Here is a 57,671-nt window from a genome sequence, read left to right as displayed (position 1 = left end):
ATGAAGTCTATCACTGGGAACGCCATCCGTTTGAACTGGTGGATCGGGAGAAACAAGAGTTGTATATGGGCAATTTCAAAAAATTGCTTACAGGTGAACTGGATCAGAAACTGTTCGAACTGAAATTCCAGGAAGAAGCAGAAGAGCCAGCACAGGTTATGCTTCACCAAGCACTGGTTACGGGTGACCCCGATGAATGGCAGGATCTCATGCTCACACTCGTGGAGCGTATGATGGCCGATGCCAAGTATGAGCGGGACATGGTGGTTACGTTTATCAAAGGGCAGTATTATCTGCCAACCCAAGCGAGAAATGAAGCAACGGAGGAAAGCGAGAAAAATGAGGTGTTTGCTCATCCCTTCATCCTGTGCAGCATGAATTCCACGGAGAAACAGCGGAAGACGATGCTGTTTGATTATGTGGAAAGGGAATTCAAATACAACATTATCGTGGATCCGATCATCAAATTGAGCACGCCTGAGCAGGGCTTCCTGTATCCAAGCGTGACGGACAACTATTCGGATGTAAACCGTGTGCTGTACTGCACCGGGAAATCCAATTTCCCTGATCCTCATTTTGTAGAAAATGTGCTCAATGGTGAGCGCTCCGTAACGGCACTGGAGGAGCGGGCGATATTCGAAGATATCGTCAAAGAGATAACGGGTGAGCAGATGGATGCCACCACGCTGGCCCATGTGTATGAAGAGATTAACCGGGTCATTGAAGTGAACGAGGAATCACATGAGGAAGAGCCGCCTAAACTGGATTACAAAGATGTAGAACGTCTGCTTACGGCGAGCGGCGTGGAAGAACTGACCACCGAGAAGGTGGAGCGTGCTTTTGAGACGATCGTAGACAATAAAAACTATGAGCTTAAGGCAAACAGTGTGATGCCGAAGTACACTTCCAAATCCATCAAAATTGATACCAAGGTGGCGACCATCTCCATCAGTCCGCAGGATCTCAAATATGTGAGACAAGTCAACTATCAGGGAAGACGTTGTATCATGATTGAAGTGGATGAGGATGCGGTGATTGAGGGATTCACGCTTGCAACGGAGAATCTGTAAAGATCATTTAAATTCTACCGAGCAGAGGAATACATGAAACAAAAATAAACGTTCAAAAATCCCGGAAGTCATTAATGACTTTCGGGATTTTTTATGCACATTAGACCCAGCCTGTAAATGCCAGAATGGATGCTTTGGCAGATTGGGCTTCCATATGAGCCCCTGTTCGCCATGCCTTCGGTGACTCGCCTATTAATCTGGCGAAACAGCGGTTGAAGCTGGAGATGGATCTGAAACCGACCTGCTCGGAGATCGAGAGCACGGAGGCATCGGTACTTTTTAATCGTTTGCAGGCCTCTTCTACACGTGTGCTGTTCAGGAAATCAAGCGGTGTCGTGCCCATAATCTCTTGAAATTTACGGCGAAAATGGGTGGTGCTCAGATGACATAACTCTGCAAGCTCGTCAATCGTCACCGGCATCATATAACTTCTCGTGATAAACTCCAGAGCCGGAGATATAACGAGATCATGCTGACGGCTCTGAATCTCCGTTTCTTGTGGCTGTTCCAGCTCCTGATTTAGATTTCGGCTGTGGCTGTTCTCATCACTCGATTGAATACGCAGCAACTCAATATACAGCGACATTAACAACCCGTATGCGCTTTCCCGGTAGAAAGGGGACTGCCGCTGGATTTCTTCCACAATCGATGTTGCCAGCGTATATACCTTTGGATATTGATCTTTATGTAACACACAACGGCTTGCTTGAATTGCACGCAGATTAGGTTCCAAGGTGCTCTGCGGTATTTTTAATGAATGTTGGAACAGTTCTTCCGGTGAAAAAAAGAGATAAGCCCACCTGCTTGCCGTATTAGGTGAACTGTAGGTGGTATGGGGTAGATATCGAGGGAGAAATGTGACGTCTCCAGCTCGGAATGGAACACTTTCTCCCTTAATCTCCATCATCCCACCATCCGAATAACAGATGCCGATCTCCATATGGTTATGGAAATGCAGATGCTTACTCTTGATAGCCGAGATTTTCCAGCGCTCCCCGCTGAGCAACAGAACCGGAAAATCGATGGGCAAGCTATAGTGGCGGTATTCAATGATAGGTTTCTTCGGTTTGGGCATGTTCAGCTGCTCCCATTCGTCGGATTATAAATGATCGAAATTGCGCAGTTTTGTTGCGAATATGCTTAGATGCTGACTATTTTACTGCGTACAATGAAATAAGTAAAGCGTTTACATCACAGGACGGTCACTTCTTGTACTCAAATTATGAGAAGTGTGCGCATGAGAGGGGAATATCAATGCTGCAAGTGAAATACGACCGTGAACAAATTTTAAACGTGATTCAGAACGTAACGAGCAAAACACTGGATATGGATCTGACTTGGGATTGGCCGTGCGGCGTAGCCTATTACGGGGTATCGAGAGCCTATCAAACGACAGGGGATCAGCAGATTCTGGACAGACTGGTCAAGTGGGCGGATGAATATATAGAGCTGGGTTTGCCTAGCTGGACGGTGAATACATGTGCGATGGGGCATGTGCTGGTCACGTTATATGAAGAGACCGGGGATCAGAAGTATTGGGATATCGTCATGAGCAAAGTGGATTATTTGCAAAATCATGCACTCCGCTTTGGCGACCGCGTGCTGCAGCACACGGTGTCAACATCGAATGATTTTCCCGAACAGGCCTGGGCGGACACGCTATTTATGGCGGCTTTTTTCCTGCTACGAGTGGGCAGTAAGCTGAAAGATGAAGCGATGATTCAGGATGCCCTGAATCAGTATTACTGGCATATCAAATACCTGCAAGATCCTGGCACAGGCTTGTGGTACCACGGTTATGACAACGTAAACAAGGATCACATGTCCGGATTTTACTGGGGACGGGCGAATGCGTGGGGAGCTTACACGATGTCCCAAGTGAAACCACAGCTTAAAGAGTGGTACTTGTACCCACAATGTATGGACGTAGAGTGTTCATTGCGTGATCAACTTGCGGCCCTCAAGTTGCTACAGACGGAAAACGGTTTGTGGCGTACCGTGCTGGATGATCCGGAATCGTATGAGGAAGTTTCTGCATCGTGTGGCATTGCCGCAGCTATGATCAATAACGACAACCCGCTGCATACGAAATATGTGCAAAAGGCTCTGCAAGGCGTTTTGAGCAATATCAGTGAAGACGGGCGTGTGTTAGGAGTATCCGGTGGGACGGCTGTGATGAAGGATCGCGATGGGTACCGCAACATTCCGAAGGATTGGAGCCAAGGTTGGGGACAAGGATTGGCACTCGCTTTTCTTTCAGACATGTTGAGATAAGGGGGGGACTGAATTGCCGAAAACAATCAAAGGCTCGTTTACTTTACCGGGAGAATCGGGTTACGAGGCGCTTACGCTGGAACTGGCTGAACGGTGGGGAGCGGATGTCATCCGTGACAGTGACGGGACAAAGTTGTCGGATGAGATCATTCAAGCGGGTTATGGCATTTATTCGACCATCTGCATCATCCGGGATCATAATGAGTGGGCATCGAGGAATTCTGATAAGCTGCAGCAATGTTTTCTGGTTACCCAGCCCAAGGTGGTGGTACAGGATTATATCTCCATCTATCTGATGGAGGACTTTTTTGCCGAACAGTTCAGGGTGAACGATTCGAAGGAAGCATTGAAATACTGGCAGGTATATGACCGGACGACGGGGCAGGAGGTGCCTAGAAGCCAGTGGAACTATGAAAGGGAATCTGGAAACGTGGTCATTACCGGCATTACGTCTTGGCATAAATACACGGTAAGTTTCATGGTTTATCGTATTTGGGAAGAGATCTCCATGTATAACCATACAACCAACCACTGGGATAAGGAGCACCTGATGCAGATCGATCCCATCTATGAGGACACGCAGACTTATCTGCTGGATTGGATGAAAAAGTGGTGCGTTGCCCACCCGGAAACAACGGTTGTGCGATTTACGTCGCTTTTCTATAATTTTGCCTGGATCTGGGGCAGTGATGAACGGAACCGCCATCTGTTCTCGGACTGGGGCTCATATGATTTCACGGTGAGTTCAAGAGCGCTCGATTTATTTGCTGAAAAATATGGCTATACACTCACAGCAGAGGATTTTGTGAATGGCGGGAAATACCAGGTCAGCCATATGCCTGCGGGGCAGCGTAAGCTGGATTGGATGGCGTTTATCAATGATTTTGTCATTGATTTTGGACAAAAACTGATTAATATCGTGCATCAGCATGGCAAGCTGGCCTATGTATTTTACGATGATAGTTGGGTGGGCATGGAGCCGTATAATGATCGCTTTGAAGAGTTTGACTTCGATGGCATGATCAAATGTGTCTTCTCCGGGTATGAGGCAAGAATGTGCTCAGGCATCAAAGTGGATACACATGAGATTCGTCTTCACCCGTATCTGTTTCCTGTTGGTCTCGGCGGATTGCCAACGTTTAAGGAAGGCGGAAATCCAACACTGGATGCCAAAAACTACTGGATTAACATCCGGCGCGCGTTGCTGCGTGAGAAAATCGACCGGATTGGCCTGGGTGGATACCTGCATTTGGTGGAGCCTTATCCTGATTTTGTGGAATATATCGAGAAGGTCGCGGATGAGTTCAGGGAGGTCAAGGAGCTGCATCAGGCGGGTCAGCCAGTTCAGCTTCAGACACGGGTAGCGGTGCTCCATAGCTGGGGCCGGTTGAGATCATGGACGTTGTCGGGACATTTCCATGAGACGTATATGCATGATCTGATCCATATTAACGAGGCGCTATCCGGACTGCCAGTAGACGTACGGTTCATCGATTTTGAAGATATTCGCCAGGGTGTGCTGAACGAGGTAGATGTGGTTATTAATGCGGGGAGAGCAGGTTCTGCATGGAGCGGTGGCCAGCATTGGCATGACACGGCATGTGTAGATCGGCTTACTCGTTGGGTACACGAAGGTGGCACATTCATCGGCGTCAACCAGCCGTCGGCGGTAGAAGGTTATGATACTTTTTTTCGGATGGCTCATGTGCTTGGGGTTGATGAGGATACAGGTTCGCGTGTAGTGCATGGAAAATGGGCTTATGACGTGCAGGATCGGCATGATCTTATGCCGGAAGGTGCGATATTGGCAGGCAAGCCGCAACTCTATCTGACGGATGGAACGGCTGAGGTGGTGCAGGAAACGGAAGGCAACATTGCGTTGTCTGTACATGCTTTTGGTAAAGGAAAGGGAATCTATCTGTCTTCGTTCGAATTCAACTGGGTGAATGCAAGGCTATTGCTGAATCTGATCCGCTTTGCAGGTAATGAGCAGCACAATACCAAGTATATTACGGATAATTTGTATACGGAGTGTGCGTATTATCCCGAGAGTGCCAAGCTGGTTGTGATCAATAATAGTGATCAAGCACAGACGACAACGATTGACACCGAACATGGGATGCAGAAGGTGCATATCGCTCCATTTGATACGAAAATCGCCGAGATTGGGACGCAGGCATCGGTATAACATCAGCTACTCTCCATGTTGTTATGTTATCGAAGTGTCCGTGAAAATGATTAGTTTAACACAAGAAAGCTCAAAGCACACAGCACATACGCTGCAAAGCTTTGAGCTTTTTGTTGCGCCAACACATTTTATAATGAATGCCATACGTTACATGTATGGGCATACGCCCTGATGTGCTAGACTAATGAAAAGTTATGTCAAAACTTGAAGCTATGTATAGCGCAAGTTGATTTTAATTACTATGAGACTAAACGGATTCAGTTTACACTTTAACGGAGAGGACAGAAAAAAACTGAAAAAGCGAAGCGATCGCCTAAAAGCTTTCTGAAAGAAAGCTGCATCGAAAGCACACGCTTATCACCGGATTTTCCCCTTGAAAGAGGAATCGAAAAAAATCTGGGGATAACAGCGATTAGAAGGATTTTCTGTCATCGTAGTGTCCGTGTAAACTTAATCCTTACAAAAGGAGTTGCTCACATGAATGTAAACGAGGTTATGCAAGAACTTGAGGCTTTGGGCAAGGAACGCACGAAAAAGATCTATTTGTCCAATGGTGCGCATGAACCCTTGTTTGGTGTTGCTACAGGAGCCATGAAGCCAATGGCGAAGCTTATTAAGAAAAATCAGCCGCTTGCTGAGCAGTTATACGCAACAGGCAACTATGATGCGATGTATTTTGCAGGCGTTATCGCTGAACCGAAAGTGATGACCCATGCCGATTTTGATCGCTGGATGGATGCTGCGTATTTCTACATGGTGTCTGATTATGTGGTTGCTGTAACGTTGGCGGAGACAGATATTGCTCAGAATGTTGCGGACACCTGGATTGCCAGTGGGGAAGAGCTGAGAATGTCCGGCGGATGGAGCTGTTACTGCTGGCTCTTAGGCAGTCGCAAGGATACCGAGTTTGAAGAAGAAAAATTTAGACAAATGCTTGAGCAGGTAGAACAAACGATTCACACCGCTCCTGAACGGGCCAAAATAGCTATGAATCTTTTCATCTACACAGTCGCCATGTCTTATGTTCCGCTGCATGAGCTGGCAGTGGAAACGGCAAAAAGGGTTGGTCCACTTGAAGTGGGTCTGGACAAGCCGAAAAGCAAGCAGATCAGTGCTTCCGACAATATTCAAAAGGCACTGGACCGCAATCAGCTAGGTTTCAAACGCAAATATGTAAGATGTTAGTCCGAAACGTGTATTCCATTATCACCATGGCTCGTTATAATGGTGTTAATGGATGACACGGGTGGGGGAGACAACAACGGACATGAAACGCAAATTGAACTGTAAGCGTATTCAGTTACTGGATGATTGGAGTCTTAGAACGAAGTTATACATATTGTTTGTTTTTTGTGTACTGGTTCCCGTACTGGCAACGAATGCGGTATTTTATCAAAGCATCAAGGGACAGATTGAAGCCAAAGAACAAAGTCGAATCAACGAAATGCAGCAGCGGATTCGCTTTAATCTTCGGAACAGCTTGGACAACAGCTTGTACGTATCCAATTTTTTGTACACGGATGCCACGCTGAATCGGTTTATGGAATCCAAATACAACAATCAGGAAGATTATTATTTTGCATATTATGATATGCTGAGCGGCAACAATCTGGTTCGTTATTATTACAGTTACCAGCAAGTGAATCAGGTGACGTTTTATGTGGACAACGATACGTTCGTGAATGGTGGCAACTTCATCAAGTTGAACGATGATATCCGCAAGAGTGAGTGGTATCAAGCACTGATGAATACGGAAGATCAGATGATGATCTATTCCTATTTTGACAAGCAGCAGGCAGAGATGTCGCAGAATCAAGGCGGTCGTAAGGTTAGCATTATTCGCAAGCTTAATTATTTCGGGAAACAGCAAGTAGAGAAAGTGTTGAAGGTAGATCTCGACTACGCCTTTATTAACAAGTCATTCAAAAATGAGGGGGCTGGCGGGAAAATATATATCGTTTCGAATGACCGGATTATTTTCTCCAATGATGCACAGATGAACCAGCCACGGAAGCCGTTTCACCTGATGTCGAGTATGGTGAAGGATGCTGGGCAGTCTGCAGAATTGATCCCGGTTGTATCGGAAAACTGGAAAATTATCGTGCGTGGAGAGAAACTGGATTTTCTGACGGAGATCGTGGATTCCAGATTTAATCTGATGCTGCTGATCATTCTTAATCTGCTGGTGCCGACACTGCTCATCTGGCTGATCTCCAGATCCCTCGTTCACAGAGTAGGCCGGATTGCCAAACATCTGGATCAGGTAAAACAGGAGCAATTCGAGGTCATTGCAGAACCCGCTGGTAAGGATGAGATCGGTAGTCTGACTCATAGCTACAACATGATGGTCATTAAGATCAAAAACCTGATCGAGATTGTCTTTAAAGGGCAGGTGGAACGGCAGGCGTTAGAGCTTTCGAAGAAACAAGCTGAATTAAAGGCGCTCCAGAGCCAGGTTAATCCACATTTTATGTTTAACACCCTTGAAACGATCCGCATGCGCAGTCTAATCAAGGATGAACATGAAACCTCTGACATTATTCAGAAGCTGGCGCTGCTGTTACGGCAAACGATTAATTGGGGCAACGATCTTGTTACCATTCAGGATGAAATTCGTTTTGTTGAGAGTTATCTGGTGATTCAGCAATACCGCTTTGGAGAGAAGCTTCAATTCGTTATTAACGTTGAGGATGCAGATATTTGGGAGATCAAGATTCCGAAGCTGACCGTACTAACATTTGTAGAGAATGCTTGTATTCATGGTATTGAGGGCAGTTTGAATGATGGTGTGGTGGAAGTGGAGTTCCAGAAGAAGAATGACCAATTGCACATCCTCATCCACGATACCGGGGTCGGTATGGAGGGTGAAAAGCTGGATATGCTTCGGAGTATGCTGCTTGATCCAAGTCTGGAGCGGCTTAGTGAGCTGAGCAGTATTGGGGTGATGAATGCTTATATCCGGCTTCGGATGTATTTTGATGAAACTGTGCAGGTGGATATTGTCAGTGAAAAGTACAAGGGGACTACGATTCGAATACAGATTCCGCTTGTACAAGCATCTCAGGGATAAGGAGCGAGGATATGATCAACGTGCTGATTGTGGACGATGAGCCATTTATTCGCCAAGGACTTCTGTTGTTGATCGATTGGAGAGCGCTGGGATTTCAAGTTTGCGGACAGGCTTCGAACGGGCTGCAGGCGCTCGATTGCATCCGTACAATGAAGCCTGATCTCGTCATATCCGACATTAAAATGCCGGAAATGGATGGTATGCAGCTGGCCAAGACTGTATACGAAGAGTACGGTGACGAGATGAAAATGGTACTGCTCAGCGGGTACTATGAGTTTGAATACGCCAAACAGGCGATCAAGTATCAGGTGAACGATTATATACTTAAACCTATTGTCAAAGACGAGTTGTTGCAAGTACTGGAGGCATTCAGAGACTCCTTTTTGGAGAGAACGGAAGAGAAACGGCATCAGGAAAAACAGGAACAGATCGTACTCACTCAGCATGTGCAATCCATTTTGCTTGGAACGGCGGATCAAGAGACCCTTGACCATGTGCGAGTCCATTATGGGAATGCAACGAAATTACGATGTTTGATGATTGAAACGGAGTCGGAGCGTGAACAGCAGCAAGCCGATTGGTGTCAGCAGGTGGAAGTTAGCATAAATCGGAATCACGCAGGACATGTACTGAAATCCTTCACAGGGGAGAAAAACAGGGTGCTGCATATTGTAACCGACCTGTTGCTGAAGCGTGAAGCGTTATCCCTCGAACAATATGTCACGCGGCTTTATAACGAGTTAGGCCGAATACAGAGTGCAGCGATTGCGATCTATGCGGGGAAAGAAGTTAGCAGATTGGACGAACTCCATGAGTCCTACTACTCCTGCGGAAAGATCAAAAGTTTGCGTTTCTTTAGCGCATACGGGCCAATCTACTATTTTGAGCATATGGACACAAGTGTGTTTATCAACCAGCCCGCCGGGCGGGAAAAACAGCTTTTCGACGGACTGATTCAAGCCATAGAGGAGCAACGAATTGAGGATGTGCACGGTCATGCGCAGGCCATCTTTCAATTTTTTCTGGAGCAGCGCATCGAGCCGGGCATCGTAGGTATTCATCTTCATTATTTGGCTTACACGTTGCTTGGGCTGGTGAACAGGGACAATTCGGATCTGAATTCAGATGAGCAATGGATGCAGTCGACGTTTCTTCAGGAGAACTATGCCATGCTGTCTATGGAGGAGAATATTGAGAATCTGTGCGAGTTTTCATATACATGTGCGGAGAAGTTGAAGGAGCGGCAGAAGTGGAACGCGATGGGGGTCTTGGCCCGAGTCGAGGCGTATATTCATGAGCACTATATGGAAAATATCAGCCTGAAGCTGCTCGGAGAGCATTTTTTCATGAACAGTGCGTATCTGGGTCAGATATTCAAAAAGCATTACGGCGTGAGTTTCAGTGATTACCTGAATCAGATCCGGATCGAAGAGGCCACCCGTCTGCTACGCAGAACGGATTACAGAGTGTATGAGATTGCAGCGATGGTGGGATATCGGGATTCGGATTATTTTATTAACCGGTTCGAGAAAATCAAGGGTGAGACACCGGCCCAATATCGAAAAAGGGCCCAAGCGATGCATACTTCGGATTCTTCATCCTGCACTCCTTGAGGGGGAAGCAGGATTTTTTGCTTATCTGGAATTATTGGGATGGGGCCTATAGTTTGTCCCGTTGAGGAGAGCAGGCAACAATGATAATTTTAAATCAACCTTTAGAAAGCGCTTTCTAAAGAGTGTCTCTCAACATACTTCGCTGGAGGGGTCATGATGAAAAAGGATGTCAGAAAAAGATTAAGGCAGCTCGTTTTACTGACGTTGATGTTTACGGTTGTACTCGCTGGATGTACGCCGGGATCATCCAAAACGGAAGAGAAGACGGCAGACGGCAAGGAACTAAAGCAGTTTTCCGCATTTTTTGCTGTACCTGGCAAGCTTGCGCCTGATGATAACCGTGTGATGAAGGCCATTGAGGAAAAAACGGGAGTTCGGGTCACGATGGACTGGCTTACTGGCCAGACTGCCAAAGAACGGATCGGTGTCATGATTGCAGGTGGGGAATATCCAGACTTCATTGATGGCAGTGATGGTACACAGCAGTTAGTATCTGCCGGTGCGCTTGTGCCACTTGAAGACTATATCGACAAATATCCGAATATCAAAAATTATCTCGGTGACAATTGGAAGAAAATGAAGAATTCAACGGATGGTCATATCTACTTCATTCCGCAATTCGGAAATTTACAGGGCGAATCCATGAAAGTATCCCATGATGGGGAAGCATTCTGGATTCAAAAAGCAGTGCTGGAATGGGCGAACTACCCAACGATCAAAACGCTGGATCAGTATTTCGACTTGATCGAAAAGTACAAAGCAGCGAATCCAACGATTAACGGTCAGCCGACGATCGGATTCGAGATCATTTCTTACGACTGGCGTTACTTCGCACTGGAGAACCCGCCGCTATTCCTGGCAGGTTACCCGAACGAAGGTGCCGCTATTATCGACAAGGCTACATTAACAGCGAAAAACTACAATACGATTCCAGAAGCCAAGGCTTATTTTAAAAAGATCAATGAGGTTTACAACAAAGGGCTTGTCGACAACGAGACGTTCACAGCGAATTACGATCAGTACATTTCCAAAATTTCAACGGGACGCGTACTGGGCATGGTCGATCAGGGATGGCAGTTCCTTGACGCAGAGGCTTCTCTTGTTAAACAAAAGCTGTATGAAAGAACGTATGTACCACTGTCCATTACGTTGTCTGAAGATGTAAAAGGACGTTATCAGCATAAGCCGATCCTGAACGTCAACGGCGGACTTGCGATTACGAAGAGCTGTAAAGATGTTGAAGGAGCGCTTCAATACATCAACGATCTGCTTGATCCCGAGACGGAAGTACTGAGAACGTGGGGACAAAAAGATGTGGATTATCAGGTGGATGACAAAGGTGTATTCTCTCGTAACGAGGAGCAACGCGCCAATTCGAAAGATCCGGACTGGGTACTCGCAAACACAGGAAGCCCGCTGGTATATTTCCCTCACCATGAAGGCATGACAGCAGACGGTAAAAATGCGATGGACCCGAAAGAACAGCCTGAAGAGTACCTTGCTACACTGAATGACATTGATAAAAAAGTGCTCAAGGCTTACGGATATACCAAATTCACGGATTTCCTGGAGCCAGCGGAAGAGAACGAACCATGGTTCCCGATCTATACGTTCAATTTTGAACCGAATAAGCCAGAAACGATTGCCAGACAGAAGATGGATGATGTGAAACGCAAATGGTTGCCTAAAGTGATCATGACCTCACCAGCTGAGTTCGAACAGGCATGGGAGGAGTATCAATCAACACTCAAAGAAAGTGCAGATATCAAAGCGTATGAGGATGCACTTACGGAAGAGGTACGCAGACGTGTAGATCTGTGGGGCTAAATATGTGGAACAGATGCAATTAGTAAGACAGGCAATACGATAAGAAGCAAGATAAGCAATACAATAAGAAGCAAGATAAGCAATACAATAAGCGGTGCGAAAATAACTACGGTAAGAGAAATATGACAAGTGGCACGATAAGTATGAAGTGTAATACGAGTAGTAAGAAAAGCAATATCAGCAATCAATAGCTAGGGTCAAGGCAGAGAGGCTATGGGACATCCTGTAGCCTTTCTTAATCCACACATAAACGTGTACCCATTGGACAGGAATGGATTCGAATTCATCCGCTTCGGATGATATAGATAAAACTCGTAATCAAGGAGAGAGAAAAACATGGCTAAAAAGGAGTTGCAGCCTTCGGTAAATACCAGTCATATCCCTTCGGGGAAAAGCTGGCTCGGGTATAACTTGTCCAGAATGAAAAGTCAGCGCCAATTGATGTGGATGTCATTCCCCTTCATTGCGTTTATTGCTATTTTTGCATATGGGCCTCTATGGGGCTGGCTCATGGCTTTTCAGAACTACAGACCGGGCATAGGTTTTATGGAGCAGGATTGGGCAGGACTGGATCATTTTCGAACGTTATTTACGGACCCGACCTTCTTACGTGTCATTCGCAATACGCTGGCGATGAGTCTGATCAGTCTATTTCTGGGATTTGTCGGTTCGATTGGTCTGGCACTCTTGCTCAACGAACTGCGGCTGGTTTTGTTTAAACGTGTCGTGCAGACCGTTTCTTATCTACCACACTTTCTGTCGTGGATCATCGTGACAGGTATCGTCGCGAATGTATTGTCGACGGAGAACGGGATTGTGAATGTGCTGATGACCAAGCTGGGACTGATCGATGCACCGATCAATTTTTTTGCCGAACCCAAGTACTTCTGGGGGATTGTGGGTCTGTCCAGCATGTGGAAGGAGATCGGGTGGGGCACGATTATATATCTGGCCTCCATGGCTTCGATTAATCCGAGCTTGTACGAAGCAGCGTCCATCGATGGAGCGGGTCGTTTTCGCAAAATGTGGAACGTCACACTGCCGAGCATCAAACCAACCATCATTATTCTGCTGATTATCAACGTGGGTAACGTCCTGAATGCAGGCTTTGAGATTCAATATTTGCTGGGGAACGGACTGGTGCAGGATGTATCCGAGACGATTGATATTTTTGTGCTGAAATACGGAATTAATCTCGGAAACTACTCACTTGCCACCGCGGCAGGGATTTTCAAAAGTGTGGTCAGTCTGGTGCTCATCTTTATCGCCAACGGGATTGCCAAATCTCTTGGTGAAGAGCGGTTGATATGATAAGGGGGCAGCGCTGTGAATCGAATTAGTGGAAAACGAAGCCTGGGTGACTCTATCTTTTCCATCACCAATGGCATATTTATGTTGCTTGTCATGGTTGTTACGTTATATCCTTTTTTAAACACCATTGCCGTATCTTTCAATAACGGTCTCGATACGATTCGCGGGGGAATCTATCTTTGGCCGAGGGAGTGGACGCTGCAAAACTATGTTTCCGTGTTCCAAAATCCACATCTGACCCAAGCGGCATTTATTTCAGTTGCCAGAACCGTCGTCGGAACGGTGGTGCAGCTCTTCTGTACAGCCATGCTGGCTTATGTACTGAGCCGTAAGGAATACATGTTTAACAAATTTGTCACTACACTCTTTGTGATCACGATGTATTTCAGTGGCGGCTTGATTCCGGGGTACATGTTGATCAAACAAGTGGGACTGCTGAACAGTTTCTGGGTTTACATTATTCCCGGACTGATCGGGGTATTCAACATGATTGTCATCCGTACCTACATTCAGGGGTTATCCGAAGGGCTGATTGAATCGGCGAAAATGGATGGTGCAGGAGATTTCCGCATCTTTATGCGCATTGTGCTTCCGCTGTCCAAGCCGGTGCTGGCTACGGTTGCACTCTTTATTGCCGTAGGCCAGTGGAACTCCTGGTTTGACTCCATGCTCTATACGGCAGGTAACCGCAATTTGACCACCCTGCAATATGAACTGATGAAGCTGTTATCTTCGGCGACGTCACAAGGGGGAACGGTCAATGTGGATCAATACAAAAATGTGACGAACATGGTCACCCCCGTATCCATTCGGGCAGCCATTACCATCGTGACGGCCATGCCCATTGTTGTGCTTTATCCATTCTTGCAAAAATACTTTGTCACTGGACTCACCATTGGAGGGGTAAAAGAATGAATAATGTAAATCAAGGCGAGCAATGCACGTTTAACAATCCGATTATGCCTGGGTTTTATCCAGACCCGTCTGTCTGCCGGGTAGGGGAAGACTTTTATTTGGTCACCTCCACGTTTGCCTATTTTCCTGGCGTTCCGATCTTTCACAGCCGTGATCTGGTTCATTGGAAGCAGATTGGCAATGTGCTGGATCGTGCTTCTCAGCTTAATCTGGAGGGGGCAGGACATTCGCAGGGGATTTTTGCACCGACGCTTCGGCATCATGATGGGCTCTTTTATATGATCACAACGAATGTAACGCATGGCGGGAACTTTGTTGTGACAGCTACTAACCCGGCTGGGCCATGGTCTGATCCTTATTTTATTGAAGGTGCGGAAGGCATTGATCCAACGATTTTCTTCGATGAAGACGGCAAAGCATACTATTTAGGTACACGGCCTTGCTCTGAGGGAGTCCGTTACAACGGCAACTGGGAAGTGTGGCTTCGTGAACTGGATTTGGGCAGCATGAAGCTGGTCGGAGACAGCTATGTTCTGTGGCGTGGGGCGATGGTAGATGTGATTTGGCCAGAAGGACCGCATTTGTATAAAATCGGCGAGTATTATTACCTCTTGATTGCAGAAGGTGGCACAGGTCTGAATCATGCGGTTACGATTGCACGCAGCAGCAGTTTGACTGGTGGTTATGTCGGTAATCCGAATAATCCGATTATTACCCATCGTCATATGGGCAAGCATTATCCAGTAATCAATGTAGGACATGCAGATCTTGTACAAGCTCCTAATGGTGAATGGTTCATGGTGATGCTGGCTTCAAGACCCTATGGCGGGGCTTTCAGTAATCTTGGTCGTGAGACATTTATTGCTTCAGTGGAATGGGAAGATGGCTGGCCAGTCGTCAATCGGGGGCTGGGTAAGCTGGAGGAGCAAGGTGTGTTGAATCTGCCAGCAGCGCCAGTGGCACCGGATTTGCGCTGTGAAAACTTTGATACCGATCATCTGGGCTTGCAATGGATGTTCCTGCGCAATCCTCAGGAAGATCTGTATTCCTTGACTGAACGTAAAGGTTATCTGCGTTTGAAGCTGAAACCGCAAACATTGAAGGAACTCGAAAACTCCAGCTTTGTCTGTGTACGTCAGAGACATATGAATTATGTAACAGCAGCGGCGATGGAATTTGTGCCGAAGCATGAGCATGAGACGGCAGGTCTGGTGGTTATTCAGGATGATCAGTATCATGTGCGAATTGAACGTGCACTTGAAGGAGAACAACAGGTACTGCGCGTCATGACATGGCTTGGCGGTGAGGAATCACAGGTTGCCCAAGTTACGGTGGACGGGGATGCTCCGCGTGTATATCTCAAGATGGCAGCGCTTGGACAGCAACTCAGCTTTTATTACAGCACAGATGGAAGTGAGTACCATCTGGTTGCAGACCGAGTGGATACGACCAGCTTGAGCACGGAAGTAGCTGGCGGTTTTGTTGGGTGCTGTATCGGCATGTTCAGCAGCAGTAATGGTAAGTCTTCCGATCAGGTAGCCGACTTTGACTGGTTCGAATATGGTTCGTACAATTAAACTCTCATTGAAGGAGAGATTGTATAATGAAAGCTGCAAAAACCATCCTGTCGAGTGTAGTAGCGATAGGAGTCATCACAACTTTGTCCGGGGTCTCTCAAGTATCAGCTGATCAGGGCAGTAAGATGACATCACAAATTTCTGTAAAAGCTGCATCGGTAGAGCCCGATTTGTATCAAGAAGTTCCCAAATTCAAAAAAACATTAAGTAAGGACAAAGTGATCTGGAATGGAAAAAATATTGAATTAATCGCAAACATCGTAGAGGAAGAAAACGTTCCTGCATCAGAATCCAAAGTAATTCGTTCTATTGTCATTTCTAAAGGGAAGATGAAGCAGACAATAAAAGCCGATGATTTAGGAGAAAAATGGCATGAAGTAATACGTGTTGTTGATTCAAATTCAGGTGATTGGGTGGCTGTGCAGGTAGCAAAAAGTGCCGGTAATGCTGTCATTCTTGTGAACCTAAAGACAGGTGAATCCACGATTTTAAATGATCGTCTTGCAGAGGAAGGTAAGAAAGGCGTAGAGAGTATCCCTTCATTTAACTGGTCACCTGTGGAGGATAAGCTCGCGATTTCATACGGGAATACGGAGAAGAGTTCATTAGCCATATACGATGCGAAGAAAGGCACTTTTGAATATATACCGCGTACAACAAACTATATCAGTACAGGGGTTATCCTTTGGCACAAAAACGGAAAATCGTTCGATTACATTAGTGAGTACCCTTCCGATCAAATGAGTCTTTTTAGATATAATACAGCAACCAAAAAGGTTAAACCGATCAAAAAAATGACTCAAAAAGAATTTCAACAATTTATGAAGCTGGACAAATAGGTCCAGGATTAATTAAGAAGATAAAATGGTTTAAGCGGCCTTAATCCTTTAATGAATGGGGAGTAAGGCCGCTTAATGATTTCTGTAAGCATTCGTAACTGCATAACCCATGCATTTCTTCATGTCTTCTGAAGCTTTTTCATGAATTTGTATTTAAGTCGTGTTCAGTAGGGATTGCAGAGGAGTGTCCAATGATTAATGCTACGCATCTCCGCAGGTATTGACCCGGTTCACATCCAAAATTTCGTTCACGTCATGTGCTTCAAATTGGTCAAGCAGAGCGTCCAAGCCATGCTCAAGCTTGTGTTCAAGCTCCTCCAGATAAATGGGAAGGATCGCATAGAAGTGCACAGTTTGCCCATCTCCCATGTCCAGTGTGAGGAAATCCTCTTTGACCTCAAGCGGAGGCAACACGATTAAGGCACACATATCTGTATTGTTGGAAAATGGCGTTGCCGGGTCTCCATTGGGCACCGTATGCCCCCAACTCAGCCAGGTATCATAGTCATGTGGTAGTCGAGCCATCGTTTTCAACCATCGTATCGGCCAGTAATTATCCGATTCCTCCAGTTCTTCTTCTAATAGAGGCCAATCCGGAGGTAAACATATCATCAGTTCTGCATACTTATAATCCTCTGCATCTTCAGGCGTATTCATCGGCAAGGCACTCATGCCTGTGGTATACAACGTATAATAATTACGTTCTGGTGTTGGACGAATGATATGGACATCGATATGAACTTTATCTGACACCAGCTCATGGAACACAGAGTCGGCTTCGCCAAGATATGTATCCGCGTGTTTCTCAATTCGCTGCAGCCATTCGGTAGTTGCATAAGAAGTAGATTGCCACTCGCGATCCAAATCTTTATGCCGAATAATAGGAACGCCAGAAGGCGAATACTCAGATGAATTAGACATGTTTACCGCTCCTTTGTACAGGAAAGTGTACTTGCTTTTTCATCATATCATATCGTGTGAATGGAAGTCTGAACTTCGTTCTATGGTATGATAGGAACATGTTGATGAGTTCGATTGAAGGAGCAAAGGGTATGAATCAGAGCGTACAACAGTTCAAAGCCGATTTCTTCAAAGCATTGGCACATCCGATGCGCATTCGCATTTTGGAGTTGCTTAGTGAAGGCGACAAAAGCGTCAATGAACTGCAAGGCATTCTTGGAACGGAAGGTTCTGCGGTCTCCCAGCAGCTGGCTGTACTGCGCAGCAAAAATGTAGTACAGGGCAGGAAGGAAGGTACTACAGTCACTTACTCCCTTCGTGATCCGCTGATTAAAGATCTGCTGGTAGTTGCCAAACAAATTTTTGATAACCATTTGGTCGATGCGATCTCCATGTTGAAGGATATGCGCAAAGACAGTTGACACAGAGAACAAGAGCAACCGTTGGATCATGCGGAAACTCTTGTTTTTTGGTTTTAATGTATACGAGCTCAATCCTACAAAATTGTGATATTTGCGATTGACAGGGCATATATCAGGGAGTAGTGTTCTATTTATATTCAAATATTCAAATATACAAAGAAAAGAAGGTTATAGAGCATGAAAGGCATCGGAAGATATGCGGGTTATCGAATGGCTGATTTTCGCAAGGATCTGATATCGGGACTGATTGTAGGTATTATTGCGATTCCGCTAGGTATGGCTTTTGCCATCGCCTCCGGAGTCAAGCCGGAATATGGATTGTATACCACCATCATTGCGGGTATTTTGATTTCACTGCTGGGCGGCTCCAAATTTCAGATCGGTGGGCCGACGGGGGCATTTATTCCGATTCTTTTTGCTATAGTCATGCAGTATGGTTATGAAAATTTGCTGATCGCTGGCATGATGGCTGGACTGATGCTCATTGTGATGGGTGTGTTCAAGCTGGGGGCGTTGATTAAATTCATTCCAAGACCCGTGACGATTGGCTTTACGGCGGGTATTGCCGTGCTGATCTTTAGTGGACAGATCGTGAATGTGTTGGGACTTACGGGAGTAACAAAACACGAGGATTTTTACTCCAATATGAAAGAGATCGGGATGCACATTGCGACGATTAATATATACAGTTTGCTGACAGCGGGGGTGTGCCTGGCTGTTCTTCTGCTTGTGCCGAAGTTTGCACCCAAAGTGCCTGCTTCGCTGCTGGGTCTGATATGCTCGGCTGTCATCGCGGCTATCTTCTTTAAAGATCAGGTGGCTACGATTGGCTCCTCCTTCGGAGAGATTCCAGGAACTTTACCTGGGTTTCATCTGCCGGAGATCACATGGGAACGTATCGTAAATTTGCTGCAGCCTGCTTTTGTCATTGCTATGCTCGGTGGTATTGAATCGCTGTTGTCCGCCGTTGTCGCCGATGGTATGACGGGCAGTCGCCATAACAGCAACCGGGAATTAATCGGACAGGGGGTTGCCAACCTTGTCACACCACTTTTCGGTGGTATTCCAGCGACAGGAGCGATTGCTCGTACGGCAACGAATATTAAATCCGGTGCGGTCTCTCCATTGTCGGGTGTAATTCATGGTGTTGTTGTGCTGCTTGTCCTGCTTTTGTTTGCACCGTATGCATCCCATATTCCGCTTGCCAGCATGGCACCTGTTCTGATGCTGGTAGCCTGGAATATGAGTGAACGAAAATCCTTTGCTTATGTACTGCGAACCAAAACGGGGGATTCACTTGTGCTGCTTTTGACCTTTCTTCTTACTGTATTCACGAGCCTTACGACTGCGGTGGAGGTTGGATTGATTCTTGCGGTTATTCTATTTGTGAAACGAATGAGCGAGATGCTCAAAGTGGCCAAGGTACTGCCTGATCCGGATCATAAACATGAGAAGGTCATGGCTCACATGGTACGAGAGGGACATGATTGTCCACAGATCAGCCTGTACACGATCGAAGGGCCGTTATTTTTTGGTGCAGCGGATATGTTTGAAAAATCAGTGATGGATTCACTTCCAGAGCGCCCAGTCATACTCTTGTTACGCATGGGGAAAGTTCCTTTTATCGATACAACAGGCGAGGCGAACCTGGCGAGTTTAATCAAACATTTTGATCGTTCGGGCGGGATGGTACTGTTATCGGGCATTCAGGAGCAGCCACTCGAAATGCTGAAACGAACGGGTTTGCTGGAACGGTTAGATCCGGCACATCGGTTTGAACATACCGGGGAAGCTATTAATTATGCATTACAGCATCTGAACGAAGAGAAGTGTAAGGGGTGCAAACATTTTGCGTTTCGAGAGTGCGCAACTTTGTCTGGTTGTGGGTCGGAGTCTAAGCCGGAGCAGCAGCAAAAGTGGAAAGTCGTTACTACGAAAACAGCTCCTTAATAACCGTTCCAATAAATTCCTATATGGTATATATTAAGTATATTCATTACATATCAGACAGGAAGGAACTTGATTATGTTTAATCAACCAACGGCTTTACGTTCGGTGCTCAGCCCGGCATATCTGGAGTGGGCATTACAAGCACATTATGATATCGGAACGTGGGAAGAATGCAGGTTTTGGCTGCGAGGTTTAAATGATACTTATCGGGTACGTACAAGCACAGGAACTTATATATTGCGTGTATATCGTACTGAGGTGGCAGAAGTGGATGTTCTTTACGAACTGAGTATTCTGACTGCACTAAAAGAAGGTCTCGGTTCGAGTACGCATACAGAGGTTGGAGGCTTTATCCCAACGAAAGATCAGACTGGGTATACGATGCTGGATGCGGCTGAAGGAAAACGGGCAGCTGTGCTCTTTCACTATATTGATGGAACAGAAAATAATCTGGAGGATGAGGATTCCTGCTACGCTTTTGGCCGATCTGCTGCTGAACTGCACCAGGCTATGGATCAGATTGATCTGGGACCAGAGCGAGAACAAGTGTCAGCGTCAGTAAAGGGGTTGGAGTCAGTACATGCAAGGTTTAAGCTAGATACGAAATTTCTCATCGATGAGCCTCTTGAACGAATTCTGCGTTACATCGGAGAGGATGGTGAGGAAGCAACATTTCTGCAAACGTTTGCTAACGTTTTAAAAGAAAAGATTTTTACCGTCTCCAGTACCGGGCTGGATTATGGTTTGTATCATGGCGATATGCATGGAAACAACAATGTGTTTGAGCAGCAAGAACGCTTCATCCATTATGATTTCGAATGGGCTGCTCCGGGATGGCGTGCGTATGATCTGGCTCAAGTGAAGATTCGGAAACGGCAGTCGGGTGATTCGGAGCAGAAGCAGCAGTTATGGAATGCATTGATGAAAGGCTATCGCTCGGTTCGGAGCTTTACAGATGCAGATGAACAGGCGGTCGACCTGTTTATTATCGCTCGCAGGTTCTGGGTGATGGGTCTGGATGTGGCCTTTATTGATAGTGATATGGGCGCGCTGGATTACGGCGAGGATTGGCTTAATGATTTTATTGAGGAGTTTCGTGATAAAGATATTGTGTAGGAACTAATTCATATGAAATAAAAAGGAACTGTCCTTAAAAAACGATTATGCGGGTTTACTCGCATAATCGTTTTTTATTTACCTGGTGGTGCTTGATATGATCAATTATTATAGCAATAATCATTTTTGCGCTACCTATATCATCTACGATTGAGCGGAAGAGGCAGCGGTCGCGGCTGCTGCAGCGGCTGCTGCCGACATGGCGGCTTGCTGAGCGACGATAATGTTGGTAATCGTTGTGGACATGGAAGATGTGAGGATGTCATTCTGTAGACTCTCCATATGTTGAAGTGCAGTCAATGCAGACGAGAACAGCAGCAACTCCTGTTTGTTTATGGACCAAGCCCCAAAACCCTCTTGACTTCTTAACCAGTCATATGTCTCAATAACCTGATCTGCCAGCGAGTTGATCTCTGCTGGAAATAGTGCAAATAGTGCGAGTGAAGGTAATGTGTACGTTTTATCCATCCGAAGATTCCTTGAACGGAAAGCCTCGCTTAAAGCCAGCAAACGTCCACTGACCTGAGATCCGCCATCCCCGATAACGAGGATCTGTGTTAAGGTTTGCACGCTGTTTTTCGCAGAAAAGTTAGGTTTCAACTCCTGATAGAGCTGTTCCATGCGTACTACAGCGTAGTCCACATCCAAATCGGAGAGGGCTAACATCGCTGTGAAAATATAGTCATCATGTCCTGTGAGGAAGGGATGCTCTTTTTTCATACGGTCATAGAATGCTTTGGCACGTGCCACGGTATGCTGAAATTGATCAGGCGACACTTGAGCAGCGATCTGATAGGCCGCCATCACCAGGTAATCGGAGTTGCGGAACTTGATTTCTTTCATCAAATCATGGACTTGAATCGTATGTTGCAGTCTTGTAAGCTGATCCGTTGTCAGAGAAAGCATAGCTGCAAAATGAAAGGAAGAAGGGCCTCTAAATGCAGAGAAACGTTGGGTATGCTGCTTCATCAATTCAGTACTTTGCAGAATGGCTTCAGAATCTATTCTTTTATTCTCCACCACATAGAGCAGGGCTGCCAGACGACGCATGATCGGGTGCTGCCATTTGAATGGTTTCTTGAGACTCAGGGTGTTAGAAACGAATAATTCGGCTTTTTCCAGCAGTTGTGGTTGCATGTGCAACCCTCCTAATGATTAGTAATATTTATTTCAACATAAGGAATATTAAATGAATCAGTGCAATGCATCCTATTGGATAGATTAATGATCTGGAGAACCTATTTTTAAATTCATTCTGAGGATGTTTTTCGAAAAAGAAGTGTAACACGGTATGTATGATAAAAAATACATCTAGTACCCAGAATGTTATGGTCTGATAGGAACTGAAAAGAAGTGAGAAGATGATCGTATACAATGGAAGATGAATCCATGTGAAATATGTATATGCTTTTTCTGCTTCCATATCTTTTAATACGATAAACAATTTCCATTCGGACCGTCGGATCGCATCCATCTCATGCAGTAGAAACAGGGAAAGGTTAAACAGAAATAAGATCAATAACAAGCTTGGCATCTTTATCCTCCTATTTTAATTTTCATGGATCGGTTGGTAAAGGGCATAAAAATCATACGTGACTTCCACTGTAAAAGTTCCGGTAACATGAATAAAAGTGCTACTCGTATCACAAAGAAATGATTGAAGATTTGAGCAAATTTTGACATATGTACCTGTGAGTACTTACTTCCTCATAATCCATATTGTATTTCTGCTTTACATCTCGTACAATTTGATGAAGTAATTCTGCATTGCGTTAATGCAAGCGGATTGAAGTGAAATGACAATTGGAAGCTGTATTTTAGAAAAGGGGAGAATCACTTGGAATCAAAAGAACTATCGAGAGGGCTGAAACCTCGCCATGTTGAGCTGATTGCGCTCGGCGGTACGATTGGCGTCGGGTTGTTCATGGGATCGGCAAGCACGATCAAATGGGCAGGGCCATCTGTGCTACTGGCTTATTTACTGGCCGGAATAATCATCTTTTTTGTCATGCGCATTATGGGGGAGATGTTGATTCAGGAGCCGGTGACCGGTTCGTTTGCAACATTTGCTCACAAATATATCAGCCCGCTTGCCGGGTTCCTCACGGCCTGGAGTTACTGGTTCCTGTGGGTTACGGTGGGTATGGCCGAAGTTACGGCAATCGGGATTTATGTGGGGTATTGGTTCCCGGATATTCCACAGTGGATTCCTGCGCTCATCGGGGTATTCATTATCGCGGCTGCCAATCTAGCAGCAGTTAAGTTCTATGGCGAATTCGAGTTCTGGTTTGCGATGATCAAGGTAACCGCAATTGTGGCTATGATTGTTATCGGAACAGGTCTTATTTTCTTCGGATGGGGTAATGGTGGACAACCGATCGGTTTGTCTAATCTGATTAGTCATGGAGGCTTCTTCCCCGGAGGCATTAAAGGATTTCTCTTTGCGCTGTGTATCGTAACAGCTGCCTATCAGGGCGTTGAGATGGTCGGAATTACGGCCGGAGAAGCAGAAAATCCGAAACATACACTGCGCAAAGCGATCAAAAATATTGTGTGGCGTATTCTCATTTTCTACGTAGGTGCGATATTTGTGATCGTTACGTTGTATCCGTGGAACGAGGTAGGGGAAACCGGAAGTCCATTTGTACTTACCTTTGCCAAAGTCGGCATTGTTGCGGCGGCGGGCATTATTAACTTCGTGGTGCTGACAGCAGCGATGTCGGGATGTAACAGCGGGATCTACAGCGCAGGCCGGATGTTATATACGCTCGCAGAGAACGGACAAGCACCTGCCTTTTTCAAAAAGCTTTCCAAAGGCGGGGTTCCCCGTAACAGTATCGTAGTAACGATCTCTTTGCTTCTTATTGGGGTCGTACTCAACTATCTGATGCCGGATTCGAAGCTGTTCCTGTACATCTACAGTGCAAGTGTATTGCCGGGAATGGTGCCTTGGTTTGCACTGGCGTTCAGTCAGTTCAAATTCAGAAAGCGCTGGGGAAAGGAACTTGCGGAGCATAACTTCAAGTCCAAATGGTTCCCGATCAGCAATTACATCATTATTGTGTATCTGATTCTAGTCATTATCGGTATGGCCTTTAATCCGGATACACGTCTTCCGCTGATTGTGGGTGCGACGTTTATGGCGATTGTAGTGGTTGGTTATTATGTATTTGGCATCGGCGGCCGTCAGACCAAAGCTAACGATCCCAAATAAACAATAATTACATCTGTAGTTAATCCGTTTAAACAATAATAAAGCTGGCTGTATAGCAGCAATGATGATGCACTTCTTGAACATATCCGGTGACTCGCAAAGAGTCCGTATGTTGAAGGAGTGCTTTTTTCAGTTTAAATACCGGGCAACTCGGTTACAAAGGAAAGAGTGAACCTTTACACAGATGAAATTCACAACACATACATTTGAACCGAGGAGGAACCAAACATGGCTACGCAAGATCAGCATTCGATTCAAGATCCAACGACACAATATCCGAAGGCAACTCCAGAGTGGAAACAACAGCAGGATGAGCCGGGATTGCAGCGTGAGATGACTCCTGTTCCGGATTGCGGTGAAAAAACGTATAAAGGCAGCGGCCGTCTTACAGGGCGTAAAGCGGTTGTTACCGGTGCGGATAGCGGGATTGGCCGGGCGGCGGCAATTGCTTATGCACGTGAAGGAGCGGATGTTGTACTCTCCTATCTGCCTGAAGAGGAAGCGGACGCCAAGGAAGTCGTGCAATTGATTGAGGAAGCTGGCCGAAGAGCTATTGCCATCCCGGGCGACCTGAAGGATGAGAAGTACTGTGAACAACTGATTGAAACGGCAGTCAAAGAACTCGGTGGCATTGATATTCTGGCTAATGTGGCGGGAAAACAGCAGTTCGTTGAGCAGATCGAAGATCTAACGACAGAACAATTCGATGCTACGTTCAAAACAAATGTGTATTCCATGTTTTGGCTTAACAAAGCAGCGGTCAAACATATGAAGGCAGGCGGCTCAATCATCAACACGTCATCCATTCAGGCGTATAAGCCATCACCGATTCTACTGGATTATGCAACAACAAAAGCATCCATTAATACCTTTAGTAAAGCTCTCGCCCAGCAAGTCGGCAGCAAAGGAATTCGTGTGAATGTTGTCGCGCCAGGGCCAGTGTGGACACCATTACAGATTGTTGGTGGGCAGCCTGTAGAGAAACTGGCTGAATTCGGCAACAATACACCGCTCGGCCGGGCAGGACAGCCTGTCGAGATGGCTCCGGCGTACGTATTTCTGGCCAGTCAGGAGTCAAGCTATGTGAGCGGAGAGACCTTGAATGCCAATGGTGGTACGGTTAGTCCATAAGCCTTCATTCACGGGATTATGGATGGGGGTTGGCTGTTGGCAGCCTCATCAACTTTTCTACGGGTTACGTTATCTTGTTATTGTCAAGAAAAAGGGACAAAGCAGTCATTCCGCTGCTTTGTCCCTTATGCATGTCCTGAGCGAGGTATGCTCCAGACATTATGCTATTCATGAAGCAATGAATGCGTGTTTAGTTCTGTTCTGACTTGGTTTCCAGTATGACATAGCTACCTAGTGTGGCAAGCTGTGCATTATCCAGTAGGGCTTCATTTACAGCAGTCAATGCTTCACCTGCTGCTGTCATCAGTTCGTCAGAGTCAACCGGTTTGGCAAAACGAAGAATGACAGATGTCTCTCCATTTTTCAGATGTGCCTCGGCCTTGCTCTTATAATCGTTAATTGAATCGACTTCAAGTTTGTTCTGTACATAATAATCATTGGCGTCACTTTCGCCTTTGAACAATCCAAGTTCAGAATCCAGCCAGTAGTCTTTGTCCGCGATCGTTTTCTGACTTGCAGCTGTCTCATCATTGGCGTTGTACAAGAAATATGGAATTCCGGAGTTGGTCAAATTATTGGTTGCATCCACGTTTAACCACTCGTCTCCGATTTTCACCTTGTTCCATGCATGAGGTACGCCGCTAGAGGCTCCCGTAACCACGATACTCTCCAAGCCGGACAGATCCGAAAGTAACTTGTATACAGAAGCATAACTTGCGCATACGCCCACACCTTTAACTAGAATACCATAGGTGGTAAAGGAGTCGTTAAATTGTGAATCGACGTGTTTAAAGTTGTTTTGCTCTGCATTTTCGAGTGCAGCATCGTCATATTTCGCATTGTCGTTCAAATAATCGTAGATGGCTTTGCGTTTCTCGTCCTCGCTCATGCCTTGTTTAATAATAGAGGCAACAACCTCTTTGGCTTTGGCAATAATTTCGTTTTGTTTACTCTGAATGCCTGCAGCCGTCTCTTTGTAATGGATCGAAAGGGTTAGTGTGCCGTAGTTATATTCGAAGCCTTCTACCCCAAGAATCAGTGGATTCTGGTACATGACTTTCAAGACAACATCCGAGAGTGTTGTGAAATTTTGTGCTTCAGGAAAAGCCTTCAGCGAGATGCTGTCCTGAGCGGCAATCATATTTTTAGCCAATACTTCTTCCAGCGCAGAATCTGCGTTAATGAATTCATCACCAGTAGCTGGCTCGGGCACGATCTCCTCATTGCCTTGTTCCACATTTTGCTCGGTATTAGACTTCTGCTCATCTATAAGGTTTTGCAGAGAGTCTGTATCTGCTTCTGCACCTGCATCTGTATCTGATTCAGGAGCAGATGTCTCTTTCGAGGGATCGCTCGCAGATTCACTTGCCGTTTGATCGGTAGCTTCGCCGCTGGTAGTATCATTGTTCTCTGATGCAGAGGCTGAGTCCGATTTTTCTTCTACCACTGGTGGTGTATCATTGTTGTTAATAATGGTCGGTACATCCGGTGCAGGTACATAAGGTGTATTGTTTTTAGGTTCTACGAATCCGTTACTGGAATCGGCGACACGTTGCTGTGTCAATTTATCCAGATCTTCCTGAGTAACGTTCTCTACGCGGACATAACTTTTAAGTGCCGATCCCTTGACGTGAAAAGGAATTTCAGTTTCATTAAACTCTGAAATCTTTACATTAGCCGTATCGTAGACAAGCGTTTCACGGGCCAATGAGCCGTCATTGTACTCTACTGTTATTTTCTGAGGCAGTTCGTTCACGTTTTTTAGTTTGTTGAGATAGAGTTGTTCTTTCGTAGCAGATGGTAATTGGGTTGCTAGTGGGGCAGTAGCCACTCCGTTACTAAAATTAGATTCTTTGCCGTCCCCGATTGCGGTAATGTAGTATTCTCCGTTGAGTCCGAGGTTTTGATGTGATGTAATGATATCATCATAAAATCCCAGTCCACCACGTCCATCCTTCATGAAATCGTTAAAGGTCGTTTCGTTTGTTGTTGTGACAAATAAAGGAGTAGTGTCATCATAAGCACTCTCAGCCCCTGGGAGAGGAAGATTTGTATTATCAAAAATATTACCTCGATAATCTTTACGGTTGTATATCTTATACCCGGTTGCACCTTCTACCTTATCCCAGACCAGCTTGAAACGTCTGTCTTTGTCAATCTCATATCTCAGTTTAGGTACCGGAAGTTCGGACTTTACTGTGAAAGGTATAATGATGGGTTCATCAAGCAAAGTGGGATTCTCTGCATCCGGATCATAGTTCAGGCGAATATAATAGATTGGAGCACCACCCCAACTACTTTGCCCCTTGGTACGCATGGAATCGGAACTTAGAACACCCCAGCCCATTGGTTTTACGGAGACACTATTATCTTTATAATCTACCAACCACCTTACTTTACTGGCTTTGAGGCCTTTAATATCGGTATGTACTGAGATAATATCATTGGAATAATAATCAATTTTGCTTAAATCGCCTTTAAACTTAAAGGTGAATGTTTCATCCTGTGCAACATTGTACATGGGCATAATTGCTTTTTCCGAGGCTGTGCCATACTTCTCTTTCAGACTTAAAATGCTGGAGCCTTGCTTGGGTTCAGTCGATTTATTATCGGATGGGCTGCTTTCCTGATCATTACTCTGGCATCCAGCCAGCAGCAAGGTAAGTGCAAACATTATAAAAAATAGTCGTTTCATGGTACACCGCTTTCTACTTATTCTAGGTAAAACTTATTTTCAATCCTCCTACCGCTTGATCCTCCTAGTAATTTCCTAATACCTTTGCTAGTTTATGGTCATATCTACTTATTGTCAAGGTATGTAAGGGGGTTCGTAGACCTATACATAAGTAGAGTGGTACGCCATTTTTTATATAGAAACGATGATAGAATGGTTCAATCGTAGTGGATATAACTAAGGGTAGAGAATAACTTTGGAGGATGCACCTTACATGATTGCTTAAGGCAATAAGGTATATGTGCGTTGGAAACAATGGGAACGCAACACGAAACGGAATGTTATAACCAACAACTAAAAAGTAATAAGTAAAAACAGGCTTTTCTTATTATTATAAGAGAGGCCTGTTTTGTTATAGCAGCAATTAACCGCGTGATGAAGCTCTATGTATAATTTTTAACCCTGTACCAATACGAATAGGCATCGGTATACCCCAATTTTGCATAAAGTCGCCGTGCGGGTGCATTGCCCTCGACTACTTGCAGATAACTTGAAACAGCACCATGACTTTTTCCCCAATGCAGCAGGTGCAGAATCATCTGTTCCGCCAGTCCGCGATTGCGATAGGTCGGATCTGTAATGATGTCATGAAGTCCAATGAATCCACGCTCAACCACACCCAACCCACAAGCCACTATACAGCCGTCGACAGACAATGTGATGAATCCCGTCTTTGCACGGACATTGAGTAACATCTGTGTCATGGTTCCGCTGGATTCTTCGTTGGCCTCATTCAAACGGCAAAAATGACTTAACCATCTGTCCGTTAGCTGCTCTTCAATGTGCACTTCCAGATGTTCAGGAACTTTCAGATTCTGAAGTTCTCGAAGTTGGACAAGGGTTCGATCCACAACGACATAACCTTTATCCTGTAGAAGTTGATCCAACTCGTGTGGCTGAATGAACGGTGTAATTTTAAAAATGGTATTTAACTGGTTCGACGTGTAGATATTTTCACAAACCTCAATCTTTTCATGCACATCCAGAGTAGAAGCGTAAATCGGTTGAACAGAGTTGGCACGTTTCGAATATCCTTTGGCAAAACGTAGTACCCAACCGTCATACAGTGAGGTTGATAAAGGTTGCCAGTGGTTGAGAGTTAGTTCTTCGATCAGACGAAGTTTGTTTTCTGTTGCATACATGTGGCTTATCCTCCTAACATAGGATACAGACGATATAATAATCCGATTAAATAATAATACATAAAAGTGTATAAAAATTCAATGTAGATTATTCGGATGTTATCCATCTGAATGGTATAATCAACAAAGAGCTCAATTTATGGGAACGGAGTACATCAAACATGATTAACATCGAGATTCAGGGACAAATGATTACATGTCATATTGAATTAGGCAAACGAAAAAAAGCCTCCGTCACCATGGACTTGCCCTACATGGTCACGGTTAAGGCGCCGAACGGTACAAGTGAGGAAGTGATTCGGCAGCTGGTTATGCAGTATGGAGCTGAGATTATACAAAAATCTGCCCGAATGCAGCAGGTGCTGGACGGTCCCCAGGCTAAGGAATACGAGAAAGAGGGCAAGGGAGCATTCCTGCTCTTTGGCAAATCCCATGCCTTACATGATTTAATTCCGGTAGAGGGATTTACGGAAGAGGAGCTACGTGTGAATCTGAAAAAGTTCTATTTTGCCGAATGCAAACGCATGATAGGGCAACGAATTACACGTTATCAGCAGGAACTGAAGGTGAAGCCGAAGTCTATCGACATCGTAGACTCTCCCACGAAATGGGGGAGCTGCAGCTGGGACAAAAAGCTGATGTTTAATTACCGCCTTGCCATGGCACCGCCAGAAGTTATTGATTATGTCATTATCCATGAGCTGTGCCATATTCATCATATGAATCATGACCGCTCGTTCTGGCGGCGGGTAGGTAGTATTATGCCGGATTACAAGGAAAAAGAAGATTATCTCATGCGCAATGGCCGAGCCATGACGTTGTAGGTTAACCGAGTCGAACACCATGTTCCGTGTAAAATTGTACAGCGGCATCCCGATCCGTATGGTGATCCAGCCAATGCTCAGGATAATAAATGCCTGCAGCCATCGACTTGTCAGCAGGCAAGCGAAGCAGCTTATCCGCTTGAATAGCAGCACCGAGTGCTGTGAGATGGGACTGTCCCTGGGGATCAGAGACGGTTAACCTGCGCTTCACCTGTTTACCTGAGTTATCCACACCATTCAGTTCAATGACGAGATGATGAGCCCCACCATTTCCCGGGTTATAGAGCAACTTACGTCTGATGGGCGTAAACCGCTCACCACTAATCATTTTCCAGATTCCGGTTTTTACCATGCCTGCAAGTGCGTAGGTGGATAGTTTATGATCAAAGGCAATGCGGAAGCTGGAAGCATCGATGTGGCTCTGCTGCGGGAGCGTAACGTGATCGGGTGTATCCAGTCTGTAACATTGCGTTCTGTATCCTCCAGGAAAAGTGACATGAAGCGGATCAGTCATTGGATAGACCTCACGCTGAGTATTCAATTCGGTGATCTGAAAAGGAATGCTCATCCGATCCATAAAAGTAACGGAATCAGGCCCTGCTTTGTCCCGGAGCGAATATAAGGCACTGATATTCATCTCCACATGATCCAGGTTCTCTGCGAGCATCATCGCAAACAAGGAAGCTGTTCCGCCCATCCAGCCAGAAGATAAAATAACAGGGGAGCGTAGTTCTTCTTGTTTTGCCGAACGATGTGCCTGATGAAATACTTCTGTCCAGCGTGTCACGTCAATGAGCGGGATGCCTCGCCGAATGGCAGATATGAGCAATCGATCCTGCAAATCATTCACAGCATTAATAATTAGAAACAGGTTCTCCTGAACGTGGATCAGAGGGTCAGGTGCAGCAGTATCCACAATGACCGTTCGAACGCGGTCTGAAGCGAAAGGAGTGGTTTTGCCAGATGAACGACCTCCGAGTAACAGTTCCAGATCGGGATGCCTGTCATGCAAAATGCGGGCAATCTGTGCACCAACTGCGCCGTAACCGCCCGCGATAAGAATCGTCCTGCTTGTGTTTGTCATTAATGTAAGCCTCCATTAAATGTTTAAATGTTCGAACATTTAAACGTATTGTATGGTAATCTCTCCATAAAATCAAATATATTCTTTTTCTCAAAGGAAAACAGTTGTTGTTCTTCCATGAATATGAAGTACAATAGAGCCAATATTACTCGCCGCGAACCGCACTAAAACATACGTGGTGGAAGGAGTGCAAGATGGATCAAAATAGGCAGTATTCGGTGCTGGTGGATGAATATATTGATGCATTTCCAACGGATGTACAATTGAAGTTACAGATGTTAAGGCAAATCATCCGTGATGCGGCTCCGCTCGCTGAAGAAAAGATCAGTTACAAAATGCCTACATATGCGCAGCATGGGAATCTGGTTCATTTTGCCGCATACACGAAACACATCGGCTTTTATCCTGCACCCAGTGGTATACTGGCGTTCAAGGAACAACTCTCCAGATATAAAGGAGCGAAGGGATCGGTTCAGTTTCCACTGGATGAGCCGTTACCAGAGAATTTGATACGCGAGATTGTTGAATTCAGAGTGAAGGAGAATGTGGGGAAGAGTCAGAGATGAATAAAGGTCTAATTGTACTTGATGTCCAGCGAGGACTTACCATTCAACGAGATGTATCGGCAACCGTATCAAAGATCGAATCGGTCATGGCGACTTTTGAGAAGATGAATTGGCCCATGGTTTTTACTAAACATATTGATGAGCAGCATGAAGAGTCCTCACTCTACCGCGGGAAAGCAGATCATCTGGAAATTGTTGTGGATACGAAGCAACATCTTGTTCTGGAAAAGAACAAACCGAGTGCTTTCAGTAATAGAGAATTGAAAAAATGGCTATGCGATCAGCAGGTTGAGCATGTATTCATTGTTGGCTTTAACATGGAGTATTGTTGCCTTTTTACAGCGATCACTGCTGAACATGAGGGTTTTAAAGTGACACTGATTGAAGATGCGGCCGGTACGGTGAATACAGAAGAGACGTATGACATGAAGGGGCTGGATATACCCGATTTTATCGGTTCGATTCTCAATTGGTCAGGATGCATAGAAGTTTTATATACAGATGAATTTAGTGAAGTGTACTGCCAGGGTGCTGAAAAGTAGAACGTGCTTATAATATGGACGCCACTTCGTTTCTGGCTAAACCAATGTATAAAAAATCCGGATGATGATTCATCCGGATTTTTTTGATGCCTGCTCTTTCCCCAACTGTTTCTACTCAAAGTAATAGGTAACATCGGAGTTGCTGGCCGCAGGAATCAGATACATAAAATAGGGGCTCACCTGCAGGTAGATGTTCAGGTCGGACACGCCGAGATTGCGAACCGTTAGATTGAAACGGCCATTGGCATCGACGGTGACGGTCTCGGTACGAATATGTTTTTCTTCTGGTGACGGGCCATGAATCTGAAAGGAGAACGTTTGACCCACATATGCTGTAAGTGTTCCTCGTACGTTCAAGGTGCGATCTTCTGTATATTCGAATTGCACATGACGATCATCAAGAACGACCTCATTACCGGTATCCGGTTCCTGAGGCTGTGTTCCGGGATCTTGGGGCTGCGTTCCAGGATTCTGTGGATCGGTCACGGGTTCCTCTGCGGAGGGGCTAATCGTGAAAAATTGAGTTTTATAAACGATGTCCGCGTTGGAACCATCTTTTTTCTTCAATCCGGTAATTCGAACGTTAAATGTATCTCCATCTTTCAGAGAATTTAAGTTATCCGGGCGGAAAATGACGGCATAGTTATACCCGTAACCATCGGTATTGACGTTGAAAAAGGTCTTTGAAGGGTCACTGCTGGCAGAGGTCTTGGTACCGAAGTTCCATGTTTTCTGATCAGAGATCCGTGTAAGTTCTACCTGAACGTCCGAATTTGACGGTTTGGCAAAAACATCCGGATTCAACTGTGCAGACCAAGCCTGCGACACGTTGAAGGCTTCGATCGGGAATGCGCCTTGATTGGGAAAAAGGCTGTAGTTATATGGTGTAACTTGAGTTCTGCTTTGGTCAAAAACCTGCATGCTGCTATAAAAACGAGTTCGCTCTTCCTCTTGATGGGCAGCTAGTCCTAAAGGTTGGCAGCATTCAAACCCTGATCCAGATATCTCTCATTGAGCAAGCCAGCAGAATAAGGGAAAACGGTGGAAGGTGTTTCGGTAAACATAGGGAGCGTTTGATCAACCCTCATCCATTGATTCCGCTTTTGGTCGATTTCTTGCTGACTACGCTCGGGAAGCAAGCTATCGATCTGTTCTGCATGAGCAGTTTGCGTTCCGCCCAGAAGCAATAACAGGCCAGCGAGTGGCAGTGCAAGCAATGAGCTGATTTTCATTTTTGTACCTATCATATTATTGTAAAACTCCTCTCATCTTCGCGCACCTAAAACAAATGCAAATGTAACTTTATGTATATGTATCGTCTGTTTCGGTGATTTTGCTTAAGGTGAAATTTAGAACGGCACGAAAAAAAGGACATAGGCTACCCTTGGATACAGGATAACGTATGTTCCTCTTTTATAACTTTCATATCGAATTGGTTCAGTCCAGATTCAGATCGAAATCCGGTTGGCACATATAATCAATGGGATACAGATCATCTCTTGCTGATATCAATGCGCGGAAGTGAAGGGAAGGAGGGCCTTTCAGTTCAATATCACTACCTTCACGAAAACGAACAAGCTCAGCGACAACGAAGACATCCCCTGCATTCGTACATCGGAAAATAACATTGTTTGGGTTAATGACTTCTTCCATATAACTGTAAGTCATCACGTGAAAGGACTGTCCGCGCCAGTTCGTCTGAATGACACGATATGACTGCGTTCGGATCAAGTCCAAGTAACGCTCTAACTGGAAGGTATGCTCCCACTGTGTGATATAACCTTTTTTATCTACATCGATGGTAAACTCCACGTCATAGCTCTCGTGAAACTCTTCCTTATATGTACCCTTCATCATCTTCATTACATCAAAGTGTGATCCGAAGTCGGGATCAGTGATATAAGGGATCGCAATGAGTTCCGGATCAACATGCTCTGTAATTTGACTTCTCGGGTTGCTCTCCGTTGGTCTCAGATCAATAGAACCGATCATACTTCCGGGAAAACCGGGGCTGCAGCTTATTCGCATAGTCATCTCCTTTGAGGTGTATTCCTTTATTAAGACGGTGATCTAAGAGGAAAGTTTCACCAATATGATCTAGTTTATAGCTTTATCTCTAATTCCAACTCTCTTAAAAGCTCTGAGGCTCCTGGTTTCATAAGTCTTATTCCGATTTATTTGTGCAGCTCTCTAGAATCATGCTACTCTCTAAATAGAGAAACGTTGGGGTCAGAATGAATATTTAACGACGTATAACATGGATTAGGGGGGGGCTTGTGATGTTATCCACAAAAGTCATTGAACATTGCCGTGTGAAAGGCTGGTGGCATGAAGATGTACCGGCTGAATACGAGGAAGCACTGCGTAAGCTGGATGTCGACTTGAACTCGGATTTTGCACAATTCTACCTAAATGCAGAGGATGGGCCGACGTTTTATAGCAGGCATCAGGAGTTATATCAGATCTGTTGGGTGATCGAGAATACGGTATATCTGCAGGATATGCACATTTCTCAACTTACACTTGGATTGCCTGAGGCTTACATTCCGCTGGACAGCTTTGAAGGGGAAGGTGGTTTTTTCTATAATCGCCAGACAGGCGAAGTTGTGCTGGTTGAACTCGGCGAGTCGATTGAACGTTTCCTGAACGGAGAGAGCAAGCCGCAATGGGCGGATTTCAATGCCTTCCTGGAGTGGTATTTTGAATTGGCTGAAGTGACGACGCTGTAGAGGAATGCCCATCCGAGTAATAAACATCACCAAAAAGGGGACTCCATTGGCACTGAGCGCCAAGAGAGTACCCTTTTTCATGTTTTATCCTAAAGCAATTTTATTTAGAACGGGCACCTTGATTTTCCGTTTTGTTCTTCCCGTAAGGGAAAAACTCATCGACGAGGTCTTGAGGCGAGATCGACACAAAGACATGATCCAGATCGGTCTTTTTCGCAAAATCAATGATGTCTCCCGTATAATACCTTGGATCAATCAGATACACATCGGAGACAACCGTTGAGAGAAAAGAAATCATAGGCACGGCGAGTGAGTCCTTGATAAACATGACCTTGAGTCCGTTTGCCTTGTCTTTATTCGTCACATGTACGATTCCCTGATTGCCATACAGATACGTAAAGTATTTGTCGGCGGTTAGATCGTAGGTAGCGCCTTTTACATTCAAAGGATATGTCGTTAAAAGCGAATCCTCAAAGCGGCCGTTCAACGTGGCTTCCGTTTCACCCGTCTTAAAATAAAAAGAATAGTTGGTTTTGAACTTGGGATATATGAGATCAAAATCATCATCACCCGCGTAATATTTCCCGGTTTTGCGGCCTTGTGATCCGATGAAGAAATCCTTATACGGGATTACATTGTAGTTGCTTATATCTGTAAAATAATGATTCGGATCGAGTGGCTTGTTGTACATGCCATCCAGATGATGAACCAACTGACCGAAGGCCCAGAAAGCTGTTTTGATTTTCCAGTGATGATCGGTTGTGAAAAATAAATCCTTCGCCGGTATGCCGCTCTCGAGCAATCCTTCACGCAGATCCAGCGTGTCGATACCAGCCTCATTCAGATGGGTGAGGAAACCATCGGCGCTTTCGTTGTTATAATTGTAAGGAATACCTTCCGGGAATGCCGTATGTCCACGTACATATTTGTCGGGTGTCATGACATACGTAAGCTTGGTTTTTGCCCCCAATTGTGCCCCAAGCTTGGCAACCCGCTCAGAAAGTTCCTTGGTATCTGTAGGCCCTGTAGCAAAGTACGTATAGTGCAGCTTGCCCTCTGTATCTTTGACCACCTCAAAGTTATTCTCTTCGTTTTTCCCCATGAGCGACTGCAAGTATCCGTAGGCTTCGATGAAACCAAACTTCTCAAAAACATGCTCATTTATATCTGCATCCAGCTCGTTAATGATACCTTTGGCATTGGAGAAGCGGTAGTCCGCTGACGCCAGTGTTTTTTTCATTGGTCCGAAAGACTGCATGATATTCAAGATCGATAACGTAGCGAGCACAAGGATGAAGAGAAAGGCGGTCATTCTCTTTTTGGCAAAAAAGCTATGCATATGGAATCCTTCTCTCAGAAATTAAAATAAATAAACGGGTTGTACGTGCCTTTGACCAAATAGGACACACACACGAGGAACAATGCAATGATGGTCACCGGGTAGATCAGTTCCAGCGGTTTACCGAAGCGAACACCATCCACCATCCATTTGTTCATCCGTAGTGCAATGGGTGTAGAGAACAGAATGCCGAGAATGAAGAAAAGGGCGTATTCTTTCATGAACATCCAGGTTGTATCACTCCAGAAGCCGTTACCATAGAGTCCGAACATGTTGCCAAGGTAGTTGCCGGCCTGTAACAAGTCCGGTGAACGGAAAATGACCCATCCAATGACCACAACAAACATGGCATAGAAATGTCGGAGCGGAGCCAAACGTGTGCTTTTGTCCAGATTGAATATTTTCTCCAGCGCAATGAACGCAAAGTTGATTAGACCCCAGATGACAAATGTCCATTCCGCTCCGTGCCAGATGCCCGTGAGTCCCCAGACGACCAGCAGATTGCGGATCATCTTATCCTTGTTGCTGACGCGTGATCCTCCCAGCGGGAAGTAAACATATTCTTTGAACCAGGTACCGAGCGAGATGTGCCAGCGGCGCCAGAATTCGGTGATGGAGCGGGAGATATACGGATATTTGAAGTTTTCTTCAAACTTGAAACCAAACATAAGCGCAAGTCCAATCGCCATATCGGAATAACCCGAGAAGTCGAAATAAATCTGCAATGTGTAGGCAATTGCTCCCAGCCAAGCCAGGCTTGAAGCGATATCACCTGTCCCACCCATGCTGAATGCATGATCGGCAACAATCGCCATACTGTTGGATAACAGTACCTTTTTACTCAAACCGACGATGAAACGGCAGCAGCCGACCGCGAACTTGTCCCAGCTTTCTTTGCGATGGATCATCTGATCCGCAATCATGTTGTAACGCAATATAGGCCCGGCTACAAGCTGAGGGAAAAAGGAAATATAGAGGGCGACATAAAATGGATTCTTCTGCACACTGCCATGTCCGCGGTACACGTCAATGACATAGGAGATTGCATGGAAGGTGAAAAAGGAAATGCCGAGCGGCAATGCAATATGCGGAATGTTCAGGCCAAAGCCTGTACTTTCATTGACAATGCGCAGGGCAAACGCCAGGTATTTATAAACAAACAGCATGCCCAGATTGGCAGCAAGCATTACAGTAATGATGGTATAGGCGGCATTGCGCCGATCCCGGTACTTGTCCACGAGCAGTGCGAAAACATAGTTCAGTGCGATGGAGACCAGCATGACCAGCACAAAGCGGGGTTCACCCCATGCATAGAAGAACAGGCTCGCCACAAGCAGCAACATATTTTTCAGTGTCACAGAAAACCGCAATATATAATACAACCCCAGTACAAGAGGCAAGAAATAAAATAAGAAGACTACACTGGAAAAGAGCACTGCCTTTCCTCCTTGAAGATGAAATAAAGAATCTACATTTTGAACAGTCGCTTGGACCGACTATGATTCATTGAACGTTGTTGACCGGCGTGGGAGCCATGCTGTCGTCTTCTCCAGTACCAATACGGGATAACCACCGCGAGTCCAATGAGAAGAAGAACGATACGGATCATCCATTCCATCCATGGTCGTAACCATACAGCGGAAGGCTCCAGCACTTTGGGAACAAGATCAGGCGAAGGGATGAAACGCGGCGTTCCATCCGCTTCCTTCATCTGCATCGCCGTAGAACGATCAAGCTTGACGGTATAATCGAGGCTCCACTTCTGATCCACCAGAGCACGAATTATAACTGAATCGGCCTTCACGGTATCGGCTCCAAGGGTCAGCAAACCATCGGAACTGATGGATACCCCCTGCACAGGATCAGCAAGCTGGAATATGACTTCCGGAGTCTCCGAATTTTTCGGATCTGTCGTTGGCAAACCACTGACGGTATAGCTGGCAACCGATTCACCAGCCACCGGTTTTACTACTCGTTCGTCTCCGGTAATCATTGCAGAGGATAAACGGTTCTCTGTAGCGGCTTCTTTGCTAGGAAGCAGCTTGATGTTTCCAACGCGGTAATTCAGCTGTGCGTTTTCCGGTGAAGTCATCGTGATTCCCCAGCTTAGAATTTTCCCCGGTGTGGCGCGGTCAACTGTAGCTACCTTGTCTCGAATCATGAGACTGGAAAAGGGAACACGGACCTCGCCCTCAAACCCTGGCTCCAGTCTAATTAATCCATCCACCGGATGAACCAGCTGCGGTTCTTTGGTTGCCAAGGGAATGACGATAACGTTACGTTGGTCGGGCACTGTGAGTGTGGATCGATCTGCTCGTGTGATGACAACGTTCAGTGGTAGCGCCTGATCTGAATCACTGCGAACGGAGAACCTTAACTCGCTGTAGCCCGACCAGTCCCTGTTTTGCAACTCATATACATAGGCGGAGTAATATCCTTTTTGTAGACCTTGTGTCGAGGTGTTGATCTGTAAGCTGTCGTTACGGTCCAACTTGGACCGCACTTTGGCCCCATTATTCCACACCTTTATGGAACGCTCACTCCACTGTAGCTGATCCGGCTGGGCCGAAGCAGTAGCAGCGAGGTATAAGCTAGATAAACCTGTGAGAATTGCGACAAGCAGCCATTGCTGCCATTTCGTACTCATACTCTCTTTCCTCCATGTTATAAATAGGCCATCTCGTCAAGTTCATCATTCGAGATGAAGCTTTTATTCGGTGCTGGGCGTTTGGGTTTGCCTGCCTCGGTATACGCCACATTCCACTGTTTCAAAAGGGCTTCCAGTTCAGGCATTTGTCCATTTCGGACAATGTCCTGAATATTTCTGATTCGGTACAGAATGCCATGCTTGCTGCGCATCGACTTTACCCATACACAGTCCAAGGATAAGCCTTCGGCAAGCGGCAAAAGAAGCTCATAAGCCATTTCCTGCCGTGACGTATTCACAAGCAAAAATTCATAATTAAAGTCCAGCAGTGTAACAGTCCCATATTCGGGTGTGTCCAGTTCATAGTTCAGCGGAATGCGTGCCAGCTTGCGGTTGGACATGAGGCCTACCTGTCCGCGTCTTACAAAATTCAGACGGATGTCCTCAAACGTACTGATATCTTTATCCAGCTTCTGCGGAAGCGTAGGCTCGCGGTCATACACAATATGTAACAACTGACGCTGATCCTGCTCTGATATCTCGTGCACTTTAAAAGCATACTTCCACTTATTACCGATTGAAGTTACATGAGTCACCTTGGCCTTAAACTCGCTTGAATAATGATCCGTCACCAGACGTACAGCAAATTGGGCTTCGCTGGGGATATATCTCGGTGTGTCCAGTACAATGGCGATCCCGCCTTCCGAAATATCATGCGTAACCGTGGACAGAGTTTCACCTTCAGTCGTTAGTGTACAGTCCACTGCAGCCAGAACACGCTCATAGTTGCGGAACACTTTACGTCCGCTTAGGAAAAAGATCGACATCATAATGTTGTAGAAATTAATCAACAGCCAGTATAGAACAACGAGGAATCCAATGGTGCCCTGACTAAATGTCCAGTGAATGCAGTTGACGATACCGATTATAGAGAGCATAGCCAGAATCAGATGCGGAATGATCTGTTTGAGCTGGTAGCTCCGATCATTATGAGCACCGTCTTTGCGGGTCACGGCAAATTTATTCAACGTGATGCCCAGTGTTTCCAGAATGACCGCAGGCAACAGTGACGGAAACAGGATTGTTTCATATACATTCGTCCATTTGGTTGTTCGAATATTACCGGACAGCATGCGCAGACACGTATTGGTTAACAGATACATGGGCAGCCAGAAGACCAGAATCTCCAGAATAGTACACTTCACGACGAGCACACCAAACACGGCAAACAGAATAGGTGACATGATGTACAGCACCCGTTTTAACCCGGAGTACCAATAGGTAATTGAAGAGATATAATTCAGTCTTTGGGCAAAGGTAAGTCCTCGCTTGAACAGGATGTTCATTTTTCTACCGGTCTGGATACACCCGCGTGCCCAGCGTTGGCGCTGCTTGATCAGGCTTTTCAAATCACCGGGAGCGAGTCCCGAAGCAAGCACTTTATTGGTAGCAAAACAGCGATACCCTTTGCTCTGCATTTCAATGCCAGTGGCAAAATCCTCAGTAATGGAGCCGGTATAGAAACCGCCCACATCTTCGAGTGCCTGCCTCGAAAGTAGCGTATTCGTTCCGCCATAGATGACGGAATTGGATTTGTTCCGCCCGACCTGCACATCACGATAGAAGTAGTCCTGTTCATTCGGGATTCGGCCTTCCGAGTACAAATTGTATTGAAACTGATCGGGATTGTAGAAGCTTTGCGGAGTTTGAACGAAGCCAATCTTTTCTCCTGTCAGAAAATAAGGCACACAGGACGTCAGAAAATCATGCTTCGGAATCATATCGGCATCAAACGTGGCGATTAGAGGTGATGAAGAATGTTTCATGGCGTTGTTCAAGTTTCCAGCCTTGGCATGGATATGCTCGGTTCGGGTCAGGTAGTTGATCCCCATATGCGCAGCCAGCTCTCGCATTTCGGGACGATTGGAGTCGTCGCATAGATAGATATGGACTTTGGATCGATCCGGATAATCCATGTTGAGACAGCCGTTAATCGTTTTGAAAAGTAAGGATGCAGGTTCATTATACGTAGCAATAAAAACATCAACATCTGGATACAATGACTCATCAATGACGGGCAGTTCGGGATATTCAAGCCGGGTCATATTATAAAAATGCACAGCCAGTTCGAACATGCCGATAAGTTCAACAATCAGGAGGGCAAGGCCAGCAGTTACAGCGAGTGGGCCATGGCCGAAAGGGATAGTGAAAAATGTGCGCCATATAACGTAAATACAAGACATAATCACCGTTGCAGTAACCAGTATTTTCTTGCGTGTGCTTAAATGATTCAAGGTAGATACCTCTCTTTATTCATGTTTAAAGAATTAACAGGGGGTTAGCTTAGCGATATGTCCATAGTACAATAGTGTTCTGAACGAATTCTGAACATGATATTCAGGAAACGGTGCAAAAAAAAAACGAGCCCATGGGCTCGTCTTCTTCGTAGTATCTCATGTAGACAGCAAATTCAGCATGAGACTGATCCGTTTCTCCGGTTTACTTCTAATCCGATATGTTGCGAGTGTAGTATTCAATGATATCTTTACGACGAATGATTCCGAGAAAGACACGATCTATATCCACTACAGGTACAAAGTTTTGGTCTGCCGCAAGTGTCAGCATATCCTCCATCTCTGCTTCAATGTAAACACATTCGTTATAGATGCGATTACTAATTTCATTGACCTGCACTTGATCCATATTATCGAATGTCAATCCGGGCGTATTGCGCATTTTCCATAACAGATCACCTTCGGACAGAGTAGCAACATATTTTCCATCCGGATCAATTACGGGAATGGCGGTGTAGTGGTGCGATTCCAACTGCTCAATAGCATCTTTCATGGAAGCGGTAGACTCGATATAGGCCACTTCGGCTTTTGGGAGTAAAAAATAGCTGATTTCCATCATCGGGCTCCTTTTCAGCCTTTTGCATCGCAAAAAAGCTCTAGTATGTAATTCACTATTCTTATTTAAACATATTATGTGAGCTTAAGGCTATTTTTAATGACAAATTCATCAGATTTGTTACATTGTTTAATCCGCACAGGAAATTTATAGTATAGAGTAGAGGTGATGTGACGTGAAATCGAAACGTAAATTATTATATGGACTTTTGCCGATTCTATTTGCAGGTGGCATCGGAATGTATCTTTATATGCAGAATAACAAACCAGAGGAACCGAAACCCCAGACAACTGTAAATCAGTACATAGAGCATCTGCAAAAGAAAGAGTTCGACCAGATGTATTCGTTGATGTCATCTGCTTCGTTGACCGAGGCAGGCATGACCAAGGAGCAGTTTGTCGAAAAATACAATGCCATTTATTCAGGAATGCAGATTTCTAACATTAAGGCTGAACTAAAGCCTGAAAAGGTTGCTGGCGCTGACGCTCAAACCTCCGGGAACGCAAGTGCTGGCGAGACGCAGGTTGAATCAAAAACAACGACAGAAGATGATGAGACGAAGGATAAGTCAAAACAGGCTGTAAGTAATCCTGATCTGTACGAGGTCGATTATAACTTGAATCTGACTACGTTTCTGGGTGAAGTAAGCGAGACACATACGTTAAAGCTGGTTCGGCAGGAGCTTGAGGACGGGAGCAAAATCTGGCAGATTAACTGGCAGCCATCCCTGATTCTTAATGATATGGTGAAGGGCAGCAAAGTTCGCGTCAAAACGCTGTTCCCGAATCGAGGCGATATTGTAGATCGTGACGGGCTGCCACTGGCAACCCGAGGCACAATGAATGAGTGGGGCATCGTGCCTGAGAAGCTGGGAGAGAACCCGGATCAGATGATTGCTCGCATCGCAGATCATTACAAGGTGTCTGCCCAGGCGATTCAGAAAGCAATCAGTCAGACATGGGTAAAACCTGAATTTTTTGTGCCGATCGGTTCTACGGAGGAGTTTGATGTACCGGATTCTCTTCGCGGAGTTGCCCTGCAAAGCAAGGAAATTCGATATTATCCGCTTGGTGAGGCAGCAGCACATCTGATTGGATATGTACGCAAGGCTACCAAGGAAGACTTGGATAAAGATACCGAAGGGTATTACCGTGCGGAAGACTGGATCGGCAAAGCTGGAATGGAGCAGTCCATGGAAAAGCAACTGCGCGGTGAGCGTGGCGGTCTGATTGAGATTACCGATGAAGCGGGCAACACTCGCTCCGAGCTGATCCGCAAGGATGCAGTGGATGGCAAGGATGTGCAACTAACCATCAGTTCCGCACAGCAGCAAAGGTTGTATCAGACGCTCGCTGGCGGTGGTGACGCTGGGGCAATGGTGCTGATGAATCCGAAGGACGGGAACCTGCTTGCTCTGGCGAGTTCTCCTTCCTACAATCCGAATAAAATGGTTACCGGTCTGACGCAGGCCGAGTGGGATGCCTATTCGGCAAACGAAAAGCTCCCTTTTATTAACCGAGTAACGACACGATATGCTCCCGGATCAACCTTCAAAGCGATTACTGCAGCAGCTGGTCTCATGGAGAACATCACCACAGCAGACAAAACACATGATATTTCTGGTTTGCAATGGAGGAAGAACGAGAGTTGGGGTGGATACTACGTCAAACGGGTAAAGAGCTTGAGCCCTGTAAATATGGTTGATGCCCTGGTGTACTCGGACAATATTTATTTTGCGATGGAAGCAACGGAGATGGGGAGTGCCAAGTTTATCGAGGGAATTGAGAAGTTCGGGTTCGGAAAAAATTTCGGACTGGATGAGATGTATTTGAAGCCAAGTCAGTATTCAAACGAAGCGCACAGGGACCTGGCTTCCGAGGTGCTGCTGGCCGACACGTCATATGGTCAGGGGGAGATGTTGATGTCACCCATTCATCTGGCTGCTGCCTTTACGCCATTTGTGAATGAAGGCAAGCTAGTGAACCCTGTACTGATTGTTGGAAAAGAGACCCCTGATCCTGAGGTGATTATCACACCGGATGTAGCAAATACCGTCAAAGACGCGCTCAAACAGGTCGTATCGCGCCAAGGCGGGACGGCACATACACTCAGCTCTATTGCTGGCGGTCTTGCAGGCAAAACAGGAACCGCAGAATTGAAAGCGAAGAAAGGTGATCAAGGTCAGGAGAACGGATTTTTCGTTACGTTTGATACCGAATCACCGTCGTTTTTGTTGGCGGCCGTGATCGAAGAGGTGAATGGCCGCGGTGGCAGTCACTATGTGGTGGATCGTCTGAAGCCGTTTTTGCAGAAGCTACAGCTTGAGCAATAATCATAATCCAGTGATGCCTTTCGTATCAGAAGGAATGAAAAGACCAAACCCAAAAACGCGCTCTTGGCTGGAACCAAACAGGTTCACCAAGGCGCGTTTTTTATTTTATCTATTCTAATTTTATTTCATATCATTTAGATCAGATCATTTTCTGGCCGTAATCATGAACCGCGCCGAGTTGGTCCGGATACCTTGCTCGTCTCGGTTATCCTGCACAAACTGCTCGAAAATGTTCAGATCCGATGCGAACTCTCCAAAATGAGGAACGATAGGCGTATGTGTCAGCAGAAACAAGAGATCTTCCGGTGTAGCGTAATACTCGGTTACATTATATTCGCGGACTTCGGTTTGCTGGAAACCTGCCTGTTTGAGCTCCTGTTTATACTGCTCCAACAGCGTTCCAGGTTCAACGCCGAAATGTTGTCCACGTCCAAAAGCCTGCGCTACATTTACTTTATCATGCTCGCTCACTTGCTGGGTCAGGAATACGCCGTCCTCCGCGAGAACGTTGTACACTTCCGCTGCCGAGAATGCGGAATGCCTGCAGGATACGATATTGAAGAACTTATTCGGAAACTGGAGGTTGTCTGCATCCATCTGCATGAAACGCACATTGGTGCAACTTGCTGACTTTTCCAGATTTCGCTGTGCTGTCTCGATCATGCCTTGAGCCAAATCGATACCAACAAGCAGATGCGCGTATTTGGCAATGGAAAGCACCGCTTCGCCTCCACCCGTACCAATGTCCAGCAGTAGGTCGGATGGTTGTGTGCAGCGAGTAACTTCATTGTAGAAGTCCCAATCTGTTGGATCAGAGACGATCTTCATCGTACTGAAATCCCATCCATTTTGCTGCCCGACACGTTCGTAAAATGTTTTGTAATCCCATTGTTTTGTCATATTAAATTTATCCTCCAATATATGATGTGATGATCAGGACTTGTTGTCATGTGCAATCGTTCTTTTGCATCTCGAACCGGCTCAAATGGACAGAGCTACCCCTTGGTAGCTGGTACGCGTTTTGATCCAGCCCGATGACTAATTACTTCGAACGATTGGGAACAACATCCCTTTCACCTCACATGTTGGAATAGCCTTATTATACCGAATTGACAGCGCATACGCGAGATGATATTTTGGGGTGGAATCTATTCTAGGAATACGAGGTGATCGATGGTGGCTGTTCGCGCAAATCAGATTTTTGTCAACTTGCCTGTCCAGGATTTGAAGAAGTCGGTTGATTTCTTTACAAAAGTGGGATTTGAGTTCAACGCCCAGTTTACGGATGATAAGGCTACCTGTATGATTGTCGGAGACAATATCTTTGTTATGTTGCTGGTGGAGGAACGGTTCCAATCCTTTATTACGAAAAAAATAGCAAATGCGACTGATACAGCTGAATTGATCGTAGCCTTATCTGTTGAATCCCGGGAGCAAGTAGATGCGATTGTACAAGCTGCACTTGATGCAGGAGCGAAATCATATAATGAGCCTCAGGATCACGGATTCATGTATGGACGGAGCTTTCAAGACTTGGACAACCATCTATGGGAGGTTTCTTATATCAATTTAAGTGCTTTTCCTTCCAATCAGACAGAGTAGATTGTACTGGATAGAATCAATCAACTATTTCCGTATCAAACGGCTCGGATCGAAACGACTCGCTGAATATACGCCAAGGCCTTCCTGGGAACAGGAGGGCCTTTTTTATTTTTTTGTCAGGAGTATATGGTGCATTTTACCTTTTTGCTATATGATAAATGTCGATTCACCACGAGATTAGGCAACACATATTCTGGAGTGATATGAAGTAACAGCAAGACTACAACAGAATAAAGCAACAGATGACAAATCTGAATTTACATACGTTTAGTTTGGAGGGATCAGGGTGTACTGTCACATATGCGGGACAAAAAACAACTCCGGGGAAGACCACTGTCAGAAGTGTGGAACCCCGTTGAAACAACTCAGCTCCACAGAGGAGCAAATCTGGTCCGAGCCAGCAGGGCTGGAACCACGTAATGAATCTGCAACCGGAACGGTGAGCAAGCGCAAGAACAGTCCATTCCTATGGGTAATCCCACTGCTGCTTGCAGCGATTATGGGTGCGCTGTTGACGTATTATTATAATAAGGAGAATCTCATTAATGCTCATGTGAAGACGCTGCATCTTGAGGCGGAGAAGGCTGCACTGGACGGGAAATATGCTGAAGCTTTGGATTTGCTGGACAGAGCTCTTGCCCAAAGACCGAATGTAAAAGCGCTTGTTCAAGACAGGCAGATTACAGCGAAAGCAAACGATCTATGGAAACAGATGGACGAAGCCGCAAATTTGCTCAAAACAGGCAAGCTGTCCGAAGCGGATAAAGTCATTCAAACGGCAGCAAAAACATTAAACGAACGGCAAGAGCCGGTGTTTGATAAGGCAAGAGCAGCCTTGAACAATCGAAAGGTGACCCTGGCTGTTTTGAAAGTGAAAAAGGAAATTGATCAGTTAACAACTGTGGATGCACTCGCAGATAAACTCAAAACGATATCCAAGCTCAGCGGTAAGGAAGCCGAAGCTGTAAAGAAGCAGATTACCGACAAGCTGGCAGGCATTAGTTACAAGCAGGCAGAGCAGCAAGTGAAGAAACGTGATTTTACAGCAGCGCTGCAAACTGTGGACAATGGATTATCTTATGCACCAGATGACCAAAAGCTGGCCAAATACCGAGAGGAGGTCCTGCGTGAGAAGAAGGCGTTTGAGAAAGCAGAGGAAGAACGTATTCGACTTGCAGAGCAGCAGGCAGCCGAGGAGGAGCTTCGCAATCGTACAGGGGCCGTATATGTAACGGATTTGTCTGCCGAGCTGGACGAGTATGGGGACTTGCATATTAGCGGGTCGGTGTTTAATCAGGGGACACGTCCGATCTCATCCGTGGCTCTTATCGTTAGTATAAATGCCTCCAATGGCGATTACATCGGCGAGACAGATGTTTATGTGTACCCAGCTATATTGGACGTAGGTGCAGAGGGATATTTTGAAACCTCCTATTATGGGGTATATGAAGCAGCGAATGTAACGGTTACGAATGCATCATGGTATGTGGAGTAGGGGGACGATAAAATGAGCAAACGGATGTGGGGAACGATCATTTCCAGTGCTATTATCATTGGAGCTGGAGTAGGAGGCGTGTTTTGGATTCAACAGCAGACAGCAGATGAAATGACGCTAGCTCCCAAACTGGCTGTCGCCTCCACTAAACAGGATGATAAGCCCGGTGCAAAGACAACTTCAAACACAACGGAGAAGAAAACACGTAAACAGATTATTGAAGATAGTCAGAAAAAAGTCGTTACGATTGAAAGTGGCGATGGTCTGGGCTCCGGCTTCTTATATAATAACAAGGGTGATGTCATTACCAATGCGCATGTCGTGGAAGGTTCCAAAGAGGTGACGATTCGCACCTTGGATCATCAGGAATATCAGGGTACGGTTATTGGTTTTGGCGAAGAGACGGATGTGGCTGTTGTCAGAGTCCCGGATCTTGTGAAAATGGAACCTCTGCCCATCGCATCTGCTAAAGCGGAGGTTGGCGATGAAATACTTGCACTCGGCAGTCCGCTCGGTTTTGAAAATACGGTGACTACCGGTATTATCAGCGGACTTGACCGTAGCTTTGAAATACCGCCTTATATATACACGAACTTGTATCAAATCTCCGCACCGATTACCAACGGGAACAGCGGGGGCCCGCTGATTGATGCCGAGACAGGAGAGGTTCTTGGTATTAATTCAACTGTTGTGAAACAGGAAGGAGGAATCGGTTTCAGCATCCCCATCACGAGTGTATTAAAGCAGGTACAGCAATGGTCGGAACGTTCCCCTGATGCCAAAGCGGTGCAAACGGTTAGGGATTCATCCTCGCAGACTTCTTCAACTGCTTTATCTGAAGCTGAAGCGTTAGTGGCTGGGTTTTACGACTACCTGAGCATGAGTGATTATGTGTCTGCTTATGCCTTGCTCGGAAGTGATTGGCAGAGCGGCACGAGTTATGCCAAGTTCCGTGAAGGCTACACGAATACCAGTTACGTAAGTCTGGAAAAAGTTTCGTCTACGAGCACGAGTAAGGAAGAGATGGAAGTAAGCGGTGTGATTGCTGCTGAAGAACGTAAGGATGGAGAATATGTAACAACCCGGTATAATGTGACCTACCAAGTCGGATACGAAAATGGTCAACTGAAAATATTGCATGGGCAAGGTAAGAAGATAAAATAGCATGATCCGTTGAAGGTCAATAGCATACAATAGGTGTCTGATTTAAACAGCTCAAAGCAATGAATTAACCTTATGCGATTGATGTTATATCATCAGGGAGGATTCGCCAAATAGCGGGTCCTCCTTTTTATATTGCGGGATAGCTATATATTTGATAGAATACAGAACGAATGTTCAGTATATAAGAATGGAGTGAAGGTTGTGAGTTTGAATAAAAAGCAGCTCCAGTCCGAGCAGACCAAGAAAAAACTTGCCGATGCATCCAAAGCCCTTTTTGTACAAAAAGGATTTAAAGCAACTTCTATAGAGGATATCGTCGCGGCGACAGGAAGCAGTAAGGGGAATATATATTATCATTTTAAAAGCAAAGAAGGGCTCTTTCTCTATCTTATTGATGAATGGGATCGGGAGTGGGAAGCAAGCTGGAAGTCCAAAGTGCATCTGTATCACACTTCCACCGAGAAAATCCATGGCCTGGCGGAACAGCTTATTATGGATGATATCAATCATCCTTTAACGAAAGCAGCCGATGAGTTCTTCACTGGGACGCAAAAAGAGAATGATATTGAAGAACGAATCGCAGTATTGTTTGAACGGCACATCCAATTCAATAAACAGCTGATTCAAGAAGGAATAGATAGCGGAGAATTCAACGAGCAAAATGTGGATCATCTTGCGCTCATTCTGGAAAGTACCATTATTGGGCTTAGCCAAATGTCACGAAAACTTGAGCCTGACGAGGCTCTCGCATTGTACCGTCAAGCAGCCGGTGTATTTCTGCACGGGATTGCCAAAGATAAACAGCATAATTAGACAACGATGGAGGATGGAATCATGGCTTTACTGACACGTAACAGGGGCGCATTGCTGCTGTTAATGTTGAATATTTTTCTCGTATTTATGGGAATAGGTTTGGTTGTGCCGATTATGCCTGCTTATATGAACTTACTTCATATAACTGGCTTCACAATGGGACTTCTGTTCGCGGCGTTTTCATTCACACAGTTTCTGTTCTCTCCAGTAGCGGGCAGGTGGTCAGACCAGTGGGGACGCAAAAAGATTATCGTATTCGGGATGTTGATCTTTGCGGTATCTGAATTTATGTTTGGTGCGGTAAATGCACCCTATCTGCTCTTCGCAGCCCGGATGCTGGGTGGTATTGGCGCAGCATTGATCTTTCCGGCAGTTATGGCCTATACGGCTGATATCACAACGGAAGAAGAGCGCGGTAAAGGCATGGGGCTTATTAATGCAGCTATCACAACAGGTTTTATCATCGGGCCAGGAATCGGCGGTTACATTGCCGAGTTTGGTATACGGGTTCCTTTTTATGCCGCAGGGGTTGCGGGTTTGCTGGCTGCAATCCTTACGCTAATTATCTTGCCTGAATCCGAGCGGAGCGCGAGTGAGCAGACTTCACCTGAAACTAGTGGGGCGAAAGTAAAAGCACCAGGTATGGTAGCCCAACTTATCAACTCTTACCGGGAACCTTACTTTTTCAGTCTAATCATCGTATTTGTCATGGCTTTTGGTTTGGCTAACTACGAGACGGTATTCTCACTGTTTGTGGATCACAAGTTTGGTTTCACGACCAAAGATATCGCGTTTATTATTACATTTGGTTCCATTGCTGGAGCAGTTGTGCAAGTATCCCTGATTGGCTGGTTGCTGAACACATTTGGGGAAAAGAAGGTTATCACGGTATGTTTGCTGTTTGTATCCGTATTTGTATTACTAACCTTGTTCGTTCACACGTACTGGTTGATCGTTGTTGTAACATTTATCGTCTTCTTGGGTATGGATATTTTGCGCCCGGCGATCAGTACACAGATGTCCAAGTTGGCTGAGGAGCAGCAGGGGTTCGTCGCTGGATTGAACTCCGCATACACCAGTCTGGGCAACATCGCTGGGCCGATCGTAGCGGGAGCACTGTTTGACGTGAACATTAACTATCCTTATGTTTCAGCTGCAGCCGTTCTGGCTATCTGTTTCCTGTTATCGTTACGTGTACTGAGAAGTGTTAAGTCAGTAGAGGAGCCTAAGGTTCAGGTGTAATTTTGCTACATTTAAACGTGAACACTTCAATTTTGGTATAATAAGAATTGCTGGAAGTGAATCACCTAGGCTAGGTTACAATGGATAGTTACCAAAGAAGATCATTTTAGGCATAGACAGGATTATTGGAGTGATAAGATGAGCAAAGCAAAAGGCAAGGGTGGCACAGGCCGCGGAACGGGTAAAAAGGGATGGAATCGCTGGCAAGCCGCTGCTAACCGGGCGAAAAGTGCCCCGAAACCTTATAAAAGTAAAGGTACGAAGAAGAAGGACGATACCGAAACTTCAAGTGGCAAGCCCGAGTAAGTGGAGCTTGACGATGCCAGAGGAGAGAGTTGCCTGACTATCAGGTGGCTCTCTTCTTGTTCTATAATAATATAGAGCACCAACGGGTTAAGGGGTCATGCAAAATAACAAGTCCGCCCAATCAACAGTTGTAACGGTTACAGCCTAAACATAATAAAAAAGATCTGATGTGCAGCAACGGTCCTGAAGATACGATATATCGTATCTTCAGGACCGTTGTTTTTGTTATTGAACCTGATTATCAGAAGTAGTGTTTTAACGGTTACGAAGCCAAAATTCGTTTCAAAAAGTACAGTTATTACTTCATACGTGCCTGTTATGACATGAAAGTTTAAGTGATGAGATTGAGTGCTACACTAAGTTTACATAAAAGGCACAACAAATCTAGGAGGTAACTAATATGCAAACGGTATTTACTGGAGAGAATATTCAATTCAGTTATAACAAAAAGAAACCCGTACTAAAACAATTATCTTTATCGGTTGGAGACCGTCAGATTTACGGATTACTAGGTCCCAATGGGGCAGGTAAATCAACTTTAACCAGAGTTATGTTAGGGTTGGATAAACCTCAAAACGGAAAAATTCAGTGGTTTAACGAACATCTGAATGCAAGCACAAACAAACGAGTGGGTTATGTACCTCAGGATTTGGCATTGATCTATGATCTATCTGCTTATGAGAATGTATTGTTTTTCGGTAAACTGTACGGATTGAAGGGGGAACGGCTGAAGAAGCAGGTTCGTTTTGCCCTCGAGTTTGTTGGACTGTGGGAAGAACGTAAACAAAAACCTAAAAAATTCTCGGGTGGCATGAAAAGAAGACTCAATATTGCTTGTGGTATTGTCCACAACCCGGATGTCATTATACTGGATGAGCCAACAGTGGGGGTTGATCCACAATCCCGTAATCGAATTTTGGATGCCATTATAGAGTTGAATCAACTTGGAACAACCGTTATCTATATTTCTCACTACATGGAGGAAGTTGAACGAATTTGCTCTCATGTCGGAATTATCGATGATGGACAATTGCTCTGCCAAGGTAAGCTCAATGATGTAATTCAGGAACATACAGACCAGGCTATCATCCGTTTGGAGCTACAGCGTAAAAGTACTGCTTACAGCAAACAGCTTGAGGATTATGTTGTATTACTGGCAGAAGGCAACAATGTTGAGTTGGGAGTTCCCAAAAATGACGTGAATGCGATAAGTCAGATCAAAGAGTCTTTTGGCGAAGATGTGAAAAACTTTCAATATATTACCCCTAATTTGGAACAAGTGTTCTTCAAATTAACAAGAAAGAATCTGAGGGATTAGAACGATGTGGACGATATTTGCAACAAGTATGAAGCGTAAGCTTCAGAACCCTGTCGTATTTGTAAATTACATCCTGTTACCGCTTCTTTTGATTCTTATTCTGGGTAATGCATTGTCTGGTGTATTTCAGACAGGGGATAAGGAGACGAAGTCTTCCGTCATATCTCAGATTTCAACAGTTGTGGTCAATGAAGATAGTGGGGATGTAGGGAAAAATATTGTTTCATTCCTTAGTAGTGAAGACAATAAAGAGATGTTTAATGTCAAGGTAGGCTCTAGCAGCACACAAGCGCTTAAGATGTTGGAGTCTGGAGAGGTAGAACAGTATATATATCTGCCTAAAGATCTAACAAGTGAGTATGAGAACAATAAGAACGGTAACATCACGGTATATGGTAAGGATAATAATATTGAGAAAGTTAATATTACAGACTTAGCCCTATCAGCCTATGGTGATGGCTATTTGGCGATGGAAGTTGCGAGTGCCAACAATCCAAATATCGTTTATTCACATGAGTATAGTAACATGTTGGCTGCTCCGGGAACTGCAACAGAGGCTTCCACGGAGAGTGGTTCCAATATTTCAGCGATGAGCTATTATGGCGTGACTATGTTAGTTCTGATTCTTGTATATGGTTTGGCTAATACCATGAATTTTGTACAGGAAGAGTACAGTGAAGCGCTGGGAGATCGTTACCTTGTTAGTCCGATTTCCAAAACAGCATTAATTATGGGACAGTTTCTAACAGGGTGTACCATATCTATTCTTCAAGGCGCAGTCATTGTATTCTGTGCAAAGCTCTTTTTTAACGTCAGCTATGGAGACAACATGATGTTTGTATTCTTCATCATTATCGCAGGTTCAATTTTCTTTAACGCTCTAGGTTTGCTCTTGGGGGTTATTGGACGCCGAATCAAACAAGTGGATGGTGTAGTGACATTGTTGATTCCGGTTATGACATTTGTGGGTGGCGGATTCGTTAAACTTGATATGGGTGAGCTCAGTTCCATAAGCATCAATGAAGTGTTCCAACGTCCAATGTTCGATTATATTGGGCAAGGCGTAATTGATTTGATGCCTGTATTTACCGCCCTTATTGCTGCAATGGGGTTTGTTCTAATTGCAGTATACTCCCTAACAAGAAAGGAGGCACGATAAGATGCGGGTATTCGAACTGTATTTAAGACGTATTTTCAAGCGAAAGCTTACCTTTATCCTAATCTTGTTGTTGCCAGTTGTATTTACGTATTCTGTAGTAGCACAATATGAGGAAGCAACCAAGGTCACTCTTACGATGTATGTAGAAGATTCAGCTGTGAATTCTTATGTCACTGATATGCTGAAGAAGCAGAATGTCACCATTACTCAAGCAGCTTCGGCAGATGATGCTATTCATCATAGTACCAGTCTGGGGATCGTGTTTACTTCAAGTATTCAGGACATATTTGATGATCCGGATCTGCTCAAGGTGAATAGTTACGTGAAAGAACAGAATTTCAATTCAAACTCGTTGGAGATTAAACTGAATAGTGTATTTTCCGTTTTGAAAACACTGGCCAAAAATGCCACCAGTGAAGAATCATTAACCGCAGGTATGAAAGAAGCTGCAGCAACCAAAGCTCCAATACAAGTGGAGCAGAAAATTCTTGGAAACCCCAATGCGGTAGTATTAACGAGTTCATTTAATATGATTGTGTTTATCATTATGTTCCTTACAATGACCAATACACTGTTATTCCTTGGTGATAAGGTGCATACCACAACCCAGCGTTTATTACTTGCAGCGAGCAGTAAATTGAGCTACTACGTGCAGACTGTAAGTGTGTTTGCAGTCATCGGAGTAGGACAATTCATACTTATGATTGCTCTTATGACCGGAGTTTTCCAAATTGACCTGTCTTTATCGTTCGGAGAACTTCTATTGCTCGTGTTGGCGTATGGACTACTAAACATGATTGCGGCAGGTATTGGGTTACTGCTTGTGAGTCGTACAACTAAAATGTCTGCTGGGCGGTTGCTTATTACTGTAGTATCACTTCCTCTAGCGATGTTAGGCGGAACACTCTGGCCAAGTTCGATTATGCCTGAAGGTATGCAAAAGATTGCAAGTGTACTGCCTACCCATTGGATCACAGAGTTGAACAATGAGATGTTCAGTGGGTTTACAGGTAACAGCAGCATGATTACAGTGCATATTATCAGTTTGTTCGTCTGTGCTGCGATTATTTTTGTACTACTGACAAGAGTGAGAACGGAAGATATTTAAGCTCTTCCAGCGTATAAAATATAGCAAACCTCGCATATACGAACGAATTGTTGTTGACTAATAAGTAAGTAGTTAAATATTACCTAATTTATCCTAATAGTCTATCTTACTTTGTTCCCAGCTATGTACTGGTGGAACAGTAAGATAGACTATTTTGTTGATATATTTTACATTGTTTCATATAATCATGACTACATCCTCTTGTTAATTTTTGTTAATGATTACTTAGAAATTCATTAGAGGCAAGACTCGCTGAGTCTTTATCACATAGAGAGAAGGCTTATTGATAATGTTGCTGCTTGTTGCTTGTATGATTCAAATGGTAACCTTTAGTTTGTCTATTCCTATCATGTTGAAGAATCAATTTAGTCCGAAGTATGTTGCTTTTCTGGCCATTGTTTCAAGCATTCTAGGATATTTCTTTTTTTTAGTTATGGGATCAGCAGCTAGTTTTATAGTTTTATTGTTTCTAATGTTAAGCGTGTATTACCAATTGAGAAAGTTTATTCTTAGCATTCTAATTCCTACGATTACGCTTATTTTTATGGTCATAAGCGATTACATATGTGGTGTAATAAATATCAGGATTATCGGTGGTTCTAATGCATCTATTCAAAATAATGGTTTTCATATGTTACTTTCTGTGACGGGAACTATGGTTTTAACATTTCTAATGAGTGCAATAGTTAGGGGACTTTTTACAAAGTTAAATAGCCTTGATATCTTTTTGAAAAAATATGGTTTATATCTATCGATTTTATCCATTTTTACTGTTGTGATTTTTTACATCAATATATGGATCGGGCAGCGACAAGGTTTCTCAGATGAGAATATTCAAGCCAATGCTATACTTTTTATATTCTATTTTATTTTGTTAATTGGTGTTTTTGTTGCACTAACTCGAACAGTAATGAAAGAGTCGGCACTTCAGAATCGTCAAGAACAGTATGAACAGCTGAAAGATTACACGGAAAATCTGGAACAATTATATACAGATATGCAGAAATTTCGACACGATTATATTAATATTCTTCTGAGTATGTCTGAATTTATTCGAAAGAAAGATATGGAACAGTTACAAATTTACTTTGAAAAAAAGATTATGCCAATCAGCCAAGGGATGCAGTCTAATACATACAAGTTAGGTCCGTTACATAATCTGAAAGTGCAAGAATTAAAAGGTGTCATATCTGCAAAGATGATTAAAGCACAAGAGTTGGACATTGATACAGTAATTGAGGTTGTTGAGCCTATTGAACGAATCAATCTGGATTCCGTGCAATTATGCCGATGTGTAGGGATTTTGTTAGATAATGCTATTGAAGAAGCTATTCATTGTGATGAACCGATTGTGAATTTAGCACTGATTCGTAACGAAAGAGGCATATTAATTGTGGTCATGAACAGTTGCAGAGAGGAAACACCTGAATTATATAAACTTTTTGAAAAGGGATTCTCAACCAAAGGCAACAATCGTGGACTTGGTCTTAGCAACTTAAAAGAGATAGTTTCACAGTGCAAGGGTGTTGCTTTGGATACTGAGCGCAAAGAAAAGACATTCATTCAAATATTAGAAGTGCTCGAGCCCTAGGTCAACAGTGATGGCAATAGATCTGCCAGTAGTGTGATATTAGAATAACTCGGTTTAAGTGGGGGGAAGGCATGTTGGAGATTTTTATTTGTGAAGATGATGAAGAACAACGCAAACGTTTAACCAAATATGTAACGGACTATATTATGATAGAGAATTTAGATATGAAGGTCGTTATCTCTACAGCACATTCTAATGATATTATTGAATATCTCCAGCAAAATAATACTACAGGTCTATATTTTTTGGATGTGGACATTCAGGAAGAAAAGAGTGGAATTGCGCTCGGAGCGGAAATTCGTCAATATGATACTCAGGGAGCAATAGTATTTGTGACGACACATTCAGAGCTGACTTATCTAACATTCACTTATAAAGTCGAAGCAATGGATTATATTATAAAAGATAATTTCACTGATATACAAAAAAGGGTTATCGAATGTATTAATACGGCAAATCAGCGATATGTTCAAAATAAACAGAGCAGTCGTAAAATTTTTCAAACAAAGTCTGGCGATAAAGTCATCAGTATTGAGTACAACGATATTTTATTTTTTGAAACCTCTCCGCAATTACATAAAGTGATTCTACATGCTAAAAATCGTCAAGTTGAGTTCTATGGAAAATTGAAAACCTTACTTGAGCTGGACAGCAGATTTTATCGTTGTCATAACTCGTATGTAGTGAATAAAGATAATATTTCAGAAATTGATTTTGTCACGAGGGAGATTCAGATGGTGAACGGACAGATCTGCTATGCTTCCAGTCGGTTTTTGAAAGGATTAAAGGATATAGTTCAAAAGTGAGTATATTAGCCCTCATTTGTTATGGCTGTTTACAGTCTATTATAAATGAGGGCTAATATTACGTTTAAAGTGGAACGAATCTTATACTCCATGAATATGTGCCTATACATATTGTATAATGAAGACAAATGTGAGAAGCCAAGAAGGGGGTGCGACTAAATAAGTTTATTTTAATAAAGTGTTGCAATTGATGATCTGGCATGATATATTATTAGTCCAGCCAAGAAAACACGGTTGAAACGGTGCGGCAAGCGAATGAAATAAGCTTCGAAAGAAACTTGAAAAAAAGAGCTTGCAAAGTTGGTTCGGACATGATATTATATAAGAGTTGCTGAAACGAACTAGTTTCGGTAACGGGAATAAGTTTGATCTTTGAAAACTGAACAACGAGTGAGTGAAACATTCTGCTTGCAGAATGAACGTGAAGGTTTTGGTACATGCCATCTGGTTGTATGAAAACTGGAACACAATTGAGATTTTTAATCTCGTCAGATTCAAAATGAGCTTATCGCTCTTTTCAATACCCCGATGAGTTCTACAGCGTTTAACCRCGCTGSGAAATTCATCTTTATTGGAGAGTTTGATCCTGGCTCAGGACGAACGCTGGCGGCATGCCTAATACATGCAAGTCGAGCGGACTTGAAGAGAAGCTTGCTTCTCTGACGGTTAGCGGCGGACGGGTGAGTAACACGTAGGCAACCTGCCCTCGGACGGGTGAGTAACACGTAGGCAACCTGCCCT

48 protein-coding genes and 1 rRNA gene (1 of these 49 running past the window's edge) are annotated in these 57,671 nt (G+C 44.7%); 33 read left to right on the top strand and 16 right to left on the bottom strand.

Going from position 1 to position 57,671, the window contains the following annotated elements; genetic code table 11:
- A protein-coding gene (locus AB4Z30_RS22010; RefSeq protein ID WP_441929597.1) for a DUF4317 domain-containing protein crosses the window boundary here: on the top strand, positions 1-1,070 show its 3' portion. Its footprint begins 103 nt before the window's first position; 1,070 of the gene's 1,173 nt are visible here — the last part of the coding sequence; its start codon lies off the left edge, out of view; it ends in the stop codon at positions 1,068-1,070.
- Between the two features lie 100 nt (positions 1,071-1,170).
- Here the strand turns inward: AB4Z30_RS22010 and AB4Z30_RS22005 are convergent, their stop codons facing one another.
- Positions 1,171-2,145 carry a helix-turn-helix domain-containing protein gene (locus AB4Z30_RS22005; protein WP_441929596.1) on the bottom strand — a complete coding sequence of 325 codons (975 nt, stop codon included), beginning with the start codon at positions 2,143-2,145 and terminating at the stop codon, positions 1,171-1,173.
- A gap of 179 nt (positions 2,146-2,324) precedes the next feature.
- Between AB4Z30_RS22005 and AB4Z30_RS22000 the strand changes: the two genes are divergently transcribed.
- The 10 genes from AB4Z30_RS22000 (at position 2,325) to AB4Z30_RS21955 (ending at position 16,684) form a co-directional block, all read left to right on the top strand.
- Entirely contained in the window at positions 2,325-3,344 is a 1,020-nt protein-coding gene (locus tag AB4Z30_RS22000; protein WP_441929595.1) for a glycoside hydrolase family 88/105 protein, read from the top strand.
- 13 nt (positions 3,345-3,357) lie between these two features.
- On the top strand, positions 3,358-5,532 hold the full coding sequence (gene gnpA, locus AB4Z30_RS21995) for a 1,3-beta-galactosyl-N-acetylhexosamine phosphorylase (protein WP_441929594.1): 2,175 nt from the start codon (positions 3,358-3,360) through the stop codon (positions 5,530-5,532).
- A gap of 477 nt (positions 5,533-6,009) precedes the next feature.
- Positions 6,010-6,717 (top strand): DNA alkylation repair protein, encoded by a 708-nt coding sequence (locus AB4Z30_RS21990; protein WP_441929593.1) that lies wholly within the window; start codon positions 6,010-6,012, stop codon positions 6,715-6,717.
- 82 nt (positions 6,718-6,799) lie between these two features.
- Positions 6,800-8,602 (top strand): cache domain-containing sensor histidine kinase, encoded by a 1,803-nt coding sequence (locus AB4Z30_RS21985; protein ID WP_441929592.1) that lies wholly within the window; start codon positions 6,800-6,802, stop codon positions 8,600-8,602.
- Positions 8,603-8,613: 11 nt separating this feature from the next.
- Positions 8,614-10,215 (top strand): response regulator transcription factor, encoded by a 1,602-nt coding sequence (locus AB4Z30_RS21980; protein ID WP_441929591.1) that lies wholly within the window; start codon positions 8,614-8,616, stop codon positions 10,213-10,215.
- A gap of 153 nt (positions 10,216-10,368) precedes the next feature.
- Positions 10,369-12,042 (top strand): extracellular solute-binding protein, encoded by a 1,674-nt coding sequence (locus AB4Z30_RS21975; protein WP_441929590.1) that lies wholly within the window; start codon positions 10,369-10,371, stop codon positions 12,040-12,042.
- Positions 12,043-12,378: 336 nt separating this feature from the next.
- Positions 12,379-13,353: an ABC transporter permease gene (locus AB4Z30_RS21970; RefSeq protein WP_434752859.1), complete on the top strand. Its 975-nt coding sequence runs from the start codon at positions 12,379-12,381 to the stop codon at positions 13,351-13,353.
- A gap of 15 nt (positions 13,354-13,368) precedes the next feature.
- On the top strand, positions 13,369-14,268 hold the full coding sequence (locus tag AB4Z30_RS21965; RefSeq protein ID WP_441929589.1) for a carbohydrate ABC transporter permease: 900 nt from the start codon (positions 13,369-13,371) through the stop codon (positions 14,266-14,268).
- Positions 14,265-15,845 carry a glycoside hydrolase family 43 protein gene (locus tag AB4Z30_RS21960; RefSeq protein ID WP_441929588.1) on the top strand — a complete coding sequence of 527 codons (1,581 nt, stop codon included), beginning with the start codon at positions 14,265-14,267 and terminating at the stop codon, positions 15,843-15,845. Before AB4Z30_RS21965 ends, AB4Z30_RS21960 begins: the two co-directional genes overlap by 4 nt.
- Positions 15,846-15,871: 26 nt before the next feature.
- On the top strand, positions 15,872-16,684 hold the full coding sequence (locus AB4Z30_RS21955; RefSeq protein ID WP_441929587.1) for a hypothetical protein: 813 nt from the start codon (positions 15,872-15,874) through the stop codon (positions 16,682-16,684).
- Between the two features lie 201 nt (positions 16,685-16,885).
- Here AB4Z30_RS21955 and AB4Z30_RS21950 read toward each other — a convergent pair whose 3' ends face one another.
- A complete protein-coding gene (locus tag AB4Z30_RS21950) occupies positions 16,886-17,605 on the bottom strand; it encodes a suppressor of fused domain protein (protein ID WP_441929586.1) in 720 nt (239 codons plus the stop codon).
- A gap of 131 nt (positions 17,606-17,736) precedes the next feature.
- On the opposite strand from AB4Z30_RS21950, the gene AB4Z30_RS21945 reads away from it, so the two are divergent.
- The 3 genes from AB4Z30_RS21945 to AB4Z30_RS21935 all read left to right on the top strand — a co-directional run bounded on the left by AB4Z30_RS21945 (position 17,737) and on the right by AB4Z30_RS21935 (position 21,132).
- On the top strand, positions 17,737-18,066 hold the full coding sequence (locus AB4Z30_RS21945; protein ID WP_441929585.1) for an ArsR/SmtB family transcription factor: 330 nt from the start codon (positions 17,737-17,739) through the stop codon (positions 18,064-18,066).
- 177 nt (positions 18,067-18,243) lie between these two features.
- Positions 18,244-20,016 carry a SulP family inorganic anion transporter gene (locus AB4Z30_RS21940; protein ID WP_441929584.1) on the top strand — a complete coding sequence of 591 codons (1,773 nt, stop codon included), beginning with the start codon at positions 18,244-18,246 and terminating at the stop codon, positions 20,014-20,016.
- A gap of 75 nt (positions 20,017-20,091) precedes the next feature.
- Positions 20,092-21,132 carry a phosphotransferase enzyme family protein gene (locus AB4Z30_RS21935; RefSeq protein WP_441929583.1) on the top strand — a complete coding sequence of 347 codons (1,041 nt, stop codon included), beginning with the start codon at positions 20,092-20,094 and terminating at the stop codon, positions 21,130-21,132.
- Between the two features lie 144 nt (positions 21,133-21,276).
- Here AB4Z30_RS21935 and AB4Z30_RS21930 read toward each other — a convergent pair whose 3' ends face one another.
- Positions 21,277-22,269: a DUF4003 family protein gene (locus tag AB4Z30_RS21930; RefSeq protein WP_441929582.1), complete on the bottom strand. Its 993-nt coding sequence runs from the start codon at positions 22,267-22,269 to the stop codon at positions 21,277-21,279.
- Positions 22,270-22,297: 28 nt separating this feature from the next.
- Positions 22,298-22,666 (bottom strand): DUF6713 family protein, encoded by a 369-nt coding sequence (locus AB4Z30_RS21925; protein ID WP_441929581.1) that lies wholly within the window; start codon positions 22,664-22,666, stop codon positions 22,298-22,300.
- A 303-nt stretch (positions 22,667-22,969) separates the two neighbouring features.
- On the opposite strand from AB4Z30_RS21925, the gene AB4Z30_RS21920 reads away from it, so the two are divergent.
- Together AB4Z30_RS21920 and AB4Z30_RS21915 are read left to right on the top strand one after the other, a co-directional pair.
- Positions 22,970-24,346, top strand: coding sequence for an amino acid permease (locus AB4Z30_RS21920; protein WP_441929580.1), 1,377 nt, complete (start codon positions 22,970-22,972; stop codon positions 24,344-24,346).
- A gap of 228 nt (positions 24,347-24,574) precedes the next feature.
- Positions 24,575-25,477: an SDR family oxidoreductase gene (locus AB4Z30_RS21915; protein WP_441929579.1), complete on the top strand. Its 903-nt coding sequence runs from the start codon at positions 24,575-24,577 to the stop codon at positions 25,475-25,477.
- A gap of 190 nt (positions 25,478-25,667) precedes the next feature.
- Here AB4Z30_RS21915 and AB4Z30_RS21910 read toward each other — a convergent pair whose 3' ends face one another.
- Both AB4Z30_RS21910 and AB4Z30_RS21905 read right to left on the bottom strand, forming a co-directional pair.
- Positions 25,668-28,172 (bottom strand): transglutaminase domain-containing protein, encoded by a 2,505-nt coding sequence (locus tag AB4Z30_RS21910; protein ID WP_441929578.1) that lies wholly within the window; start codon positions 28,170-28,172, stop codon positions 25,668-25,670.
- 422 nt (positions 28,173-28,594) lie between these two features.
- Entirely contained in the window at positions 28,595-29,353 is a 759-nt protein-coding gene (locus AB4Z30_RS21905) for a GNAT family N-acetyltransferase (protein WP_441929577.1), read from the bottom strand.
- 164 nt (positions 29,354-29,517) lie between these two features.
- Between AB4Z30_RS21905 and AB4Z30_RS21900 the strand changes: the two genes are divergently transcribed.
- Positions 29,518-30,177 carry a M48 family metallopeptidase gene (locus tag AB4Z30_RS21900; RefSeq protein ID WP_441929649.1) on the top strand — a complete coding sequence of 220 codons (660 nt, stop codon included), beginning with the start codon at positions 29,518-29,520 and terminating at the stop codon, positions 30,175-30,177.
- A 1-nt stretch (position 30,178) separates the two neighbouring features.
- Here the strand turns inward: AB4Z30_RS21900 and AB4Z30_RS21895 are convergent, their stop codons facing one another.
- On the bottom strand, positions 30,179-31,261 hold the full coding sequence (locus AB4Z30_RS21895) for a saccharopine dehydrogenase (RefSeq protein WP_441929575.1): 1,083 nt from the start codon (positions 31,259-31,261) through the stop codon (positions 30,179-30,181).
- Between the two features lie 194 nt (positions 31,262-31,455).
- Here AB4Z30_RS21895 and AB4Z30_RS21890 point away from each other — a divergent pair, with 194 nt between their 5' ends.
- Positions 31,456-31,827 (top strand): iron chaperone, encoded by a 372-nt coding sequence (locus AB4Z30_RS21890; protein ID WP_441929573.1) that lies wholly within the window; start codon positions 31,456-31,458, stop codon positions 31,825-31,827.
- Complete coding sequence (locus AB4Z30_RS21885; RefSeq protein WP_441929572.1) at positions 31,824-32,369, top strand: isochorismatase family cysteine hydrolase; 546 nt, start codon at positions 31,824-31,826, stop codon at positions 32,367-32,369. The genes AB4Z30_RS21890 and AB4Z30_RS21885 overlap by 4 nt, the downstream gene beginning before the upstream one ends.
- Before the next feature lie 111 nt (positions 32,370-32,480).
- Here AB4Z30_RS21885 and AB4Z30_RS21880 read toward each other — a convergent pair whose 3' ends face one another.
- The 3 genes from AB4Z30_RS21880 to AB4Z30_RS21870 all read right to left on the bottom strand — a co-directional run bounded on the left by AB4Z30_RS21880 (position 32,481) and on the right by AB4Z30_RS21870 (position 34,397).
- Positions 32,481-33,290: a hypothetical protein gene (locus AB4Z30_RS21880; protein WP_441929570.1), complete on the bottom strand. Its 810-nt coding sequence runs from the start codon at positions 33,288-33,290 to the stop codon at positions 32,481-32,483.
- A gap of 47 nt (positions 33,291-33,337) precedes the next feature.
- Complete coding sequence (locus AB4Z30_RS21875; protein WP_441929569.1) at positions 33,338-33,616, bottom strand: hypothetical protein; 279 nt, start codon at positions 33,614-33,616, stop codon at positions 33,338-33,340.
- Positions 33,617-33,806: 190 nt separating this feature from the next.
- Positions 33,807-34,397 carry a hypothetical protein gene (locus AB4Z30_RS21870; protein ID WP_441929568.1) on the bottom strand — a complete coding sequence of 197 codons (591 nt, stop codon included), beginning with the start codon at positions 34,395-34,397 and terminating at the stop codon, positions 33,807-33,809.
- Positions 34,398-34,648: 251 nt separating this feature from the next.
- Between AB4Z30_RS21870 and AB4Z30_RS21865 the strand changes: the two genes are divergently transcribed.
- Positions 34,649-35,098: a hypothetical protein gene (locus AB4Z30_RS21865; RefSeq protein ID WP_441929566.1), complete on the top strand. Its 450-nt coding sequence runs from the start codon at positions 34,649-34,651 to the stop codon at positions 35,096-35,098.
- 100 nt (positions 35,099-35,198) lie between these two features.
- On the opposite strand, the gene AB4Z30_RS21860 is transcribed toward AB4Z30_RS21865, so the two are convergent.
- From AB4Z30_RS21860 to AB4Z30_RS21840, 5 genes are all read right to left on the bottom strand, one after another.
- Positions 35,199-36,437: a DHHW family protein gene (locus AB4Z30_RS21860; protein WP_441929565.1), complete on the bottom strand. Its 1,239-nt coding sequence runs from the start codon at positions 36,435-36,437 to the stop codon at positions 35,199-35,201.
- Between the two features lie 14 nt (positions 36,438-36,451).
- Positions 36,452-37,873 (bottom strand): MBOAT family O-acyltransferase, encoded by a 1,422-nt coding sequence (locus AB4Z30_RS21855; protein ID WP_441929563.1) that lies wholly within the window; start codon positions 37,871-37,873, stop codon positions 36,452-36,454.
- A gap of 32 nt (positions 37,874-37,905) precedes the next feature.
- Positions 37,906-39,084, bottom strand: coding sequence for a hypothetical protein (locus AB4Z30_RS21850; protein ID WP_441929562.1), 1,179 nt, complete (start codon positions 39,082-39,084; stop codon positions 37,906-37,908).
- Between the two features lie 17 nt (positions 39,085-39,101).
- Complete coding sequence (locus tag AB4Z30_RS21845; RefSeq protein WP_441929561.1) at positions 39,102-41,378, bottom strand: glycosyltransferase; 2,277 nt, start codon at positions 41,376-41,378, stop codon at positions 39,102-39,104.
- A gap of 211 nt (positions 41,379-41,589) precedes the next feature.
- Complete coding sequence (locus AB4Z30_RS21840) at positions 41,590-41,994, bottom strand: CBS domain-containing protein (RefSeq protein WP_441929648.1); 405 nt, start codon at positions 41,992-41,994, stop codon at positions 41,590-41,592.
- Positions 41,995-42,169: 175 nt separating this feature from the next.
- On the opposite strand from AB4Z30_RS21840, the gene AB4Z30_RS21835 reads away from it, so the two are divergent.
- Positions 42,170-44,326, top strand: coding sequence for a penicillin-binding transpeptidase domain-containing protein (locus AB4Z30_RS21835; RefSeq protein WP_441929560.1), 2,157 nt, complete (start codon positions 42,170-42,172; stop codon positions 44,324-44,326).
- Positions 44,327-44,470: 144 nt separating this feature from the next.
- Here AB4Z30_RS21835 and AB4Z30_RS21830 read toward each other — a convergent pair whose 3' ends face one another.
- Positions 44,471-45,226 carry a class I SAM-dependent methyltransferase gene (locus AB4Z30_RS21830; RefSeq protein ID WP_441929559.1) on the bottom strand — a complete coding sequence of 252 codons (756 nt, stop codon included), beginning with the start codon at positions 45,224-45,226 and terminating at the stop codon, positions 44,471-44,473.
- A gap of 276 nt (positions 45,227-45,502) precedes the next feature.
- Between AB4Z30_RS21830 and AB4Z30_RS21825 the strand changes: the two genes are divergently transcribed.
- From AB4Z30_RS21825 to AB4Z30_RS21770, 12 genes are all read left to right on the top strand, one after another.
- Entirely contained in the window at positions 45,503-45,928 is a 426-nt protein-coding gene (locus tag AB4Z30_RS21825; protein WP_441929647.1) for a VOC family protein, read from the top strand.
- A 355-nt stretch (positions 45,929-46,283) separates the two neighbouring features.
- Positions 46,284-47,423: a hypothetical protein gene (locus tag AB4Z30_RS21820; protein ID WP_441929558.1), complete on the top strand. Its 1,140-nt coding sequence runs from the start codon at positions 46,284-46,286 to the stop codon at positions 47,421-47,423.
- A gap of 12 nt (positions 47,424-47,435) precedes the next feature.
- Positions 47,436-48,587 (top strand): S1C family serine protease, encoded by a 1,152-nt coding sequence (locus AB4Z30_RS21815; protein WP_441929557.1) that lies wholly within the window; start codon positions 47,436-47,438, stop codon positions 48,585-48,587.
- Positions 48,588-48,794: 207 nt separating this feature from the next.
- On the top strand, positions 48,795-49,400 hold the full coding sequence (locus AB4Z30_RS21810) for a TetR/AcrR family transcriptional regulator (protein ID WP_441929646.1): 606 nt from the start codon (positions 48,795-48,797) through the stop codon (positions 49,398-49,400).
- A gap of 21 nt (positions 49,401-49,421) precedes the next feature.
- Entirely contained in the window at positions 49,422-50,642 is a 1,221-nt protein-coding gene (locus AB4Z30_RS21805) for an MFS transporter (protein WP_441929556.1), read from the top strand.
- Between the two features lie 138 nt (positions 50,643-50,780).
- Positions 50,781-50,948 (top strand): DUF3934 family protein, encoded by a 168-nt coding sequence (locus AB4Z30_RS21800; RefSeq protein WP_090904771.1) that lies wholly within the window; start codon positions 50,781-50,783, stop codon positions 50,946-50,948.
- Positions 50,949-51,348: 400 nt separating this feature from the next.
- Positions 51,349-52,266, top strand: a complete 918-nt coding sequence (locus AB4Z30_RS21795; RefSeq protein ID WP_441929554.1) for an ABC transporter ATP-binding protein — start codon at positions 51,349-51,351, stop codon at positions 52,264-52,266.
- A 4-nt stretch (positions 52,267-52,270) separates the two neighbouring features.
- Positions 52,271-53,425 carry an ABC transporter permease gene (locus tag AB4Z30_RS21790; RefSeq protein WP_441929553.1) on the top strand — a complete coding sequence of 385 codons (1,155 nt, stop codon included), beginning with the start codon at positions 52,271-52,273 and terminating at the stop codon, positions 53,423-53,425.
- A gap of 1 nt (position 53,426) precedes the next feature.
- Positions 53,427-54,533: an ABC transporter permease gene (locus AB4Z30_RS21785; RefSeq protein ID WP_441929552.1), complete on the top strand. Its 1,107-nt coding sequence runs from the start codon at positions 53,427-53,429 to the stop codon at positions 54,531-54,533.
- Positions 54,534-54,822: 289 nt separating this feature from the next.
- On the top strand, positions 54,823-56,124 hold the full coding sequence (locus tag AB4Z30_RS21780) for a sensor histidine kinase (protein WP_441929551.1): 1,302 nt from the start codon (positions 54,823-54,825) through the stop codon (positions 56,122-56,124).
- Positions 56,125-56,195: 71 nt separating this feature from the next.
- Positions 56,196-56,930 carry a LytR/AlgR family response regulator transcription factor gene (locus tag AB4Z30_RS21775; RefSeq protein ID WP_441929550.1) on the top strand — a complete coding sequence of 245 codons (735 nt, stop codon included), beginning with the start codon at positions 56,196-56,198 and terminating at the stop codon, positions 56,928-56,930.
- Between the two features lie 568 nt (positions 56,931-57,498).
- Positions 57,499-57,671: ribosomal RNA gene (locus AB4Z30_RS21770) — 16S ribosomal RNA — on the top strand; the annotation flags it as partial.

The sequence above is a fragment of the Paenibacillus sp. 2TAF8 genome, from assembly GCF_052114825.1.
In the GTDB taxonomy this organism is placed as follows: Bacteria; Bacillota; Bacilli; order Paenibacillales; family Paenibacillaceae; genus Paenibacillus.
This window is presented reverse-complemented; position numbering and strand designations above follow the sequence as displayed.

Coding starts and splice junctions, on each gene's coding strand:
- AB4Z30_RS22005 (WP_441929596.1), bottom strand. CDS start 2,145: ATGCCCAAACCGAAGAAACCTATCATTGAATACCGCCACTATAGCTTG.
- AB4Z30_RS22000 (WP_441929595.1), top strand. CDS start 2,325: ATGCTGCAAGTGAAATACGACCGTGAACAAATTTTAAACGTGATTCAG.
- AB4Z30_RS21990 (WP_441929593.1), top strand. CDS start 6,010: ATGAATGTAAACGAGGTTATGCAAGAACTTGAGGCTTTGGGCAAGGAA.
- AB4Z30_RS21985 (WP_441929592.1), top strand. CDS start 6,800: ATGAAACGCAAATTGAACTGTAAGCGTATTCAGTTACTGGATGATTGG.
- AB4Z30_RS21980 (WP_441929591.1), top strand. CDS start 8,614: ATGATCAACGTGCTGATTGTGGACGATGAGCCATTTATTCGCCAAGGA.
- AB4Z30_RS21975 (WP_441929590.1), top strand. CDS start 10,369: ATGATGAAAAAGGATGTCAGAAAAAGATTAAGGCAGCTCGTTTTACTG.
- AB4Z30_RS21970 (WP_434752859.1), top strand. CDS start 12,379: ATGGCTAAAAAGGAGTTGCAGCCTTCGGTAAATACCAGTCATATCCCT.
- AB4Z30_RS21960 (WP_441929588.1), top strand. CDS start 14,265: ATGAATAATGTAAATCAAGGCGAGCAATGCACGTTTAACAATCCGATT.
- AB4Z30_RS21955 (WP_441929587.1), top strand. CDS start 15,872: ATGAAAGCTGCAAAAACCATCCTGTCGAGTGTAGTAGCGATAGGAGTC.
- AB4Z30_RS21950 (WP_441929586.1), bottom strand. CDS start 17,605: ATGTCTAATTCATCTGAGTATTCGCCTTCTGGCGTTCCTATTATTCGG.
- AB4Z30_RS21945 (WP_441929585.1), top strand. CDS start 17,737: ATGAATCAGAGCGTACAACAGTTCAAAGCCGATTTCTTCAAAGCATTG.
- AB4Z30_RS21940 (WP_441929584.1), top strand. CDS start 18,244: ATGAAAGGCATCGGAAGATATGCGGGTTATCGAATGGCTGATTTTCGC.
- AB4Z30_RS21935 (WP_441929583.1), top strand. CDS start 20,092: ATGTTTAATCAACCAACGGCTTTACGTTCGGTGCTCAGCCCGGCATAT.
- AB4Z30_RS21930 (WP_441929582.1), bottom strand. CDS start 22,269: ATGCAACCACAACTGCTGGAAAAAGCCGAATTATTCGTTTCTAACACC.
- AB4Z30_RS21925 (WP_441929581.1), bottom strand. CDS start 22,666: ATGCCAAGCTTGTTATTGATCTTATTTCTGTTTAACCTTTCCCTGTTT.
- AB4Z30_RS21915 (WP_441929579.1), top strand. CDS start 24,575: ATGGCTACGCAAGATCAGCATTCGATTCAAGATCCAACGACACAATAT.
- AB4Z30_RS21910 (WP_441929578.1), bottom strand. CDS start 28,172: ATGAAACGACTATTTTTTATAATGTTTGCACTTACCTTGCTGCTGGCT.
- AB4Z30_RS21905 (WP_441929577.1), bottom strand. CDS start 29,353: ATGTATGCAACAGAAAACAAACTTCGTCTGATCGAAGAACTAACTCTC.
- AB4Z30_RS21895 (WP_441929575.1), bottom strand. CDS start 31,261: ATGACAAACACAAGCAGGACGATTCTTATCGCGGGCGGTTACGGCGCA.
- AB4Z30_RS21890 (WP_441929573.1), top strand. CDS start 31,456: ATGGATCAAAATAGGCAGTATTCGGTGCTGGTGGATGAATATATTGAT.
- AB4Z30_RS21885 (WP_441929572.1), top strand. CDS start 31,824: ATGAATAAAGGTCTAATTGTACTTGATGTCCAGCGAGGACTTACCATT.
- AB4Z30_RS21880 (WP_441929570.1), bottom strand. CDS start 33,290: ATGCAGGTTTTTGACCAAAGCAGAACTCAAGTTACACCATATAACTAC.
- AB4Z30_RS21875 (WP_441929569.1), bottom strand. CDS start 33,616: ATGATAGGTACAAAAATGAAAATCAGCTCATTGCTTGCACTGCCACTC.
- AB4Z30_RS21870 (WP_441929568.1), bottom strand. CDS start 34,397: ATGCGAATAAGCTGCAGCCCCGGTTTTCCCGGAAGTATGATCGGTTCT.
- AB4Z30_RS21865 (WP_441929566.1), top strand. CDS start 34,649: ATGTTATCCACAAAAGTCATTGAACATTGCCGTGTGAAAGGCTGGTGG.
- AB4Z30_RS21860 (WP_441929565.1), bottom strand. CDS start 36,437: ATGCATAGCTTTTTTGCCAAAAAGAGAATGACCGCCTTTCTCTTCATC.
- AB4Z30_RS21850 (WP_441929562.1), bottom strand. CDS start 39,084: ATGAGTACGAAATGGCAGCAATGGCTGCTTGTCGCAATTCTCACAGGT.
- AB4Z30_RS21840 (WP_441929648.1), bottom strand. CDS start 41,994: ATGGAAATCAGCTATTTTTTACTCCCAAAAGCCGAAGTGGCCTATATC.
- AB4Z30_RS21830 (WP_441929559.1), bottom strand. CDS start 45,226: ATGACAAAACAATGGGATTACAAAACATTTTACGAACGTGTCGGGCAG.
- AB4Z30_RS21815 (WP_441929557.1), top strand. CDS start 47,436: ATGAGCAAACGGATGTGGGGAACGATCATTTCCAGTGCTATTATCATT.
- AB4Z30_RS21805 (WP_441929556.1), top strand. CDS start 49,422: ATGGCTTTACTGACACGTAACAGGGGCGCATTGCTGCTGTTAATGTTG.
- AB4Z30_RS21800 (WP_090904771.1), top strand. CDS start 50,781: ATGAGCAAAGCAAAAGGCAAGGGTGGCACAGGCCGCGGAACGGGTAAA.
- AB4Z30_RS21795 (WP_441929554.1), top strand. CDS start 51,349: ATGCAAACGGTATTTACTGGAGAGAATATTCAATTCAGTTATAACAAA.
- AB4Z30_RS21790 (WP_441929553.1), top strand. CDS start 52,271: ATGTGGACGATATTTGCAACAAGTATGAAGCGTAAGCTTCAGAACCCT.
- AB4Z30_RS21785 (WP_441929552.1), top strand. CDS start 53,427: ATGCGGGTATTCGAACTGTATTTAAGACGTATTTTCAAGCGAAAGCTT.
- AB4Z30_RS21780 (WP_441929551.1), top strand. CDS start 54,823: ATGTTGCTGCTTGTTGCTTGTATGATTCAAATGGTAACCTTTAGTTTG.
- AB4Z30_RS21775 (WP_441929550.1), top strand. CDS start 56,196: ATGTTGGAGATTTTTATTTGTGAAGATGATGAAGAACAACGCAAACGT.